The 55,105-nt window shown below is 67.3% G+C and carries 55 protein-coding genes, 5 tRNA genes, 1 other RNA gene and 2 pseudogenes; 28 read left to right on the plus strand and 35 right to left on the minus strand.

Annotated elements, in window-relative coordinates; translation table 11 throughout:
- Positions 1–237: 237 nt before the first annotated feature.
- The 5 genes and pseudogenes from ACYVAN_RS09365 to ACYVAN_RS09385 form a co-directional block, all read right to left on the minus strand.
- A complete protein-coding gene (locus ACYVAN_RS09365) occupies positions 238–2,607 on the minus strand; it encodes a DNA polymerase III subunit gamma and tau (RefSeq protein WP_460957810.1) in 2,370 nt (789 codons plus the stop codon).
- Between the two features lie 106 nt (positions 2,608–2,713).
- An RNA gene (ffs, locus tag ACYVAN_RS09370) (signal recognition particle sRNA small type) lies at positions 2,714–2,808 on the minus strand.
- A 118-nt stretch (positions 2,809–2,926) separates the two neighbouring features.
- Positions 2,927–3,301, minus strand: a pseudogene (locus tag ACYVAN_RS09375) (hypothetical protein); the annotation flags it as partial.
- A gap of 111 nt (positions 3,302–3,412) precedes the next feature.
- On the minus strand, positions 3,413–4,717 hold the full coding sequence (locus tag ACYVAN_RS09380) for a sensor histidine kinase (RefSeq protein WP_460957811.1): 1,305 nt from the start codon (positions 4,715–4,717) through the stop codon (positions 3,413–3,415).
- Positions 4,717–5,409 carry a response regulator transcription factor gene (locus ACYVAN_RS09385; protein ID WP_460957813.1) on the minus strand — a complete coding sequence of 231 codons (693 nt, stop codon included), beginning with the start codon at positions 5,407–5,409 and terminating at the stop codon, positions 4,717–4,719. The genes ACYVAN_RS09380 and ACYVAN_RS09385 overlap by 1 nt, the downstream gene beginning before the upstream one ends.
- 49 nt (positions 5,410–5,458) lie before the next feature.
- On the opposite strand from ACYVAN_RS09385, the gene ACYVAN_RS09390 reads away from it, so the two are divergent.
- A complete protein-coding gene (locus ACYVAN_RS09390) occupies positions 5,459–5,920 on the plus strand; it encodes a hypothetical protein (protein ID WP_460957816.1) in 462 nt (153 codons plus the stop codon).
- Between the two features lie 109 nt (positions 5,921–6,029).
- Positions 6,030–6,114: transfer RNA gene (locus ACYVAN_RS09395), tRNA-Ser, on the plus strand.
- A gap of 329 nt (positions 6,115–6,443) precedes the next feature.
- Here ACYVAN_RS09395 and ACYVAN_RS09400 read toward each other — a convergent pair.
- Entirely contained in the window at positions 6,444–8,654 is a 2,211-nt protein-coding gene (locus ACYVAN_RS09400) for a putative bifunctional diguanylate cyclase/phosphodiesterase (RefSeq protein WP_460957818.1), read from the minus strand.
- Positions 8,655–8,949: 295 nt separating this feature from the next.
- Between ACYVAN_RS09400 and ACYVAN_RS09405 the strand changes: the two genes are divergently transcribed.
- On the plus strand, positions 8,950–9,573 hold the full coding sequence (locus ACYVAN_RS09405; protein WP_460957820.1) for a class I SAM-dependent methyltransferase: 624 nt from the start codon (positions 8,950–8,952) through the stop codon (positions 9,571–9,573).
- 114 nt (positions 9,574–9,687) lie between these two features.
- Here ACYVAN_RS09405 and ACYVAN_RS09410 read toward each other — a convergent pair whose 3' ends face one another.
- Positions 9,688–10,488 (minus strand): hypothetical protein, encoded by an 801-nt coding sequence (locus ACYVAN_RS09410; RefSeq protein ID WP_460957822.1) that lies wholly within the window; start codon positions 10,486–10,488, stop codon positions 9,688–9,690.
- Positions 10,489–10,932: 444 nt separating this feature from the next.
- Between ACYVAN_RS09410 and ACYVAN_RS09415 the strand changes: the two genes are divergently transcribed.
- The gene (locus tag ACYVAN_RS09415; RefSeq protein WP_460957824.1) at positions 10,933–11,445 is read left to right on the plus strand and encodes a hypothetical protein; all 513 of its coding nucleotides are present in this window, start codon (positions 10,933–10,935) and stop codon (positions 11,443–11,445) included.
- Between the two features lie 91 nt (positions 11,446–11,536).
- Here ACYVAN_RS09415 and ACYVAN_RS09420 read toward each other — a convergent pair.
- From ACYVAN_RS09420 to ACYVAN_RS09435, 4 genes are all read right to left on the minus strand, one after another.
- A tRNA-Ser gene (locus ACYVAN_RS09420) sits at positions 11,537–11,621 on the minus strand.
- Positions 11,622–11,868: 247 nt separating this feature from the next.
- Positions 11,869–11,953: transfer RNA gene (locus tag ACYVAN_RS09425), tRNA-Ser, on the minus strand.
- Positions 11,954–12,100: 147 nt separating this feature from the next.
- The gene (locus tag ACYVAN_RS09430) at positions 12,101–12,580 is read right to left on the minus strand and encodes a nucleoside deaminase (protein ID WP_460957826.1); all 480 of its coding nucleotides are present in this window, start codon (positions 12,578–12,580) and stop codon (positions 12,101–12,103) included.
- Entirely contained in the window at positions 12,577–13,065 is a 489-nt protein-coding gene (locus tag ACYVAN_RS09435) for a tRNA adenosine deaminase-associated protein (RefSeq protein ID WP_460957828.1), read from the minus strand. Before ACYVAN_RS09435 ends, ACYVAN_RS09430 begins: the two co-directional genes overlap by 4 nt.
- A 144-nt stretch (positions 13,066–13,209) precedes the next feature.
- On the opposite strand from ACYVAN_RS09435, the gene ACYVAN_RS09440 reads away from it, so the two are divergent.
- Positions 13,210–14,181: a prephenate dehydrogenase gene (locus tag ACYVAN_RS09440; protein WP_460957830.1), complete on the plus strand. Its 972-nt coding sequence runs from the start codon at positions 13,210–13,212 to the stop codon at positions 14,179–14,181.
- 60 nt (positions 14,182–14,241) lie between these two features.
- Positions 14,242–15,441 carry a thiolase family protein gene (locus ACYVAN_RS09445; RefSeq protein ID WP_460957832.1) on the plus strand — a complete coding sequence of 400 codons (1,200 nt, stop codon included), beginning with the start codon at positions 14,242–14,244 and terminating at the stop codon, positions 15,439–15,441.
- A 154-nt stretch (positions 15,442–15,595) separates the two neighbouring features.
- Here the strand turns inward: ACYVAN_RS09445 and ACYVAN_RS09450 are convergent, their stop codons facing one another.
- Entirely contained in the window at positions 15,596–15,865 is a 270-nt protein-coding gene (locus tag ACYVAN_RS09450; protein ID WP_460957834.1) for an antitoxin, read from the minus strand.
- A 423-nt stretch (positions 15,866–16,288) separates the two neighbouring features.
- Between ACYVAN_RS09450 and ACYVAN_RS09455 the strand changes: the two genes are divergently transcribed.
- Genes ACYVAN_RS09455 through ACYVAN_RS09465 form a run of 3 tightly spaced genes read left to right on the plus strand, consistent with a single transcriptional unit; the run spans position 16,289 to position 18,686 of the window.
- Entirely contained in the window at positions 16,289–16,966 is a 678-nt protein-coding gene (locus ACYVAN_RS09455; protein ID WP_460957836.1) for a TetR/AcrR family transcriptional regulator, read from the plus strand.
- 17 nt (positions 16,967–16,983) lie between these two features.
- The gene (locus ACYVAN_RS09460) at positions 16,984–18,168 is read left to right on the plus strand and encodes a cytochrome P450 (RefSeq protein WP_460957838.1); all 1,185 of its coding nucleotides are present in this window, start codon (positions 16,984–16,986) and stop codon (positions 18,166–18,168) included.
- Between the two features lie 50 nt (positions 18,169–18,218).
- Positions 18,219–18,686, plus strand: coding sequence for a YbaK/EbsC family protein (locus ACYVAN_RS09465; RefSeq protein WP_460957840.1), 468 nt, complete (start codon positions 18,219–18,221; stop codon positions 18,684–18,686).
- Between the two features lie 93 nt (positions 18,687–18,779).
- On the opposite strand, the gene ACYVAN_RS09470 is transcribed toward ACYVAN_RS09465, so the two are convergent.
- Both ACYVAN_RS09470 and ACYVAN_RS09475 read right to left on the minus strand, forming a co-directional pair.
- The gene (locus ACYVAN_RS09470; protein ID WP_460957842.1) at positions 18,780–19,199 is read right to left on the minus strand and encodes a hypothetical protein; all 420 of its coding nucleotides are present in this window, start codon (positions 19,197–19,199) and stop codon (positions 18,780–18,782) included.
- 195 nt (positions 19,200–19,394) lie between these two features.
- Entirely contained in the window at positions 19,395–20,018 is a 624-nt protein-coding gene (locus ACYVAN_RS09475; protein WP_460957844.1) for a LysE family translocator, read from the minus strand.
- A 109-nt stretch (positions 20,019–20,127) separates the two neighbouring features.
- On the opposite strand from ACYVAN_RS09475, the gene ACYVAN_RS09480 reads away from it, so the two are divergent.
- The 3 genes from ACYVAN_RS09480 to ACYVAN_RS09490 are packed head-to-tail and all read left to right on the plus strand — an operon-like array spanning position 20,128 to position 21,709.
- Positions 20,128–20,616 (plus strand): Lrp/AsnC family transcriptional regulator, encoded by a 489-nt coding sequence (locus ACYVAN_RS09480; protein WP_460957846.1) that lies wholly within the window; start codon positions 20,128–20,130, stop codon positions 20,614–20,616.
- Between the two features lie 56 nt (positions 20,617–20,672).
- Positions 20,673–21,254, plus strand: coding sequence for a hypothetical protein (locus ACYVAN_RS09485; RefSeq protein WP_460957848.1), 582 nt, complete (start codon positions 20,673–20,675; stop codon positions 21,252–21,254).
- Entirely contained in the window at positions 21,239–21,709 is a 471-nt protein-coding gene (locus ACYVAN_RS09490; RefSeq protein ID WP_460957850.1) for a copper resistance CopC family protein, read from the plus strand. Before ACYVAN_RS09485 ends, ACYVAN_RS09490 begins: the two co-directional genes overlap by 16 nt.
- A gap of 79 nt (positions 21,710–21,788) precedes the next feature.
- Here ACYVAN_RS09490 and ACYVAN_RS09495 read toward each other — a convergent pair whose 3' ends face one another.
- From ACYVAN_RS09495 to ACYVAN_RS09505, 3 genes are all read right to left on the minus strand, one after another.
- Entirely contained in the window at positions 21,789–22,619 is an 831-nt protein-coding gene (locus ACYVAN_RS09495) for a TIGR03620 family F420-dependent LLM class oxidoreductase (protein WP_460957852.1), read from the minus strand.
- A gap of 138 nt (positions 22,620–22,757) precedes the next feature.
- On the minus strand, positions 22,758–23,786 hold the full coding sequence (locus ACYVAN_RS09500) for an LCP family protein (protein ID WP_460957854.1): 1,029 nt from the start codon (positions 23,784–23,786) through the stop codon (positions 22,758–22,760).
- Between the two features lie 408 nt (positions 23,787–24,194).
- Entirely contained in the window at positions 24,195–24,653 is a 459-nt protein-coding gene (locus ACYVAN_RS09505) for a nuclear transport factor 2 family protein (RefSeq protein WP_460957856.1), read from the minus strand.
- An 89-nt stretch (positions 24,654–24,742) separates the two neighbouring features.
- Between ACYVAN_RS09505 and ACYVAN_RS09510 the strand changes: the two genes are divergently transcribed.
- The gene (locus ACYVAN_RS09510) at positions 24,743–25,315 is read left to right on the plus strand and encodes a TetR/AcrR family transcriptional regulator (protein WP_460957858.1); all 573 of its coding nucleotides are present in this window, start codon (positions 24,743–24,745) and stop codon (positions 25,313–25,315) included.
- 7 nt (positions 25,316–25,322) lie between these two features.
- Here the strand turns inward: ACYVAN_RS09510 and ACYVAN_RS09515 are convergent, their stop codons facing one another.
- The 6 genes from ACYVAN_RS09515 to ACYVAN_RS09540 form a co-directional block, all read right to left on the minus strand.
- Positions 25,323–26,561 carry a PAS domain S-box protein gene (locus tag ACYVAN_RS09515; RefSeq protein ID WP_460957860.1) on the minus strand — a complete coding sequence of 413 codons (1,239 nt, stop codon included), beginning with the start codon at positions 26,559–26,561 and terminating at the stop codon, positions 25,323–25,325.
- Between the two features lie 204 nt (positions 26,562–26,765).
- Entirely contained in the window at positions 26,766–27,155 is a 390-nt protein-coding gene (locus tag ACYVAN_RS09520; RefSeq protein ID WP_460957862.1) for a VOC family protein, read from the minus strand.
- A gap of 329 nt (positions 27,156–27,484) precedes the next feature.
- A tRNA-Arg gene (locus tag ACYVAN_RS09525) sits at positions 27,485–27,557 on the minus strand.
- Positions 27,558–27,597: 40 nt separating this feature from the next.
- A tRNA-Ser gene (locus tag ACYVAN_RS09530) sits at positions 27,598–27,687 on the minus strand.
- 120 nt (positions 27,688–27,807) lie between these two features.
- Positions 27,808–29,802: an acetoacetate--CoA ligase gene (locus ACYVAN_RS09535; protein ID WP_460957864.1), complete on the minus strand. Its 1,995-nt coding sequence runs from the start codon at positions 29,800–29,802 to the stop codon at positions 27,808–27,810.
- 252 nt (positions 29,803–30,054) lie between these two features.
- Positions 30,055–30,750, minus strand: a complete 696-nt coding sequence (locus tag ACYVAN_RS09540; protein WP_460957867.1) for a dienelactone hydrolase family protein — start codon at positions 30,748–30,750, stop codon at positions 30,055–30,057.
- A 365-nt stretch (positions 30,751–31,115) separates the two neighbouring features.
- Here ACYVAN_RS09540 and hisC point away from each other — a divergent pair, with 365 nt between their 5' ends.
- Positions 31,116–32,168 (plus strand): histidinol-phosphate transaminase, encoded by a 1,053-nt coding sequence (gene hisC, locus ACYVAN_RS09545; protein WP_460957869.1) that lies wholly within the window; start codon positions 31,116–31,118, stop codon positions 32,166–32,168.
- 48 nt (positions 32,169–32,216) lie between these two features.
- On the opposite strand, the gene ACYVAN_RS09550 is transcribed toward hisC, so the two are convergent.
- The 3 genes from ACYVAN_RS09550 to ACYVAN_RS09560 all read right to left on the minus strand — a co-directional run bounded on the left by ACYVAN_RS09550 (position 32,217) and on the right by ACYVAN_RS09560 (position 34,528).
- Positions 32,217–32,957 carry a hypothetical protein gene (locus ACYVAN_RS09550; RefSeq protein WP_460957871.1) on the minus strand — a complete coding sequence of 247 codons (741 nt, stop codon included), beginning with the start codon at positions 32,955–32,957 and terminating at the stop codon, positions 32,217–32,219.
- 102 nt (positions 32,958–33,059) lie between these two features.
- Positions 33,060–33,608: a hypothetical protein gene (locus ACYVAN_RS09555; protein WP_460957873.1), complete on the minus strand. Its 549-nt coding sequence runs from the start codon at positions 33,606–33,608 to the stop codon at positions 33,060–33,062.
- 74 nt (positions 33,609–33,682) lie between these two features.
- Positions 33,683–34,528, minus strand: coding sequence for a L,D-transpeptidase (locus tag ACYVAN_RS09560; RefSeq protein ID WP_460957875.1), 846 nt, complete (start codon positions 34,526–34,528; stop codon positions 33,683–33,685).
- 535 nt (positions 34,529–35,063) lie between these two features.
- On the opposite strand from ACYVAN_RS09560, the gene ACYVAN_RS09565 reads away from it, so the two are divergent.
- Both ACYVAN_RS09565 and ACYVAN_RS09570 read left to right on the plus strand, forming a co-directional pair.
- Positions 35,064–35,480: a CBS domain-containing protein gene (locus ACYVAN_RS09565; protein WP_460957877.1), complete on the plus strand. Its 417-nt coding sequence runs from the start codon at positions 35,064–35,066 to the stop codon at positions 35,478–35,480.
- Between the two features lie 30 nt (positions 35,481–35,510).
- Positions 35,511–36,779 carry a cation:proton antiporter domain-containing protein gene (locus ACYVAN_RS09570; RefSeq protein ID WP_460957879.1) on the plus strand — a complete coding sequence of 423 codons (1,269 nt, stop codon included), beginning with the start codon at positions 35,511–35,513 and terminating at the stop codon, positions 36,777–36,779.
- 130 nt (positions 36,780–36,909) lie between these two features.
- Here ACYVAN_RS09570 and ACYVAN_RS09575 read toward each other — a convergent pair whose 3' ends face one another.
- Positions 36,910–37,215, minus strand: coding sequence for a chorismate mutase (locus ACYVAN_RS09575; RefSeq protein WP_460957881.1), 306 nt, complete (start codon positions 37,213–37,215; stop codon positions 36,910–36,912).
- A gap of 501 nt (positions 37,216–37,716) precedes the next feature.
- Here ACYVAN_RS09575 and ACYVAN_RS09580 point away from each other — a divergent pair.
- A complete protein-coding gene (locus ACYVAN_RS09580; RefSeq protein ID WP_460957883.1) occupies positions 37,717–38,196 on the plus strand; it encodes a hypothetical protein in 480 nt (159 codons plus the stop codon).
- A gap of 104 nt (positions 38,197–38,300) precedes the next feature.
- A complete protein-coding gene (locus tag ACYVAN_RS09585; protein WP_460957885.1) occupies positions 38,301–38,897 on the plus strand; it encodes a class I SAM-dependent methyltransferase in 597 nt (198 codons plus the stop codon).
- Positions 38,898–39,000: 103 nt separating this feature from the next.
- Here the strand turns inward: ACYVAN_RS09585 and ACYVAN_RS09590 are convergent, their stop codons facing one another.
- Both ACYVAN_RS09590 and ACYVAN_RS09595 read right to left on the minus strand, forming a co-directional pair.
- Positions 39,001–39,618 (minus strand): dihydrofolate reductase family protein, encoded by a 618-nt coding sequence (locus tag ACYVAN_RS09590; protein ID WP_460957888.1) that lies wholly within the window; start codon positions 39,616–39,618, stop codon positions 39,001–39,003.
- Positions 39,619–39,853: 235 nt separating this feature from the next.
- Complete coding sequence (locus ACYVAN_RS09595; RefSeq protein ID WP_460957890.1) at positions 39,854–40,123, minus strand: PLD nuclease N-terminal domain-containing protein; 270 nt, start codon at positions 40,121–40,123, stop codon at positions 39,854–39,856.
- Positions 40,124–40,400: 277 nt separating this feature from the next.
- Between ACYVAN_RS09595 and ACYVAN_RS09600 the strand changes: the two genes are divergently transcribed.
- Genes ACYVAN_RS09600 through ACYVAN_RS09615 form a run of 4 tightly spaced genes read left to right on the plus strand, consistent with a single transcriptional unit; the run spans position 40,401 to position 43,949 of the window.
- Complete coding sequence (locus ACYVAN_RS09600) at positions 40,401–41,324, plus strand: ATP-binding cassette domain-containing protein (protein ID WP_460957892.1); 924 nt, start codon at positions 40,401–40,403, stop codon at positions 41,322–41,324.
- Positions 41,321–42,085 carry an ABC transporter permease gene (locus ACYVAN_RS09605; protein WP_460957894.1) on the plus strand — a complete coding sequence of 255 codons (765 nt, stop codon included), beginning with the start codon at positions 41,321–41,323 and terminating at the stop codon, positions 42,083–42,085. Before ACYVAN_RS09600 ends, ACYVAN_RS09605 begins: the two co-directional genes overlap by 4 nt.
- Positions 42,086–42,129: 44 nt before the next feature.
- Positions 42,130–43,308 carry a sensor histidine kinase gene (locus ACYVAN_RS09610; RefSeq protein ID WP_460957896.1) on the plus strand — a complete coding sequence of 393 codons (1,179 nt, stop codon included), beginning with the start codon at positions 42,130–42,132 and terminating at the stop codon, positions 43,306–43,308.
- Positions 43,305–43,949 (plus strand): response regulator, encoded by a 645-nt coding sequence (locus ACYVAN_RS09615; protein ID WP_460957898.1) that lies wholly within the window; start codon positions 43,305–43,307, stop codon positions 43,947–43,949. The genes ACYVAN_RS09610 and ACYVAN_RS09615 overlap by 4 nt, the downstream gene beginning before the upstream one ends.
- A gap of 304 nt (positions 43,950–44,253) precedes the next feature.
- Here the strand turns inward: ACYVAN_RS09615 and ACYVAN_RS09620 are convergent, their stop codons facing one another.
- Positions 44,254–44,715, minus strand: a complete 462-nt coding sequence (locus ACYVAN_RS09620; protein ID WP_460957900.1) for an SRPBCC family protein — start codon at positions 44,713–44,715, stop codon at positions 44,254–44,256.
- Positions 44,716–44,822: 107 nt separating this feature from the next.
- Entirely contained in the window at positions 44,823–45,230 is a 408-nt protein-coding gene (locus tag ACYVAN_RS09625; protein ID WP_460957902.1) for an SRPBCC family protein, read from the minus strand.
- A 130-nt stretch (positions 45,231–45,360) separates the two neighbouring features.
- On the opposite strand from ACYVAN_RS09625, the gene ACYVAN_RS09630 reads away from it, so the two are divergent.
- From ACYVAN_RS09630 to ACYVAN_RS09645, 4 genes and pseudogenes are all read left to right on the plus strand, one after another.
- Positions 45,361–45,666 carry a hypothetical protein gene (locus ACYVAN_RS09630; protein WP_460957904.1) on the plus strand — a complete coding sequence of 102 codons (306 nt, stop codon included), beginning with the start codon at positions 45,361–45,363 and terminating at the stop codon, positions 45,664–45,666.
- Positions 45,667–46,322: 656 nt separating this feature from the next.
- A complete protein-coding gene (locus ACYVAN_RS09635) occupies positions 46,323–47,276 on the plus strand; it encodes a manganese catalase family protein (RefSeq protein ID WP_460957907.1) in 954 nt (317 codons plus the stop codon).
- A 163-nt stretch (positions 47,277–47,439) separates the two neighbouring features.
- Positions 47,440–47,568: pseudogene (locus tag ACYVAN_RS09640) on the plus strand (hypothetical protein); the annotation flags it as partial.
- 31 nt (positions 47,569–47,599) lie between these two features.
- Positions 47,600–47,845 (plus strand): hypothetical protein, encoded by a 246-nt coding sequence (locus ACYVAN_RS09645; RefSeq protein ID WP_460958730.1) that lies wholly within the window; start codon positions 47,600–47,602, stop codon positions 47,843–47,845.
- 1 nt (position 47,846) lies between these two features.
- Here the strand turns inward: ACYVAN_RS09645 and ACYVAN_RS09650 are convergent, their stop codons facing one another.
- Together ACYVAN_RS09650 and ACYVAN_RS09655 are read right to left on the minus strand one after the other, a co-directional pair.
- Positions 47,847–48,455 (minus strand): 3'-5' exonuclease, encoded by a 609-nt coding sequence (locus tag ACYVAN_RS09650; protein ID WP_460957909.1) that lies wholly within the window; start codon positions 48,453–48,455, stop codon positions 47,847–47,849.
- Complete coding sequence (locus ACYVAN_RS09655; protein WP_460957911.1) at positions 48,448–49,608, minus strand: hypothetical protein; 1,161 nt, start codon at positions 49,606–49,608, stop codon at positions 48,448–48,450. The genes ACYVAN_RS09650 and ACYVAN_RS09655 overlap by 8 nt, the downstream gene beginning before the upstream one ends.
- A gap of 1,901 nt (positions 49,609–51,509) precedes the next feature.
- On the opposite strand from ACYVAN_RS09655, the gene ACYVAN_RS09660 reads away from it, so the two are divergent.
- Together ACYVAN_RS09660 and ACYVAN_RS09665 are read left to right on the plus strand one after the other, a co-directional pair.
- Complete coding sequence (locus tag ACYVAN_RS09660; protein ID WP_460957913.1) at positions 51,510–52,559, plus strand: type III secretion system chaperone family protein; 1,050 nt, start codon at positions 51,510–51,512, stop codon at positions 52,557–52,559.
- A 98-nt stretch (positions 52,560–52,657) separates the two neighbouring features.
- Entirely contained in the window at positions 52,658–53,071 is a 414-nt protein-coding gene (locus ACYVAN_RS09665) for a hypothetical protein (RefSeq protein ID WP_460957915.1), read from the plus strand.
- A gap of 308 nt (positions 53,072–53,379) precedes the next feature.
- Here ACYVAN_RS09665 and ACYVAN_RS09670 read toward each other — a convergent pair whose 3' ends face one another.
- Together ACYVAN_RS09670 and ACYVAN_RS09675 are read right to left on the minus strand one after the other, a co-directional pair.
- Positions 53,380–53,712 carry a tyrosine-type recombinase/integrase gene (locus ACYVAN_RS09670; RefSeq protein ID WP_460957917.1) on the minus strand — a complete coding sequence of 111 codons (333 nt, stop codon included), beginning with the start codon at positions 53,710–53,712 and terminating at the stop codon, positions 53,380–53,382.
- On the minus strand, positions 53,709–54,302 hold the full coding sequence (locus ACYVAN_RS09675) for a tyrosine-type recombinase/integrase (protein ID WP_460957919.1): 594 nt from the start codon (positions 54,300–54,302) through the stop codon (positions 53,709–53,711). The genes ACYVAN_RS09670 and ACYVAN_RS09675 overlap by 4 nt, the downstream gene beginning before the upstream one ends.
- Between the last annotated feature and the right edge of the window lie 803 nt (positions 54,303–55,105).

Below are 55,105 nucleotides of genomic sequence, written 5' to 3' on the forward strand. Positions count from 1 at the left end.
TCAACACCCAGTCCGAAAACCCGAACCCGAAGTCCGAAGCAGTCCGCCCTGTTCCGTGCTGACATTGAAAACTCTACACACCCCGGATAACCCCCTCGACACCACCCCCACCCCAACAGCAAAACCCCAGTACACCCGGCATTCACACGATCCGGGGCGGGTCGGCCGAACAGGGCCCGACTTCGCGATGCTCTCGCAGGCGTCGGTCACCAGTTGCCGACCGCCAGTCGTCGGCCGTCAGTCGCCGAGTCGGCGAGCGCCCAGTTCGTTCACCAACATCTCGACCGCCCGCTCCTGCGGATCCTCCGACGACGAGGTGTGCGGGGCCGCCGAGGAATTCGCGAGCATCGATTCCTCGTCCTCCTCATCCGTCCCGGGCGAAGAAGGCGGTCCGGCGGCGGGCGGCGCCTCTTCCGGAGGCGGTGGTTCCTCGTCCGGCGGCTCCGGAGGCGGAGGGATGTCGTCGTCCGGAGCACGCGTGCCCGAACCCGCCCGGCCCTGCGCCCTTCCGTTCACCGACGAGTCGGTGGGCGTGTTGCCGCCGGACGCACCATTCCGTTCCGGGGCCTCCTGCGCTTGCTGCCCGCCGGACGGCTGCGCATTCGGCTCAGTCACCGATTTGGCCTCGGCCCCGGACGGCTGGGGGCCCCTGCCGTCCGACTGGCCGCCGGTGCCGCCGTCGGGCGCCGGGCTCGGCGATGCCTCCCGACGTTGCGGCGGTTGCTTGGCAGGCTTCGCCGGGGCCGATGTCGTGGTGCTCGCACCTGCTTCCACGCAGCGAACGGCCCACTCTCCCCCCAGCACCGCGCGCATGGCATCGCGCACGAATTCGATCCGGTGCTGCTGGGCGAATTGCTTGGCCAACCCCGAGGTGGGCATCGACAACACCAGCGTGCCGTTCTGTAGGTCCTGCACCGTGGCGTTGAGCAGCAATGCCTGCGTCGGCCGGTTGCGCTCGGCGACCGCCTTGAGCAGCTTGGTCCACACCTGGCGAACGGCGGCGGCGTCGAATTCTCCCGACTGGGCTGAACTCGCCTGCTGGGTGCCGGGCGCTTCGGCGGCCTGGGCAGCGGCAGCAGGCTGGGCAGCTGCAGGCTGGGCAGGAGGCTGGGCAGGCGCCGTTTCCTGCCGTGCGGCCCCCGAGCCAGCGCTCGACTGCGCGGCCGGTGCCTGCTGCGTCGCGGGCGCCTGCGGTTGGCTTGTCCGCGCGGCCCCGGACTCGGCTTGTGCGGGTTGGGCCGGTGCGGGTCGGACCTGTTCGGGCTCGGCCTGTGCGGGTTCCACCGGTGCCTGCTCGTCCCGTTCCGACGGCGCCTTCTTCGGTTCCGTCTGCCCGGATGCCGCCGTTTCCTGCGCCGCTCGCTCGTGCGGGCGCTGGAACACGCGCCGCCCCGAAGCTTCGGTCGGCTCCGGTTCGGACCGCGCGGCCCCTTCCGGACCCGGGGCGATGGTCATCCGGTTCTCGACGCGTTCAATCCGCTGCAGCAGAGCCGTCTCCGAATCCGAGACCGCGGGCAGCAACATCCGGGCGCAAAGCAGTTCGAGCAACAGCCGCGGCGCGGTGGCACCCCGCATCTCCGAGAGACCCGCGTGCACGATCTCGGCGAATCGGGACAACGTGGCCGCACCGAGGTGTTCGGCCTGCCCACGCATCTTGGTGAGCTCGTCGCCGTCGACGTCGAGCAGTCCGCGATCGGGCGCATCGGGCACGGCGTGCAGCAGGACCAGGTCGCGCAGCCGATCGAGCAGGTCGGAGGCGAAGCGGCGGGGATCGTGTCCGGCTTCGACCAGCCGGTCGACCGTGCCGTACACGGTCGCGCCGTCGTCGGCGGCGAGCGCATCGACCATGTCGTCGATGAGCGCGATGTCGGTGACGCCGAGCAGCGCGACCGCCCGCTCGTAGGTGACGCCCTTCTCGTCCGCCCCGGCGAGCAGCTGGTCCAGCACGCTCAGCGTGTCGCGGGCGGAGCCGCCTCCGGCCCGGATCACCAGCGGATACACGGCCGGTTCGACCGGCACGTGTTCTTCGGAGCAGATGCGCTCCAGCATTTCCCGCATGACGCCGGGCGGCATCAACCGGAACGGGTAGTGGTGGGTCCGCGAGCGGATGGTGGTGAGCACCTTGTCCGGCTCGGTCGTGGCGAACACGAAGATGAGGTGCTCGGGCGGTTCTTCGACGATCTTCAGCAGGGCGTTGAAGCCCTGCGGCGTGACCATGTGGGCCTCGTCGATGATGAAGATCCGATAGCGGGACTGCGCCGGGGCGAACGATGCCCGGTCGCGCAACTCCCTGGTGTCGTCGACACCACCGTGGCTGGCCGCGTCGAGCTCGATCACATCGACGCTGCCGCCGCCCTCGGGTGCCAGCGAGACGCACGAATCGCACTCCCCGCACGGGTCCGGTGTCGGCCCCTGCGCGCAGTTCAGCGAGCGGGCGAGGATGCGGGCACTGGAGGTCTTCCCGCAGCCACGTGGGCCGGAGAAGAGGTAGGCGTGGTTGATCCGCTGGGCGCCGAGGGCCGTCCGCAGCGGGTCGGTGACGTGCGCTTGGCCGGCCACCTCAGCGAAGGTCGCCGGTCGGTACTTGCGGTAAAGGGCGAGCGCCACGGTGGAAACCCTACGCGGTAGCACTGACAAGCCGAGAAGAGCCCGAAGCCGCCTCACGCGGACCGGCCCGGGACGTAGGAGGACCGGGACGTAGGAGGACCCGGACGTAGGAGGACCCCGTGCACCCGCCAGAGCCCGCTTACCCTTGCTGCCTTCCGGCCCTGGGGGAGTTCGCAGGATGGACGCCGCACGGGGTCCGTAATCCAGTGTAGCGGGTCGCCCCGGGGTTCGACGAGGGGGCCGACCGGTGACGCCCGCCGCAGGTCAGTCGTCCTCCCGGTCCTCCTCCACCTCGACGACCTCGCCGGGTCCGCGCGTCGACGTCGATGTCGTACTCGGTATTGCCCTTCCGCAGCTCCAGTTCCCACTCGAGGAAGTAGCACCGGTCGAGGTCGACCTCGGTCACCGTCGCGCCCGGCACCTCCTCCAGCGCGATCACCCGGGCTCGGTCGCCGCTGATCTCGGGGGATTCGTCCATGCAGTTCTCTGGCCACGGCCCGTGCGGGGACATGGCCGGTCCGCGCTGGATCTCGTCCGGTGCGGGGCCGGTGTAGACCCCCTCGCCGTTCACCGGCGAGTTCGTCGGGTGGTGAGCTTGCCGGTCGTCCGCTCCGCCGGCGAGGGCCACGCTGGTACCCAGCACCAGCACGCCCCCGGAGACCGCGATCGCACCGAGCAACTTCTTGCCGACCATCGAAATCGACCCTCCTGCCGCCGGGACACGGTCCCGGATCGCTGTCGCCGTACAGCGATCACCTTCCCGGCATCCCCGCTAACCAGGCGCTACTCGAACGCTAAGCGAACGTTAAGGCGTCGAATCCCCGGGCGCGCCTAGGTCCACGGTCACCCACGCACCACCACCCGCACCCGCGCCCAGGACCACCGTGCCGCCGGAGTCCGCCGCCGCGCACCGGGCGATGTCGAGGCCGAGCCCGCTGGATCCGCTGCCGCTGGCACCCCGGCGCAGGGGGCCGGTGCCGGTGTTCAACGCACCGAACCCCGGACCGTCGTCCTCCACGACCATCCGCGCGGCAGTGCCGTGATGGTGCAGCCGGACCGCGAACCCGACCCCGTCTTCGGTGTGCGCGAAGACGTTGCCCAGCAGGGCGTCCACACAGGCGGCGAGTTCGGTGTCCCGCACGGCCACCCACAACGGCCCGGCGGCGACATCGATGCGCACCTCGCGCTCGGTGTCCTCGGCGAGCACCGACCAGAACTCGATCCGTTCGGCCACCACAGCGGACGCGTCGCAGCGCGCGGCGACCGGGGTCGACGGAGCGCTGCGCCGGCCGGAGTCCTCGATCACCTGAGTGACGGCGCGCTGCAGCGCGTCGACGTGGTCGCGGATGCGCTGCGATTCGGCGCTGTCCCGCAGCGCTTCGGCGTCCAGCCGGAGCGACATCAGCGGCGTCCGCAACCGGTGGGAGAGGTCCGCTCCGCGTTCGCGCTCCTCGGCCAGCAATTCACTGATCCGCGCTGCCAGGTGGTTCAGCGCCCCCGCGACGTCCCGCATCTCGCGGGGTGCCGACACTCGGGCGCGTGCCTCCAGGTCACCGGCAGCGAGCCGGTGCGACACCGCGGCCAATTCGTCGGTGGGCCGCACCAGCGACCGCGCCAACCTGTCGGCGACGAGCACGCTCAGCCCCAGCAGGGCTACCCCCAGCACCGCCAGCAGGAACCACGCGCGATGCACCCCGCGCATGAGCTCCGATTCGTTCACCGAGCTGCGGATGACCACCTGCCCTCCGGAGGCAGCTCCCACCGACACCAGCACTTCGACCCCGTCACCGGTGTCCACGGTGAGGCTGCGTCCCCGTTCGGCGAGTCGGACCGCCGGGGTTCGTTCGGCCGGGGCGCCGATGCGGCTGCCGTCGGCTCGGAACACCGTGACCGGAAACCGGCCGTCCGCGTTGGCCTGCTGGACGCTCAACTCGGCGATATCCGGTTCGGCCGTACCGACCACCGAGGTCAGTGCCTGCGCCTCGGTGGTCGCGGTGTTGACCGCCCGGTCGAACGCCACCGTGCGGACCAATACCGCGAGCGGGACGAGGAAAGCGACCAGCACCAGGGTCGTCGTGGCGACCACCAGCAGAGCGATTCGGCGCCGCATCAGGCCGACCCGGGGTCGAACGGCGCGAGCCGCACTCCCACTCCGCGAACGGTGTGCAGGTACCGGGCGGTTTTGGCGGTTTCGCCGAGTTTGCGCCGCAGCCACGACACGTGCACGTCCACGGTCTTGTCGGCGCCGCCGTAGGGCAGTTGCCACACCTCGGTGAGCAGTTCCCGTTTGCTGATCACCTGACCGGGGCGCGACGCCAGGTAGTGCAGCAGGTCGAACTCGCGGGGCGAGAGGTCGAGCTCGGCACCGTCCACGGTGGCGGTTCGCCCCGCCGGATCGATCTGCAGACCGCCGACCGAGAGCACCTCCTGCGCGGTGTGCTCCCCGCCGCGGCGAAGCACGGCCCGGATTCGCGCGTCCAGCTGCCCGGCGCCGAAGGGTTTCACCACGTAGTCGTCTGCCCCGGCGTCCAGCGCGGCCACGATCTCGCTCTCGGTCCCGTGCGCGGTGGCCACGATCACCGGCACCCGGTTGACCGCCCGCAGCATCCGCAGCATCTCCCGGCCGTGCAGGTCGGGAAGTCCGATGTCGAGCACGACGAGGTCGGGAGGGTTCGCCACGATCCGGTTGAGACCCGCCATCGCCGTGCCCGCGGAGGAAACCGCGTGCCCTCGCTCGTCCAGCGCTCTGCTCAACGAGCTGCGGATCGTCGCGTCGTCTTCGATCAGCAATACCTGCGCCACTCGGCGCACGGTAGCCGCCGCGGAACGCGGTGGTTGCGATAGTGGTCGGGTGGCACCTGCTTCGGGAAGGACTCGCCTCGCCTTGGCGGTCGTCGGCTGGCTGGTCGCCGCCGGGTTCGCGGCGGCGGTGGGCCTGGTCGCGGTTTCCGCGCTCGGGCGGGAGATCTTGGACGCCAAGCCACCGATGACCAGCCCGAGCGAGGTGGAGGCGGAACTCGCCCGGCCCGCGCCGGTCCCGCCGGGGCGGGATGGTCCGGACGATTCGCCCGCCGGAACGCAGCCGCAACTGCACCGCACCTCGGGGGGCACCGTGGTGGTGGCGTGCTATGCCGCCGAGGAGACGGCGTCGTTGCGCTCGTGGAGCCCCGCTCAAGGTTTCCGGGTGGACGACGTCGAGGACGGCCCCGCGGAACAGGTCGAGCTCACCTTCGAGTCCGAGGAGGTCGAGGTGGAGGTGTCCGCGAGGTGTCGGAGCAGCGAGCCACTGGTCTCCACCGTCGTCGACCGGTGAGCCCCGAGAACCGGCGAGCGGCCGGGCGAACCGACGATCACCGTGAACGTGTTTTTGCTGTTCACACCCCTTATCAGGGGCACTGAAACCCTTTGATAGGCTTTTCCGCGGAGGATTGGCCGAGCGGCCTAAGGCGCACGATTGGAAATCGTGTTGGGTTCACGCCCTCACGGGTTCGAATCCCGTATCCTCCGCAGGTCAGAGGGCCGGACACCACCAGGTGTCCGGCCCTCTCGCTTTGCTGACCTTTGCAGTGTTCCTCGAGCGCATCGGGTAGTGGCCCGGTCCCGATGGAGCGACGAGCAGCCCGAGATTTCACCGTTGCCACCGCTCCTTATGCGGTCGACGTGAAAACCCCTGCGTGGACGATCACCCGATCACTACCTTGTGGCTCGCCTTGGCGACCTGAGAACTGCACCTGTTCCGGCCTGTCGCGAATACGCCCCGCCACATCGGCCGTGCAACCACATAACCGCAGGTCGAATGCTGAACATTGGACACTCCGCGAAGTGCACGGCTACGCCTACTGCTGTTGTGCTGCGGGAGGGATGTTTTGCTTCTCCAGCAGGGCGTGGAGGTCGTCGTTGGAGAGGGGGTGGGCGAACAGGAACCCCTGGTATGCGTCGATGCCGAGGGCGGTGAGCAGGTGGAACTGGACGGTGGTTTCCACGCCTTCGGCCACGCACCGGTGTCTGATGGCGTGGGCCATGTCCACGGTCGAGCGCACGATGGCGCGGTTGAACTCGTCGTTTTCGATGCCGGTGATGAACTGGCGGTCGAGTTTGATGGTGCCGACGGGGAGATCCTTGAGCCGGGCCAGGGACGAGTAGCCGGTGCCGAAGTCGTCTATGGCGAAGGCCACGCCCTTGTTGATCAAGGTGTCCATGGCCTGTCGGGTGGCCTCGGAGAGCTCCAGCAGGGAGGTTTCGGTGATCTCCAGGACCAACCGGTGCGGCTCGACGCCGGAGCGGGCGAGTGTCTCGCCGAGAGCAGTGAGGAAGTCGGCGTCACCGACGGTGCGGTTGTCGAGGTTGACCCACACCTGCAGCGGCCCCGCGGGGGCCTCGGGCCAACCGGCCGCCTGCGTCAGGGCGGTGCGCAGGACCCACTGGTCGAGCTCGTGACTCAGGCCGGCTTGCTCGGCGGTGGGCAGGATGACCGCCGGGGACAGCATTCCCCGCTCCGGATGGGGCCAACGCACCAGAGCCTCGACGGCGATGGGTGACCGATTGCCGTCCACGACCGGCTGGTAGTACAGCTCGAGGGCGTCGGTGTGCAGCGCCTGAGCCAGGTCTCCTTCCAGCTGCACCTGCTCGCCGACGTGGGTGAGCATGGCATCCTCGGCCAATTGCACCCGCCCGGGGCCGCGGCGCTTGGCGGTGAACATGGCCGCGTCGGCATACCGCAGCAGGTCCTCACCGCTGGCGGGCTCCGCCGGCAGCATCGCTGCGCCCACGGAGGCCGAGATGCGGATGAAGTGCCCGCGCAGGGGCACGGTCATGCGCAGAATCCCGGCCACACGTTCGGCCAGAGCCTGCAGGCCCCCGGCCTGCTCGAGTTCGGTGCAGATGATCAGGAACTCGTCGCCGGACAGGCGCGCGAGGGTGCAGCCCGGCAGTGGGATGTGGCGCAGGCGCTGGGCCACCTGCGTGATCAGCTCGTCACCGGCGGCGTGACCCAGCGAGTCGTTGACGCGTTTGAAGTTGTCGATGTCGCTCAGCAGCACCGCCGTATCTCCGGTGTCCTGCTGCAGCAATTCCTCGATACCACGTCGGTTGGCCAGCCCGGTCAACGCATCGTGGGTGGCCTGGTGCTGCAGCAACTCTGCCTGGTGCAGGTAGGTGGTGATGTCCTGAAAGATCACCAGCCAGAACTGGCTGCCGTCGTCCTGGGGCGAGGGGGCATAGCGCACCTCGCAGATCACCGGCTGGCCGTCGTGGCCCGCCAGCATGCGCTGGCGGGCTCCCGAGGGACCGGCGGTGCCGTGTTCGCGACCGGATTCGGTGCTGATCCCCTCGCTGGGCTCGCGCCGGTGCAGCAATTCGGTGCCCGACATGCCCAACAGGTGCGAGCGGGAGTATCCCGTCAGCCGACACAGCGCCTCGTTGACCTCTCGGAGCCGATCGTGCTCGTCGAACAGGCCCACCCCCACCGGGGCGAGATTGAGCAGATCGGAAAACCGCTGCTGGCGCGTTTCGACCGCCTCATGCAACAGGGCGCTGCTGCGAGCGCTCGAAAGCGCCACCGCAGCCTGGGCGGCCAGAATCAAGCCCACTCGTTCGGAGTGTTCGGTGAACGCGTTGGGCTGCGAGGAGTAGAGATCCAGCGCACCGAGATCGTCTGCGTCGGTAAACAGCAAGAACCCCATCATGCTGCCGATGCCCAACTCGCGAGCCCGCGGCGCGTAGCGCGGCCACTGATCGCTGCGGACACCCAGGTCAGGGATGCGATACACCGACTTTCGATCGTTGACGGCGTCGAAGCACGGCCCCTCGCCCAGCTCACCCTGGAGCAGATCCGATTGCCGGGCAGTGTCACTGCTCACGGCCAGTACCTGCACATGCTGTCGTTGCTGCACCGTCAGAATCCCGGCGTCGTCGCACCCCTCGACGGTGCGCACCGCGTGCTGCACGATCCGATCCAGAGTCCCCTGCACGGAATCCTGCGCGAGGAGGTCGCGGGCCATATCGGCCAGCGCCTGCGTCAGCTCCTCCTGCTGCCTGCTCCCTGCCATACCTTCCCGAGTTTCCAGAACAGCGATCCGGCGAAACACCGGCATCCGCGAACGGACCCCGGCGGGTGTTGACACACTGTTCTCCACCCGCGGAGTTGGCCCGCTGCCTGACCGAGCAACACGGCCGCGGTGACCGCACGCCTGCGGTGATCGCCTGACCGGCGTGGCGACTCCGACGAGGGCGTCACTCCGGAGTACGCCGGCGATCCTCACCATTCGTGGGAGAATCGTTGACTTCGTCTTAGGTCGAAGTTCGAGACTGTCCACGTCGGCGATCAACCACCGAGGAGTGGACATGACAATCCCCCGGGAAACCTTCGACAACGCATACGAGAACGGCACCGCGCCGTGGGTGATCGGCGAGCCGCAGCCCGCGATCATCGACCTGGAGCGGAAGGGCCGGATTCGGGGGACCGTCCTGGATCCGGGGTGCGGCAGCGGGGACAACGCGATCCACCTCGCCGAACACGGCCACGATGTGCTCGGGATCGACTTCTCCCCGGCAGCGGTCGAACGAGCGCGCGCGAACGCGGTCGCGCGGAACGCGCACCTGCGCTTCGAAGTCGCCGACGCGCTCGACCTCGGGAGCGAGCCCCGCTTCGACACGATCGTCGACAGCGCGCTGTTCCACGTCTTCGATCGGGAGGCACAGCTCGCCTATGCACGAGGCCTGCACGCGATCTGCCGCCCCGGTGGCCTGGTCCACGTGCTCGCCCTCTCGGACACCGGTCCCGGCTTCGGTCCGGAGATCAGCGACACCGCGATCCGCGAGGCGTTCGGCGCCGGATGGGAACTGGAAGAACTGGCACTGGACCGGTACGTGGGCATCGTCGACGCCTCCCGGGCCCCGGACATCGGCATCCCGAACGGGGAACGCATCGAATCACCCGCATGGCTGGCCACCGCGCGACGGCTCTGAACCAACCCGAAGCCGACCCCGTCCCCAGCGCGGTTCGGGACCCAGCGCGGTTCGGGACCCAACACGGTTCGGCAGCCGTGGGACGACGACATGTTCGAGGGCAACCGCCGCTGGTCACGCCCGGTTCTGGACCACCCGCAGATCACCGTTGCCCGGCCGCCCCGCGATCTGCTGGGTCTGCGCCTCCGGCGGGTGCGTTTCGGGCGGGTGCGCTTCCGGAGGAGCGTCGTCCGGGGTGGCCAGGCTGGTGCTTACGGTGCGCTGCAACTGCCGGTGCGCACTGGCGAGTTCCTGACGCAGACCGAGAACCTGCCGGGTCACGGCGTCGTCGGAGACCAGGGTGTCGGTTTCGACGGCTCGCAGCAGCACGTCGATGAAACCGTGCAGGCGCTGATGCACGTGGGCGAACGCGATCACCTGGTGTTGCACCTCCAGTGTCGGCGAGGTGCGGGACAAGGCCTTGACCATCGTGTCCTGCCACCGCTGGCAGCTCTGGCGGTAGTGCCGATCGGCGCCTCGTCGGTAGTGCGGGGCAACCTGGGCATCGAGGGCGGTCCGGATCAGTTCCTGATTGCTGTCGATGAGTTCGCGGGCGGTCATGGTCAGCGCGTAGGCCCATTCCCACTGCTCCGCCCGGGCGCTAGCCTGGTGTTCCTGTTTGGCTTCTTCCAACTGGCCGGAAGCCAGCTTCACTTGTTCCCACGCCCACTGGGCCTGGGTGTGTGCGCTCTGAGCTGATCCGGCCGCCTGCTTGGCATGGCTCTCGATCACGGTGGCCAGCTCGTCCGCCCGACCTGCCTGCCGCACCGCCTGGCGGGCCTGCCGACGAGCGACCCGCAGCTGCCAGGCCGCGAACGCCACGGCGATGACCGCCACGCCCGCCGCGACCAGCGTCACCACTTCCGCCATCCCCATCGACCGCGAGAGTTGCACACTCGTACTCGCCGGGCGGGGCCGGTGAGTCCTATGTCACCGCCGAAGACCCGCGCGGGAGGGCGCAACCCGCCTGTCCACCCGAAATGTCCGGCGTCCGTCGACGCCCGCGCGTCGCGGCGGGTGTCGAAATCGGGGCGGGCCGCGTTGCCTGGGCGGACCGACCGGCTTCGCGCACGATCAGCGCGCGGCCGGCGGTGCCCTAGCCGGGACCAACATGATGAAAGCTGGCCCCGTGCTCGACGGGGTGCTCGCCGTGCTCGACGAGGTGCTCGGCTTTCTTGGGGAAGTTCTTCGGATTCGGGTTCCTGCGGTGTGGTGCTTGGTAGCCTTCTTGCCGGAACTTGATCTTTCAGTGCCAGGGGTGTCCGACCTGCCACTTGGAGGTGCGCGCCGGCAGGGCTCGCCGAGGAGGTCAGGACAGGGATGCAGGGCGCGGCTGAGCGATCGGGCTGGGGCAAGTGGGTGCTGGTGAGCATCGGGATCGCTTTGGCCGCCGGGCTGATCACGCTGCTGGTCGAGTACTGGGTGGTTCAGCCGAAGTCCGCTCAGCAGGCCGAGTCGTGGACGACCAACCTCACACCGGCCGACAGCGGCGGGGTGACGGCGTCGGGTGAGGTCCAGCGTGCGGAGAACGGGCTCATCCACCTCACCGGCACGTTGCTGGACAACAAGAAAGACGGCAAGGCCACGATTCTGATCATCTGGGTGGACCACCACGGGAGCCGAGAGAAAGACGAGGAGCGCCGCGAATACGTTGCCGGGGTGAACCGCTCGAAGGAAATCGGGCACAGCTTCCCCGGCAACATCGAGGCGATCTCGGTCCGAGAGTGCCTGACCACCCGGCGCGACGCCCGCAAGGGCTGCGGCTCCGATTCCGAATCCGTGCAGATCTGGAGTGCGGACCGGTCGTGGTGGCAACAACTCACAGACTGGTGACGGCGCCTCTCTGAGACCAGCTGAGACCGCACCTCGGGGCAGACAGCAAAAGAGCCGACCCTCGTGCTCGACGGGGACCGGCTCTCAGCGGCGGTAGCGGTGGGATTCGAACCCACGGAGGCTCTCACCTCACGCGATTTCGAGTCGCGCTCCTTAGGCCGCTCGGACACGCTACCGCCGACAAGGCTAACGTCGTCGATGTCCGCGCACCCCGGCGGGTGTCGAGCGAGGCGGATGTCGAACGAAGCCGGGCCACTCAGGGCCGGGCCACTCGAGACCGGCCACTCGGGTCGGGCGGGGACGGAGCGACCGGCTTCGTTCCCGGTCAGCGTGCGGGCCGCCGAGACCCGAGTTGAGACCGCACATCGAGACCAACAGAAAAAGAGCCGGCCCCCGTGCTCGACGGGGACCGGCTCTCAACGGCGGTAGCGGTGGGATTCGAACCCACGGAGGCTCTCACCTCACGCGATTTCGAGTCGCGCTCCTTAGGCCGCTCGGACACGCTACCGCCGACAAGGCTAACGGAATCCCCATACGGATCCGTGAAGGGGCCCCCTCGGCGCCACTGCGGCGGCTCGGTACGGCTCCCCGCCACATCCGGCCGCCGCAGCGAACCCAGTGGTCAGTCCCGCCGATCGGCGAGAGATCGATCAGGTCACTGCCGGTGCTCGACGAAGAAGTCCGCCAACACCTCCGCGCATTCGTCGGCGAGCACACCGCCGACGACCTCGGGACGGTGGTTCAGCCGTCGGTCGCGCACCACGTCCCAGAGCGACCCAACCGCTCCGGTGCGGGGTTCCCAGACCCCGAACACCACTCTGGCGACCCTGGCGAGCACCAGCGCGCCCGCGCACATCGTGCAGGGTTCGACGGTGACGGCGAGCGTGCACTCCGTCAGTCGCCACCCGTCACCGTGCTCGGCCGCGGCCGCCCGCAGGGCGAGGATCTCGGCGTGCGCCGTCGGGTCGCCCAGCTCTTCGCGCCGGTTGTGCGCCGAGGCGAGAACCCGCCCGTCCGGCGCGAACACCACCGCACCGATGGGCACGTCGCCGGACGCGAGCGCGCCGGGAGCGACTTCCAGCGCCGACCGCACCAGCTCGGCATCGCCGGCACGCCCGGTACCGGCTCCCCTCACTGATCCAACTTCTCCAGCATGCCCGCGTACTGCTCGCCGAACCCGCAGCGCTGCGCGATCATCTCCATCTGCTCGTCCGGATACAGATCGACCTCTTCGATGATCACCAGCAACTCGCCCTCGGGCAGGCCAATGTCGGAGAGGATCGAGAGGTTGCCCTCCGGCCACACCTCGTCGTCATCGTCGTCCGGCGCATCGATGCGGAGCAGGTCCAGCACATCGGCCGCGATGTCGTAGTCCAGCGCGGCCGCCGCGTCCGAGAGCAGCAGGTCCACGCCTCCTGGCACCGGGCGGATCAGCACGAAGAACTCGTCATCCACATTGCACATGCCGAACACCGCTCCGGTGGACCGCAGTCCCCGCAGCGCTGTGATGGCGGCGTCCAGGCCCGCCAGAACCGAACTGTCCATCGCGCTGCACCGCCACCGGCCGTCTTCTCGCACCACGGCAACGGCGAAGCCCGCGAGCGGCTCCTGCACCGTCATGTGGACACCGTAGAGCGTGCGCACGCCACCCGAAAGCACTATTGCGCGCTTCGTAACCTTCCGTGCTGCGATTCACCTTTTCCTGTCCCCCGTCCGAAGGTGCCCGACTCCTCGAAATCGAGCCGGATCAGGCAGGATGGTCGGATGCGTGCCGTGTGCGTCATCGGGCTGGGATTGATCGGCGGATCCGTGCTGCGGGCCGCGAGCGCTGCGGGCCGCCCCGGCTGGGGCGCCACCGCGTCGGCGGCGGATGCGGGAGCCGCGCGGGCCGATGGCTACGAGGTCGAATCGACCACCGAGGAAGCCCTTCGCCGGGCTGCCGCCGAAGACGCGATCGTGGTGATCGCCACCCCGCTGACCGCGGTGCGCGCGGTGCTGCGCCAGGTCGCCTGGTTCGCCCCGGATTCGTTGCTCACCGACGTGGTCAGCGTCAAGGACCCCGTCGATGCCGAAGTGCGCAGCCTGTTGCCGGGCGCCAGGTACGCCGGTGGCCACCCGATGGCCGGCGTGGAGTCCTCCGGCTGGCGCGCGGGGTCGGCGGAGCTGCTCTCGGGAGCCGCGTGGGCCGTCACGATCGAAGAGGCCACGACGCTTGAAGCGTGGCGGGAAGCGGCCTCGCTGGCCTTGGACTGCGGGGCGCAAGTCGTTCCCGCGTCGGCTGCCGAACACGATTCGGCGGTCGCCCGCATCTCGCACCTCCCCCACGTGTTCGCCGCGGTGCTGGCCTCGGTCGGCGCCGACGGTGGGGAGCTGGCGCTGTCGCTGGCCGCGGGCTCGTTCCGGGACAGCACCCGGGTCTCGGGCAGCGATCCCGAACTGGTGCGGGCCATGACCGAAGGCAACCGGGTCGCACTGCTCGACGCGGTCGACGACGCGCTCGGCCGGTTGGGTGCGGCGCGTGGTTCGCTCGCCTCCACCGGCTCGCTCAAGTCCACTGTCGACGCCGGGCACGAGGCTCGGCAGCGGTGGTCACGGCGCCAAGACGGGGAGCGCAGGAGCACCCGGATCCGGTTGGACACCGCGAAGGCCCTGCACCGGCTGCGCGATCTGGGTGATCGGGGCGGCCGGGTCGTCGAACTGACTGCCGAAGAAGCGGTCGCCGAACTCGCGGATTAGCCACCCGTCCCACCGCTTCGGAGCCTGTCGCCGGGACCGCGAATCGGCCACGATTGGGGCATGGCTCGAGCTTTTCTGATCGACGCCGCCCGAACCCCGTTCGGCCGCTACCGGGGCGGGCTCTCCGGGGTCCGCGTCGACGACCTCGCCGCCCTGCCCATCACCGAGCTGCTGAACCGGCACGGTGCGTCCGGCAGTGGCCGGCTGGAACCCTCCCGCATCGAAGACGTGTTGTACGGCAACACGAACGGGGCCGGTGAGGAGAACCGCAACGTCGCGCGGATGGCCGCACTGCTGGCGGGCCTGCCCAGCGGCATTCCCGGGGTGACGCTGAACCGCCTGTGCGGATCGGGCGGTGAAGCCCTCGTACAGGCGGCCCGCGCTGTCCGTGCCGACGACGCCGAACTGCTCATCGCGGGCGGGGTCGAAGGCATGAGCCGGGCACCGTTCGTGGTTCCGCGGCCGGAGCGCGCACTGCCGGACCGGATGGAGATGGTTTCGACCGCTCTGGGCTGGCGGCTGGTCAACCCCCGGATGCACGCGGAATGGACGGTTCCGCTGGGCCGCGCCGCTGAACAGGTCGCCGATGGACTCGGAGTCGACCGCGCCGCGATGGACTCGTTCGCGTTGCGCTCCCATCGGCGGGCGGCCGCGGCTTGGGACGCCGGTGTGCACGACGGATTCGCGTTCTCGGTGAGCACCCCGGACGGTGCGGCGGTGCGCCGGGACGAGTCCGTGCGCACCGAAACCAGCGAGCGGCGACTCGCCGCGCTGTCCCCCGCGTTCTCGGCGAACGGTGCGATCACCGCGGGCAATTCCTCACCGATCAACGACGGTGCGTTGGCCGCGCTCGTGGGCACCGCGGAGCAGGCCGATCGGATCGGCGTGCCACCGCTGGGCGAGGTGCTCGGGAGCGCGCTGGCCGCCGACGAACCGCACCGGTTCGCGCTCGCACCGGTCCCGGCGATCCGCGCACTGCTGGCACGGCTGCACATCGCAGCCGAGGACGTGGACCTGTGGGAGATCAACGAGGCGTTCTCGGCGGTCGTGCTCTCGGTGTTGCGGCACCTCCCCGAGGTGGAGAGCGAGCGGGTCAACGTGCACGGAGGCGCTGTCGCCTACGGTCACCCGCTCGGCGCTTCGATGTCGCGGATCGTGGTGGATCTGTGCAGGCACCTGCGGCACCGGAACGGCGGGATCGGCATCGCCGCCGCCTGCATCGGTGTCGGTCAGGGCATGGCGATCGCGGTGCGCGCGTGACCGGTATCGGACCGTTCGGACTGACCACGCACCGGACGGAAAGAAGGGCCGCCCGGTGCGTGCGGGCGGCCCTTCCATGATCCGCTCCGGCCACTGACGCGAGACACCCCTCGCCGGGTCTCGCTATCAGCCTGAGGCCGGGCGGCGAAGATTGCTATTGCTGGCCCTGCTGGCCCTTCTGCGGGTCCTGGCCCTGCTGGCCTGGCTGGTCCTGCTGGCCTGGCTGATCCTGTCCACCCTGCTGGCCCTGCTGGCCGTCATCCCGGAAGAACTCCTTGCCCTTCTCGGCAGCCCGGTCGATCTTCTCGCCGTGCCCGAACTTGTCCTTCGCGGTCCGGCTCGCCTTGTCGATGCCTTGCTCGACCTTGTCGCCGTGGCTCTTGCCGAGGTTCTTCAACTTTTCCTTGAAGTCACCGAGTCCCATGATGGTGCTCCTTGTCTGGCCGAGAATCCGATTGCTGCGTTGGGCGGCCTGCGCGAGAACATAATCACCCGCGCCAGTATCCGCCCGGCGAAACCCTCATCCGGGCCATGTCGCGTGCTCGGTCCTCCTCGGGTCCCCTGAAGCGGGGCGGGCAAAACGCGTTGCACGGATCGGATGTACCGGGCAGCATCCGACACATCGCAATCTTCGCCCTTTCGGGCGGTTTTCGGGTGCTGGCGCGGTTACCCAGCGGCTCGGTGTTGTTCCCGCACTTCCACAGAGCTATCGTCGGACTGACCGGATGACCAGATTTCAATCTCAGTCACCAAGTCAGACCAACCGAACCAGACCATCGAGTCGCACCGACCGCACCCCAGCGCTGACCACCCCATCGCTGACCACCCCAGCCACAACGGAGTTTCCGTGCCCCGCGAGTCCACCGATGACCGGTCCACCCGAATCCTCGACGCGGCGGGTGAACTGCTGCTCCAGTTCGGCTACCGGAAAGTGACCATCGAGGACATCGCCAACCGGGTCGGCATCGGCAAGGGAACGGTCTACCTGCACTGGCGCACCAAGGAAGAGCTCTTCGAAACGCTGCTGGTGCGGGAGACCGCCGACGTCACCGAAGAGATCCGCGACCTGTTCCGGGCGGACCCGCGGCAGGTTCGCCCGCACAACTACTTGCGAAACGCCTTCCTCATCGCCGAGCGCCGCCCGCTCATGCGCGCGCTCATGGCTTCGGACACCCAGGTGATCGGGTTGGCGCACGAACGGTCGTTGCGCGAGCGGCAGCTCGTGATCAGCGCTCGGGTCTTCGAGGTGCTGCGACGCCACGGGCTGCTGCGTGACGACGTTCCCGCTCTCGAGTACGCGATGAAAGCCGCGGCGACCGGTTTCTACATGATCGACGGGCTGCAAGCGGAGAAGGCGGACGAGTTCGATCTCGAAACCAAGGCGAACGCCTTCTCCCACGTCATCCGGCACTCGTTCGAGCCGGCCGCCGAACCTTCGGACGAGGCTCTCGTCGCCGCCGCGCAGGAGGTCGGCGAGATGTTCGGCGACCTGATTTCCGCTCAACAGTCACGTGCACACCACTGAAACGAGCGAGGAGAGCCATGACCACCATCACCGACCGCTGGCAGACACACCCGAACCAGTTCTGGCTGGCCGGGCAGCAACCCGAGGAGTCCGTTCGGTTCGACGACGCGACCGGCATGTGGCACGTCTACGGCTACCGCGACGCCCAGCACATCCTCGCCGAACCGGCCACGTTCTCCTCCCACACCGGGCGCTTGGTCCCCGAGGCGAACGACTTCTCCGAGGGCGGGCTCACCCAGCTCGACCCGCCCCGGCACACCCAGCTGCGCAAACTCGTCAACCAGGCGTTCACGCCGCGGGTGGTCGCCGGGCTGGAACCTCGGATCAGAACCATCGCGGAGGAGCTGCTCGACGTGGCCGGGCCCGACCGCATCGACCTGGTGGAGGAGTTCGCCTACCCGCTGCCCGTGATCGTGATCGCCGAACTCCTCGGGGTCCCGTCCGAGGACCGGGAACTCTTCCACCGCTGGGTCGACAAGATGCTTTCGAACTCCTCGGAGTTCTCCCTGCGCGAGCGGACGACCGAGCAGGAGGAGGCGCTGCAGGAGTCGATGCGCCACTTCGAGGAGATGACCGAGTACATCCGCGGGCACGCCGCGTCGCGCCGCGAACAACCACGCGACGATCTGCTGACCAAGCTCGTCGAGGCCGAAGTGGACGGTGAACGGCTCACCGACCAGGAGGTCGTCAACTTCGCCACACTTCTGCTGATCGCCGGGCACATCACCACGACGATGCTGGTCGGCAACACCGTGCTCTGCCTGGACGCCCATCCGGAGGAGCAGGAGCGTGTGCGGGCGAACCGCTCGCTGGTGCCGCACGCGATCGAGGAGACGCTGCGGATGCTCAGCCCGTTCCCGGTGACCGCTCGCGTCACCAATACCGAAGTCGAGCTCGGCGGGCGGACGATCCCGCCCGAACAGCTGGTCATGGTGTGGGTCGCGGCGGCCAACCGGGATCCGGAGAAGTTCTCGAACCCGCACACGTTCGACCCGGACCGCGACCCGAACCCGCATCTGGCCTTCGGGCGGGGCATCCACTTCTGCGTCGGCGCGCCCCTGGCCCGGCTGGAGGGCAGGATCGCGACCAATCTGCTGTTGGACCGCTACCCGAACCTGCGCTGCGACCCGGAGAATCCGCCGACCTTCCTGCCGACCCCGAACATGGTCGGCACGAATCGGCTGCCGCTGCTGCTGACCTGATCGCGGAAGTGGCATTGCCGCGAGTGGACCGGAAGCGGCAGGCTGCGGCCATGAGCAACCCGGTTGATCTCTTCGCAGCGCGCTTGCGCGAGTTGGACGTGCCCGGCGAAGTCGTCGAGTTCGATTCCTCGGTGCCTACCGCGGCCACGGCTGCGGAACGGCTCGGCTGCGAGGTCGGGGCGATCGCCAACAGCCTCGTGTTCGCGGTCTCGGACGAGCCGCTGCTGGTGATCGCGAGTGGGGCGCACCGCGTGGACACGAAGTACCTGGCAGCCGAGTTGGGCACCGGCCGGATCCGGCGGGCGACTCCCGAGTTCGTCTTCGCAGCGACCGGCCAGCCGGTCGGTGGCGTCGGTCCGGTCGGGCACCCGGAGCCGATCAGGACCGTGGTCGATCGGGCGCTGGCCCAGTTCCCGAGGGTGTGGGCGGGAGCGGGCAGCGAGCACAGGATGTTCGAGACGTCGTTCGCGGAACTGGTCTCGATCACCGGTGGCACCCCGGTCGACGTCGCGCCCTGAACGCGCTCCCTGCGGACACGGCGGGTCCCGGCCCGCGACGAACCGAGTCGGTAACCGTCGCGGGTCGGGACGAATCACCGGGTCCACGCCCGGTCAGAAGGCGAAATCGGCTTCCCCGCCGGTGCTGCCGCCTGCGTCGAGGCTGTTGTCGCTGTCGAGCTCGGCACCAGGGGTGGTGGCGTCGAACTCGGAGTCGACGGAGGAGTCGCCCTCGGCGGCGTAGTCGGCTTCGCCGTGCGGACGGACCTCGATCGGGTTGCCCACGCCACCGACCGGGGAGTCCGAGTCGAGGGAGTTGGTTCCGGAGAATCCGCTCTCCGCGTCGGCGGCGAGCTGAGCATCGGCCGTCGCGTCGCCTTCGAGTTCGGCCGGACCGTCGACGCCACCGTCGATACTTCCTTCGGCGGTGTTCACCTCCGCATCCGTACGAGCGACGTGTTCCGCGTCGAAGTCGCCCTCGGCGCCGAAGTCGGCCTGGCCGGTGCTGTCGGTCTCAAGACCGGACGAGATCATTTTCGTGTTCTCCCAGCGTGCTCGATCGTCCTGGCGGGACGCGGTCGCAGACCCACCACAGGTCTGGATAGTACGAAATGTCCAACGTAAACCAACCGGTGGCGATCTTTCGTTGCGCCATTTAGATCACACCGAAACACGCGAGCGGAATTATATGAATTCTGCTCATTTCCTGATCGCCGGAAAAAGTGCCGCTCACACGGCGCCGAGCACCGCCACCAGCCCGAAAGCGCCCAGCGCGGAACCGGCCCCGAGATCGATGGCCGAGCGCACCCCACCTCGCTGCAGCAGCGGACGCACGTACGCGATCACCGCGACGTAGACCGACCACCACGCGGCCGCGCACAGCACCACCAACGCACCCAACAGGAGGGTCTGGGCAAAGACCGGCGGGCCCTGAACCATGAACTGCGGCATGAACGCGAGGTAGAAGATCAGCGCCTTCGGGTTGAGCACGTTGTTGAGGAAGCCCTGCACCACCGGAGAACGAGTGCTGTGCGGAACGGGCGATTCCGGCCGAGGATTCCGCCACCGCCGCCACACCGAGATCACCAGCACGGTTCCGAGCACCGCGAGGTAACCGCCACCCACGAACCGCAGCACCGTCATCATCGCCGGACTGGCGGCCAGCAGCGCGGCCAGTCCGGCCGCGGCCAGCAGCGTCAGGAACCCCAGTCCAGCGCAGACGCCCGCCACCGTGCGGTAGGCCGTCCGCCGATCACCGGTGACCGCGTTCCGCGTGACCAGAACGAAGTCCGGCCCGGGAACGATCAACATCAGCAACGTCGTCGCGACGAAGGCGGGCAGGTTGTCGTCCATGCAGCTCCCCCAAGCAATCCGTGTATCGGGCGCGGCCGTCATGCCGTCGCGCTGCAGTGGTCCCACACGAATCGGAAACCGGGAAGCGACTCCGTATGCTGTTCGCCCGATGGCACAATCAGCGCAACTGGATCCGGTGGACCTCCGGATTCTCGGCACCCTGCAGAACAACGCCCGACTGCCCAACAAAGAACTCGCCGCCGCGGTCGGAATCGCACCGTCCACGTGCCTGGACCGGGTGAACCGTCTCCGCGAGACGGGGGTCATCACGGGCTACGGACTCCGGATCGATCCCGAAAAGCTCGGCCGCCCGCTGCAGGCATTGCTCTACGTCCGAGTGCAACCCCACCGCAGGCCGCTCGTCGACCCATTCGTCGACCACGTGCTCAGCCAGCCCGAGACCCGCGAGCTCTACCACCTGACCGGGCCCGACGACTTCCTGATCCACGTCGCGGCCGAGAACGCCAACGCCCTCCAGCGGCTCGTGCTCGACGAACTCACCGCCCGCGACGAAGTCGCACTCGTGCACACCAACCTCATCTTCCAGCGCTGGGAAGGCGGGCCGCTCCTGCCGCCCGACGAGCAAAAACGCCGTTGACCGCATGCCCCGATCCCAGCTCAGTGGGCCCGAAGGGCGAGTCCTATGCTCCCCCCATGCGTAGGACAGCTATCCGTTCATCCGCCGCAGGGCTCACCTTGCTCACCTCGGCGCTGCTCAGCGCCTGCGGAGGCGGGAGCACCGACGGCGACGCCCCAGCACCGACACCCGAAGCACCAGCCTCCGAAGGACCGTCCGAAATGGACGGCATGAACATGGGCGATCCCGCGGCCACGCCCGCCGATCAGATCGCCGGGGCACAGCTGCGCACCGGGGACTTCGCACTGCTCGACACCCGCCCACCGGGAACCGACGACGCCGCGGGACAAGCCTGGCTGGCCACGCACGAAGGCGGAACGACCACGACGCTCCGGGTCACCGGGCTCAAGCCGAGCGAGAAGTACCTCGCCCACCTGCACGCCCAACCGTGCGCGCAGGATTCGGGTGGCCCGCACTTCAAGTTCGACCCGCAGGGCTCCGACAAACCGCCCAACGAGGTGCACCTCGCCTTCACCACCGACGGGTCCGGGCAGGGGCACATGACCGCGAACAACGCTCGGCCCGCCGACGCCGCCAAGTCGATCGTGATTCACCCGGCGGAGGCGATGGACAACCGGATCGCATGCGCGGACTTCTGATCAGCGCCGTCCTCACTGCCGTCCTCATCGTGACCGGCGCGGGGACCGCGCTCGCGCACAGCGGACTGGACACCGGCACGCCCGGCCCCGGAGACGAAGTGACGGCCGGGGTCGACAGCGTAGAGCTGGTGTTCGGCTCGCTCTCGCCTTCGGTCCTGCCCAGCGTCGAGGTGACCGGCCCGCAGGGCGAGGACCACGTGACCGGCGAGGTCACCGTGGTGGACAACCGGGTCACCGCACCGGTCGAACCGCTCGAAGCCGGCGTCTACAAGGTCGACTACACCATCGGTTCCGCCGACGGGCACCGCGCCACGAGCGCCTACTACTTCGAAGTGCTGCCGGACCCGGACGCGGAAGCCGCGAAGCGCACCACGACGTTCGTCGCGATCGGCGTCGGCGGCGGGGTGGTCGGATTGGTCGCGGCATTCCTGCTGCGCCGCCGACTCCGGAAATAGCGCGCACAGCCCTGTCGCCGGACTGTCCCCGGGGCACGGCGACGACCGCGCCACGCCAGTGGCCGGACTGCCTGCGTGCTCAGTCGATGAGCCGCTCGGCGAGGGCCTCCCACGCGGGTGACGGGTCGGGGTCGGCTTCGGTGGGCAGGACGCTGAGCACCACCTGATCGGATCCCGCGTCCACCAGTTCCGCGACGCGTCCCGCGACGGCGTCCGCATCGCCCCAGGCGACCAGCCCGTCGACGAGCCGATCGCTGAGGGCATCGACGTCCTCATCGGTGAATCCCATCCGACGGAAACTCGACTGGTAACCGCCGATCCCGGACAAGAAGCGCAGCGGGCCGCGGGCGGTTTCGCGCGCCGTGCCGGAGTCCGTTTCGGGGACGACGAACAGTCCGGTGATCAGCTTCGTCTCCTCACCCAGAACGGTTCGCGCCCGTGCGGCGTACTCCGGCGTGATCAGTTGCGTGATGGCGCCGCCGCTGCGTTCGCGGGCCAGTTCGAGCTTGCGCGGGCCGAGCGCGGCCAGCCCGCGCGATGAGGCCGGTACCGGCGGGGCGGCGGCGTCCAATTCGTCGAGGTACGCGTTCATCGTCCACAGCGGCCGCGGACCGTGCCCGCCGCCGACACCGACGATGAAGCGACCTGGGTGGGTCTCCTCGATGTCGGCGTAGGTGGCGGCGACCGAACTCGCGGCGAACGCCTCCGCGGGGATGATGGCGCTGCCGACGCCGATCGACCGCGTCGCCCGGATGATCCCGGTCAACGGGTCCAAGGTCTGCAACTGTCCACCATGGACCCAAATCGTCGAGTACCCGAGCTTCTCCAGCGCGACGGCGTCGTCCGCGAAGTTCGCGCGCGAACGCACTTCCGCCGTGACCCCGACCCGACCGTTCCCCGTGCGCACCATGTTCTCCTCCTGCTCAGCGATGTTCACACCAAGCTAGAACTTCGACCAAGGTGGAGGTCAATGCACGCGACCGGGATCGCGGTGGGCGCGAGATCCCAGCACCCACCGCGGCCCGGTTCCGCGACGAATCGGCGACGCTCAGCCGCCCATGGATTCGGCAGTGGTGATGACGTCCGGCGGGACGGGGGTGTCGTTGGCCAGCGCCCCGAAGAGCTGCTCGGCACCATCGTCGTCCCATTCCACGACCGAAGCGCCACCGTCGGTCGTGTCGAATCCACCGAACGGGACGGTGGTCGTGACGCCCTGGCCGGAGGCGATGCCGTTCATCGCCAGGCCCAGCGAACCCAGGTGCCAGACGTGGTCACCCGAGTCGACCCGGAACGACTGGCTGGTGTCCAGGATCAGCGGAACCGACCGGAACGGGTTGAGCAGCACCTCCGGGCTGGTTGCCTTCTCGGTCAGTGCGGCGAGGAATTCCCGCTGGCGCTGGACGCGATCGAGGTCGCCGTTGGCGGACGCGCGGGTGCGCACGTAACCCAGCGCCTGCGGTCCGCCGAGGGTCTGGCAACCCGGCTGCAAGTCGAGATTCGCCTTGGGGTCCTGCATCCGTTCCGGCACGCACAGGTCCACACCGCCGATCGCGTCGGTGACTCCCGCGAACCCGCCGAGACCGACCTCGGCGTAGTGGTCGATGCGCACTCCGGTGTTGCTTTCGACGGTCTGAGTCAGCAGCTGCGACCCGCCGTAGGCGAACGCGGAGTTGAGCTTGTCCTCCCCCTGACCAGGGATGTCCACCAGCAGGTCTCGCGGCAGGCTCACCATGGTGGGTTTTCCGCCGCTTTCCGGGATGTGCACGAGCATCACGGTGTCCGTGCGCCGTCCGGCGGCGTCCCCGGTGCCCAACTCGGCCTGGCGCTCGGCGTCCAGACCTTCGCGGCTGTCCGACCCGACCAGCAGCCAGTTCGTGCCCGGCCCGTCCTGCGGGCGGTCCCCCCCGGTGGGCAACGCCTGTTCGCGCTTGAGCGAGTAGTCCACGTAGAGCAGGAATCCGGCCAGGGCCAGCAGCAACACCACGAGAACCGTCAGGATCTTGCGGCCGGGCCGCTTGCGGCGGCGGACGGGCGGCGGAGGCTCCGGGTAATTGCGTCGTTGCGGTGCGTAAGTCATGCCTGCTTTCCGATTCCACTGCTGTACTGCGCCGACAATTCCATTTCCCCGACCGTGCGACGCGCAAGCATGACAGAAGCACGCGAGCAAAAATAGGAGCGAATCCACGCCGACGAAGACAATGCGAACACGAGAACATTACCGAACGGTAAATATTTCTTCGAAAGGCTCGTCAGTGCATGGTCACGCGTCGACGAATTCGCTGGACATTATACTTCCGCAAGTCATATTCATGTTCGGCTGTCACTGACACATCTCACACCCGACCATTTGTCCGCTTCTACGAGAAAGGACTTTTCGTCCTGTTCTGCAAGAGTGGCTCTACGGGCCACTCCTGGAATCAGCAGTCGTGATCAACACCGGCGACGCCGACAGCGCACTCACCACCACGCCCGCCCACCTGAGGATTCACCGGAGCGGAATCGGCCGCCCACGTTCCGCACTCGGCCGGGCACCAAGAATGCGGCGGTCGGATTCGCTGATCCGGACGTCGTTGATGCTGGCTTCACGACGGGACATCAGTCCGTCCTCGGCGAATTCCCACAGTTCGTTTCCGTAGCTGCGCCACCACTGCCCGTCGAAGTCATGACATTCGTACTGGAAGCGCACCGCGATCCGGTTGCCCTGGAAAGCCCACAGGTCCTTGCGCAACGCGTAGTCGAGTTCCCGCTCCCACTTCTGCCGCAGGAACGCGATGATCTCCGCGCTCCCGGTGATGAATCGATCGCGATTCCGCCACTCGGAGTTCGCCGTGTACGCGGCGGCGACCCGTTCCGGATCGCGCGTGTTCCAGGCGTCTTCGGCGGCCTGCACCTTCTGCGGCGCGGTCTCCTCGGTGAACGGGGGGAATGGCGGTCGTGCTGCCACGGCACTACTCCTCTCGACGGAAGAGAACGCACGTTCTCTTGCTGGCTGCTAGCATAGAGAATGATCGTTCTCTTCGCTAGTGGGGTGCTGTGGACCAGACCGAAGCCATGACCCGGCTGCTCGACGCGGCCGAACGGTTGTTCTACGAACGAGGCATCCGAAGCGTGAGCATGGACGAGATCCGCGCCGCTTCCGGCGTTTCGCTCAAGCGCCTCTACCAGTGCTTCAGCTCCAAGGAAGAACTCGTCCTCGCCGCACTGCGACGTCGTGACGAACGGTGGCGCGCCTCGCTGGCCGATTCGGTCGCCCAGCACACTCCCGGCACGGTCGAACGGGTGCTCGCCGTCTTCGACTGGCTCGGTGCGTGGTTCCGCGAACCTGGCTTCCGCGGATGCGCGTTCGCCAACTCCGTAGGTGAACTCGGCGCGAGCTCGCCCGCCGTCACCGAGATCGCCCAGCAGCACAAGCAAGCGCTCAACAAGCACCTCGCGCAGCTCGTCCACGAGAGTGCGGTGCACGATCCGGACGAAACGACCGAACAGCTCCAACTCCTCGTCGAGGGCGCCATCACCACGGCAGCGATCACCGGTGATGCCGAGGCGGCCCGACACGCGCGGCAAGCGGCGGCTCGTCTACTCGGCACGACGACCGGAACGCGCTGACGAGTGGTCACAGCCGCTTGTTGATCTCTTTGCGCCGGTACATGTCGTGGTCGGCGTCGCGCAGCAACGCGTCCGCGGACTGCTGCGGGTTCCGAGTGGCGGCCAGCCCGACGCTGGCACTCATGCCCAGCGATTGGCCGGTGACGCGGATCTCGATGCTCAGGAGCGTCGAGATCCGCTCGCGCAATGCCTCGGCGGCGGCAAAGTCGGCCACCTGGGTGAGCACGACGAACTCGTCCCCACCGATGCGGGCGACGGTGTCCCCGGCGCGCACGGCGTTGAGCAACTCGTCCGCAACGGTGGCCAGCAGACGATCACCCGCGGCGTGCCCGTAGGTGTCGTTGACCGGCTTCAGATCGTCCAGGTCGATCAGCAGGACCGCCAGCATGCCCTGCTGGCCGAGCAGTTCCGCGAAGGCCCGTTCGAGTCGGTCGGTAAGCAAGGCGCGGTTGGCCAGTCCGGTCAGTGGGTCGTGCAGCGCCAGGTGCGCCAGATGGCTGTCGCGCATGTGCCCCTCGCCGATGGCTTCGTACTGGCTGACGAGGTAAGCCGGTCGCTCGTTCGGGCCCGGGATCACGCTGCTGCGGATGAGCATCCAGAAGGGGTGACCGTCCTTGTGCCGGTAGCGCTTCTCGATGCTCGTCACCTCCCGCCGACCGCTCAGCAGCTCGGCCAGCGCGTCCATCCCCTCCTCACGGTCGGTGGGGTAGGTCAGTTCGAGGAAGTGCCGCCCCAGCAGCTCCTTCCGGTGGTAGCCGACCAGTTCGCAGAGCTGGTCGTTGACCTCCGTCCAGTGTCCGTTCAGGTCCAACAGGGCCATACCGATCGGAGCGTGAGCCACCGTCCGCTGCCAGAGCAGCTCGGTTTCCCGGCGCGCGGTGACGTCCTGGATCTGGGACAGGAAGAACAGCGGGTGGTCCTGGCGGTGCTGGATGAGCGAACTGGTCACGACGGCCCAGATGATGCTGCCGTCGGCGCACAGAAAGCGCTTCTCCACCTCGAAGCTGTTCTCCGAGCTGGCCAGCAAGTCCTCAATCGACTCGCGATCCACGACGGGGGAATCCGGATGGGTGACGTCGTTCGGGGCGCATCGCAGCAAGTATTCGGCGTCGTAGCCGAGCAGGCGGCACAGCGCCGGATTGACGTAGACGAAGTAACCCTGCCGGTCGAAGATGGCTATCGGCCCCGCGGCCTGGTGCAGCAGCGCTTGCCACGGCACCTCGTCTGCCAACGTCGGTCTACCCATCGATAACTACCCACAGCCGGAGTGTTCGCGTTCGTTGCAGTCAACGTAGCGCATATTGACGTCCCCGCAGCCGGACGTTCTTCACGGCGTTGACGTCAGCGTGCTCGCGGTGTCCGCACCGGGATGCACCGGTCGGTGCTTAACCGGGGTCGGCGATGAACCCGAGTCGGCGATGAACCGGGCCACGAACAGCAAGAAACCGGCCTAGCCGGTGTGGTGGGCGATCTGGATCAGGTTGCCGCAAGTATCGTCGAGTACGGCTGTGGTCACGGGCCCCATATCGGTGGGCTCCTGGGTGAAGCGCACCCCCAGTCCGCGCAGCCGCTCGAATTCCGCCGGGACGTCGTCGACGGCGAAGGAAGTGAAGGGAATGCCGTCGGCGACCAGCGCCTCCTTGAACGGTTTGGCCGCAGGGTGCGCGTCGGGTTCGAGGACGAGCTCGGTTCCGTCCGGAATGTCCGGTGACACCACCGTGATCCACCGGTGCTCACCCATCGGAACGTCGTGCTTCTGATCGAAGCCGAGGATGTCGGTGTAGAACCGCAGCGCTTTGTCCTGGTCGTCAACGAGCACGCTGGTCAGGTTGATTCTCATGGAGCTCCCTCGCTGGTACCGGCGCCGCTGCCCAGGCGGTCATCAGCGCGCTTTCGGCCTTCTCGAGCCACCGTTCGACGATCGGTTCGAGCGGTGTCGTGTTGCTGCAGTCGAACTTGTACCAGCCTCTCCGCTGGTTCGCGGCCAACAGCTACCCGGAGCGGGCTCAGGCGTCGCGGCGAGATTCGGGTGGTCAGCCAGGATGCCTTGGAAAGTTGGCCGGTGCAGGTCGGGGCTTGGGCGGCGGTCGGAATCGACTCGAACAGACCCCGGACAGTAAGAAACCCCCTGCGACTAAGTAGGGGGTTTCGAACTGTCTCGACCAGACGTGCGCCCGTAGGGATTCGAACCCCAAACCTTCTGATCCGTAGTCAGATGCTCTATCCGTTGAGCTACGGGCGCTTGTTCAGTTGTGTGATCCTGTTCGTAAACAGTATCACCGCGGAGGCTCCGGGATTTGAACCCGGGAGGGGGAGTAACCCCCAACCGCATTAGCAGTGCGGCGCCATAGACCAGACTAGGCGAAGCCTCCCGGCAGTCCTCGTTCTCTCGGCCGCCGGAGAAAAGACTACATGCCCCTCACAGGCGCCCGCGAAGGGGGGGTCCCCCCGGTCGGGGAGCGCCCGCGCCGGACGCGCCCCGACCGAATGCCTCAGCTCGAATCCCGCTCGCTGAACTGCACGAACGGCGCGAGCGAGTCCGGATTCCGCAACGCGTCCCTGCTGACCGCCCGCTCCGGCGCGGCCCCGGCGAGGATCTTCTTCACCGGCACCTCCAACTTCTTGCCGTTGAGGGTCTGCGGGACCTCGTCGACCACGATGAACCGGTTCGGCACGTGTCGAGGTGACAACTGCGTGCGCAGCTCCCGCGCCAACCCCGGTCGCACGTCCTCCAGACGCACGCCGTCGGCCAGCACCAGGAAACACAGCAGCTCGCCGTCGGTCTCACCCACACCCGAGGTGTCGATCACCAGCGAGTCGACGACCTCGTCGAAGCCCTCCACCACACGGTAGAACTCGGCCGTACCCATGCGGATGCCGCCCCGGTTGAGGGTCGAATCGCTGCGACCGTAGATCACCAGCGTTCCCCGGTCGGTGAGCTTGGCCCAGTCGCCGTGCCGCCACACACCCGGGTACGAGTCGAAGTAGGCGTCCCGCAGGCGGGAACCATCGGGGTCGTCCCAGAAGAACACCGGCATCGTCGGCATCGGCTTGGTGAGCACCAGCTCGCCCACTTCGTCGCGCAACTCGCGGCCCTGCTCGTCGAACGTGGCCACGGCAGCCCCCAGCAGGGGGCACGACAGCTCACCGAGCCACACCGGCACGTCCGGAGACGCCCCCACGAACGCCGTGCACAGGTCGGTGCCGCCGGACATGCTCGCGGTCTGCACCTCCGCACCGACCGCGTCGTTCACCCACCGGAAGCCGTCCGTGCTCAGCGGAGCGCCCGTCGAACCGACCGTGCGCAGTGCCGAGAGGTCGAACTGCTCCCCCGGCCGCAGACCGCGCTTGAGGCAACCCTGGATGTAGGGCGCCGAGGTTCCGAAGAAGCTCACCCGGTGGCGTTCGGCGAGTCCCCACAACGCCGCGAGCGACGGATGGGCCGGACCACCGTCGAACAGGACGATCGTCGCTCCCGGCAGCAGGCCGCCGACCAGGAAGTTCCACATCATCCAGCCGGTCGTGGTGTACCAGAAGAACCGGTCCCCCGGGCCGAGATCACAGTGCAGCCCGAGCGCCTTGAGGTGCTCCAGGGTCATCCCGCCGTGCCCGTGCACGATCCCCTTCGGCAACCCCGTCGTGCCGGACGAGTACAGCACCCACAGCGGGTGATCGAACGGAACAGGGTCGAAGGCGAGCTCCGCGGCGCCGTGCCTGTCGAGCAGTTCTCCCCAATCGACGGTTCCGTCGAGCCGAGCGCCGTTGCCGAGGTAGTCGATCAGCACCGTCCCGGACAGGCCCGGCAACTGCCCGCGAAGCTCGTCGACCGTGTCCCGCACGTCGAAGCTGCGCCCGCCGTAGACGTAGCCGTCGACCGCGATCAACACCGTGGGCTCGATCTGGACAAAACGGTCGGCGACCGCGCGCGGCCCGAAATCCGGGGAGCAGGACGACCAGACCGCGCCGAGACTCGCGGCGGCCAGGAACGCGATCAGCGTCTCCGGGCTGTTCGGCACCAGAGCCGCTACCCGGTCACCGCGCCCCACCCCGAGCTCAACAAGCCCGGCACGCGCGGACGCGACCTTCGCACGGAGGTCACCGAAGGTCAGTTGCTCGGACCGCCCGTCCTCCCGCTCGAAGATGACGGCGAGATCGGAATCCGCCTTGCCCGCTTGCTCGCGCACGGCCTGCTCGGCGTAGTTCACCGTCGCACCCGGGAACCACTCTGCCCCCGGCATGACCTCGTCGACCAGCACCGTTCGCGGGTGGTCGTGAAACTTGACGCCGAAGAACTCCGCGATCGCGGACCAGAAGCCCTCCAAGTCTGCGACGGACCAGCGATACAGGTCCCAGTAGTCGGTCAAGTCGAGATCGCGTTCCGCGCGCAACCATTCGCGGAACGCGGCCATCCGCGTTCCCGCCACCTGTTCCGGGGTGGGCTGCCACAGCAGTTCCGGTGCGGTTTCGGGATGGGTGCTTGATGTCATGGGTGCTTCCTAACCCACGCACGCCCATGCGTGCCATAGCTGCGGTCCACCTCATTGCCGGTCCTACGAGTCGGGTAACCACACCCGCCCACCGCGAGGTATCCGTCCACACCCGATGATGCACCTGTGGACAACTTTTCCACAGTCTGTGGACAACTTGCTGCCAGCCTCACGTGGCCGGTCAGGTTCGGGCCGGTCAGCGCGGGTGCCTCAGGGCAGACGCGTCGACGCAGGACCGCCAGGGCGGGGCCTTCAGCGCAGGTGCAGGTCGAACCAGCTGGTCGCACGCTGCCAGCCCTCGGCAGCCGCCGCGCTCTCGCGGTCGAACCGGTGTTCCGACTCGGCGAAGTGCACCACGTTGGTGGCCACTCCGGCCGCAGCGGCGGACTCGCGCAGCTTCTCGACCTCTTCGGCCGGGGTACCCGCACCGTAGAGACCCAGCCACGGGCACGTCAGCTCACCCGCGACGTCGACCAACGCGGGCAGCGCGTCGGAGAGCGGGTGTTGGATGCCGCCACCGCCGACGGTGACGGCGGCTCCGAGGCTGCGGCTGGCAGCGACCACGAGCGTCGCCGAACCGCCGAGGTCGAAACCGATCAACCCCTGCAGATCCGAGGAAACTCCCCGCTCGCTCAACCACACGAAGGCGGCGTCGGTGTCCGCCAGGATCGATTCGCCGGACAGTCGCTGCACATGATCGTGGACGTGCTCCTCACCGTGCCCGTCGGGTACCTCGTCGGTGCCGTCGCGGTGGTACAGGTGCGGAGCGACCGCCAGCCAGCCCTCCTCGGCGAGTTCGACGACGAGGTGACGCACCCTCTCCGTGACCCCACGGGATTCGTGCAACACGACGAGCCCGCCACGCACGACGTTGTCCGGTTCGGCGACCGTGAGCCGCAATTGGTTGCCGTCGGTGAGCGCGAGCGTCTCGGTTCGGGATTCGATCATACCCGGCAGGTAACCACGACGAGGCAAACAAAAGACAACGGCCTCATCCGTATGGACGAATACCGCTGCGATTTGTCACAGATCTCGCCAGCTCGCTGCGCCATTTGACGCGACCAGCGGAAAAAAACCGCAGAAATTCGCGAGAAAATTACCGAAAGCCGCAGCCGACCGCACCCGGCGACGACCCCGGAACAATTGCGCACCGAGCACGAGTTTTCGAATCGCTCACCGCCTACCCGGCGTCCCGCGCCCGATGTGATCGTGACCGTTGCCGGCAGGCCGGTCGGGCGCTGCAACACCGCACCGGCGAACAGCTACCTTGCACATGGGCCGAACCCGCGCCCACACCGCACTGAGGAGTCGAAATGAGCGTGCGCACCCGTACCGACCTCGACCAGCTGCCCGCCTACGTGGCCGGACGCACCATCGCGGGCTCGATCAAACTGGCCAGCAACGAGGTCTCCGCCGGACCGCTGCCGAGCGTGGTCGACACGATCACGGCCGCTGCGGCGGATGTGCACCGCTACCCGGACATGGGCGCGACCCGGCTGATCGAGGCGCTGTCCACACACTTGGGCGTGGCGACCGAGCGGCTCGCGGTGGGATGCGGATCGGTCGCGCTGTGCGAACAGCTCGTGCAGGCGACCTGCACCGCCGACGACGAGGTGCTGTTCCCGTGGCGCTCGTTCGAGGCGTACCCGATCATCACCCACGTGGTCGGGGCGAAGCAGGTCCGCGTGCCACTGACCGAGGCGAACGCCCTGGACCTCGACGCGATGGCCGCGGCCATCACTCCCGAAACCCGGCTGGTGTTCGTCTGCACGCCCAACAACCCGACGGGAACAGCGCTGCGGCGGGCGGAGCTGGAACGCTTCCTCGACGCGGTACCGGAGGACGTGCTCGTCGTGCTCGACGAGGCCTACCGCGAGTTCGTCACCGACCCCGACGTTCCCGACGGGGTCGAACTCGCCGACCGCTACGACAACGTGCTCTCGTTGCGGACCTTCTCCAAGGCCTACGGACTCGCGGGCTTGCGCGTCGGGTACGCGGTGGCCCCGCCCAAGGTCGCCGAGGCGCTGCGCAAGGTCTGCATCCCGTTCAGCGTCAACGCGCTGGCGCAGTCCGCCGCGGTCGCCTCGCTGAACGCGCGCGAGGAGCTGGCGACCCGTTGCGCGGCGATCGCCTCCGAACGCGGACGTGTCCGCGACGAACTCCGCGCCTTCGGGTACGACGTACCCGAAAGCCAGGGGAACTTCGTGTGGGTTCCGCTCGGCGAGCGAACCGCCGAGTTCAACCAGCACTGCCTCGACCAGCGCGTCGTCGTGCGCGCATTCGACGGCGACGGCGCCCGGGTCACCATCGGTGACGCGCAGGAGAACGATGCGTTCCTCGCGGCGGCCAAATCCTTCGAGCCGTGAGAAGCGCGGCCCGCGACCGGTTCGGGGTACCGGCGGCTCGAACCGGCGTCAGCGCTTCGAGCCGTCGTCTCCTACCGGTCGCAGCTCGTCGGGTTCGGGCTTGGCGAGATCTTCCGCACTGACCCGTCCCTGGCCGCGGCGGCGGAAGAACTGGAACCCGGGGATGCCGACGATCGCCCTGCGCACGTCGTGGGTGACTTCCAGCAGTTCGTGAATCTCCGGTCCGACCCGGTCCAGCGTCCCCAGGATCGGCAGGATGTCGGTGAGGACGTGCTCGGTGAGCACCGGCAATTCGTCGACGAGCCGGATCGCGGCATCGACTTCCTTCGGCGAGAGTTCTTCGACGAACCGCTCGGCCATCGGGGCGGCACGCTGGGCGATCGGCGCGTACGTCGCGAGCAGCCCATCCGCGGTCGCCGCGGTCTTCTGCGCCTGCTCCACGGTGCCGGAAGCTTCCCGGCAAACCCCGCTTGCATCGACGACCAGCTCGTGAGCAGCACCGGCGATGCGAACGGCCTCTTGCACGGTTCCGGCCGCCGATTCGGCGACCTCGCGGGTGCGGGAGATCAACCCTTCGGCCTCCGTCACCGAGCCAGCGGTGCGTTCGATCAGTTCGTCGGCACGGTCGACCACCGCGTTCACGCGCGTCAGCAGAGTCTCGACCTCGTCGACCAGCCCGATGACGCGGCCGGGTAATGCGGTGACGGCGACCGTGGAGTCGACGGCCCACCCGACCGTGGACTTGGCCAGTCCGAACACGTCACCGGGCGTGGGGATGCGCATCATCATGCCCACCACTGTGCCCGCACACGTTTGCCGCGACCAACATCCGCTCGCCAGTGCCGGGCGGTGCTCCGCGTCCGCGAAGCACCGCCCGGGCGTTCTCCCAGGTCAGCCGGTAACCGCGTGGTGGCCGGCAACCGCGACCGGTGTGGGCGCGGCGGGCAGTTCCTCCGGCTGGACGTCGCCGCCGGGGGCGGGAACGTGGTCGTGGCCGGGCTTTTCCGGCTTGCCGTGGTCGTGGCCGGGCTTCTCCGGCTTCTCGTGGTCGTGGCCGGGCTTCTCCGGCTTCTCGTGGTCGTGGCCGGGCTTCTCCGGCTTCTCGTGGTCGTGGCCGGGCTTCTCCGGCTTCTCGTGGTCGTGGCCGGGCTTCTCCGGCTTCTCCGGCTTCTCCGGCTTCGGCTTCTCCGGCTTGACCGACGGGTGGTCCACGATCGGCGCGTTGACGCACTCGTTGGACTGCGGCGACAGCAACGGCACCACTGCCCCGAGAACGGCGACGTTGTTTCCGCACGCCTGCACCGGCAACACGCTGACGTTGTTGTCGTTTCCGACGTTGACGCCATCATTGTCGGCGCTATCAGCGATCGCGGGTGTACCCGCCATCAGCAGCCCGGCGCTGGCAGCAACCACACCGGTGATGCATGCTCTTTTTCGCACTGTCGCACTTCCTTCTTTCGCGGGGATCGGTTTTCGCAATACGGTTTTCAGTTGGAATGGAACTGGCCTCGCCTTCACCGCACCCGGACGACCGTTCCCAACGGCAGCGAGGTCAACATCCGCAACGCCTCGTCCGGCACTCGCACGCATCCATCGCTGCTTTCCGTGCCGAAAACGTCCGCATTCGGCCACCCGTGAAGTGCGACCGTTCCCGGTCCACCTCCATAGGTGTCGAATGTGTCGGAATGAGCTCCGAGCGGAAGGATGATCGGACTGAAACGCGTCACCTTCTCCTCGATCGAGGCCATGATGAAGGTCCGGCCACGCGGCGTCGGTGCTCCGGGCTTTCCGATACCGACGGTCCATTCACCGATCACCTGATCGCCTTCGTGGACCTGCAGCCGATACGCATCCAGGTCGACGTCGACGAAGTAGGGGGACTTGGCCTTGTGGACGGGGGCCCCTTCCCCCGTCCGGAGCCATCCCGTGGCGCCGTTCGGTCGCGAGGGCAACAGCACCCGAGCCCACTGCCCTCGTTCCTCGATCATCGGCACCCAGGTGGGGTTGTCCAGCTGAACGGCGGGCAGGCGGGCGAAAGGCCGCCCACTCGGGGAGTCGTACAGCGGCACGTCCTGCTCGATGCGCAGCACGACGCCGTCCGTCGGCGCTTGCGGCGCCGGGTCGGACGGCGCGTCGTCGAACCGGCCGAACGTGGTGGCACCGTCCAGCGAGTCGAGTTCGGCCGGCGACACGACCGGTGCCTGCTGTTGGACGTGCGCGGGTGGTTGCGCGGCCTGTTCCGCGCAACCGGGCATCGCCGCGAGCGTCAGGCCGCAGAGCAGTGCAGCGGTCTTCGGAATGTTCCGCGACCGTTGCGGCTCAGCACCATGCCGATCACGTCGGATGCTGCGAACCCTCATGGGTATGTCCTCGGATCTTCGTCCGCCCTGCATTCCGTATTCCATCGCTGTCGCCGGAATCCCTACGACGCCACCGGACAGGGCAGAATCCGGCCGGGCGCCGCTGGCGGCGATCAAGTGCCGCGCGGACGTTAACGCAGAAATCAGACATAGCCCAGAACTGGAAACTGCGACCAGACTTCGCCGAGTGAAGCCCGAATTGGCCCGTGATCAGGCCTTACGTGATCTCGTTACATGCTTACCCAACACGAACGGGTTCATATTGCCACCCATTCGAGGAGTCTCCTCCGATACCGAACGGGCGACCACCGAGAAGGGTTCGCGCCCGCACCGACGTTATCGCCCACCGCGTCCACCCGCGCCCACCGCGCGGGTGAGGCACGCAACCACCGCGGCGCCTTCACCACCGCTCGGCACCGAGCGCGGACGTGCACGTGTGGCGAACGGCAGCACCGGGTAATGGCATGGCAAGGCCGAAGGACCTGCCGGGCGGACGCCCGGCAGGTGGCCGACCCGATCGGAAAGGTGGGCCGGGATGACCACAGCACGCGACATCATGGAACGCGGTGCGCAGTGCGTCCGCACCGACCAGACCGCGGCGGACGCGGCGCGAATGATGACGGACCTGGGCGTGGGTGCGCTCCCCATCTGCGGCAAGGACCAGAAGATCAAGGGCGTGATCACCGACCGCGACCTCGTGATCAAGGTGGTCGGCCAAGGGCGTGATGCGGGCACCTTCCCCGCCGGGGACCTCAACCAATCAGAGGCGATCACCGTCGGCGCCGACGATCCTGCCGAGGAAGTGCTGGCCACCATGACTCGCCACCAGGTCAGGCGGCTTCCCGTCATCGACCAGGACAAGCTCGTCGGGATGGTGTCCGTCGCCGATGTCGCCCGATCCCTGCCCCAGCCCGAAGTGGGCGGACTGGTCGAGGCGCTCTCCGCCGAGTGACGCGCACATCGAGACGGAGAGCAGGACCGATTGACTGCCTTCAACACCGCTCTCGCGGTGATCGGCGCGGCCGTCCTACTGATCGGCCTGCTCTCCGACCCGATCAAGCGCGCGTTCCTGTCCGGACCGCTACTCGCGCTGCTGCTCGGCGTGGTGCTGGGACCGCGACTGCTGGGGGTTCTCGTCCCCGCCGAGTGGGGTGATCAGTCGGTACTGCTGGAACAGGCGGCCCGGATCACCGTCGCCATGGCGCTGATGGGCATCGCACTTCGGCTGCCCCGCGACTACTTGGTCCGGCACGCGCGATCGCTCGCGATCGTCCTCGGACCCGTCATGATCCTGATGTGGCTGGTCAGCGCGCTGATCGTTTTCGCGTTGCTGGGCACGCCGCTCTGGGTCGCCCTCCTGGTGGGGGCCGTGGTCACCCCGACCGACCCGGTGGTGGCCAGCAGCATCGTCCAAGGCCGCATGGCGCAGCGGTATCTGCCCGCCCGGCTGCGGCACTTCCTGTCCGCCGAGTCGGGCGCCAACGACGTGCTGGCGTTCCCACTGGTGTTGCTGGCGGTGCTGATGCTGACGCACCCGCCCGCGGAGGCGCTGCCGGACTGGGGCCTGCGCGTGGTGCTGTGGGAATGCGGCGGCGCGGTGGTGCTCGGTGCCCTGCTCGGCTACGTGGCGGGGAAGATCCTGGCGATCGGCTACCGACACAGAACAGTGGCCCCCACCTCGCACCTGGTCTACAGCCTCGCCCTGACGCTCACCGTGCTCGGCGGCACGGAGTTGCTGGGCACCAACGGGTTGCTGGCCGTGTTCATTGCCGGCCTGCTGTTCCGGCAGGCCATCCCCGAAGAGGAGGACCGGAGCGAGGAACGCGTCCAGGAAGCGGTCAACGACTTCTTTCTGCTGCCGGTTTTCGTGCTGCTCGGCCTGATGCTGCCGTGGGATGAATGGGCCGAGCTCGGCTGGCGGGGCGTCGCCCTCGTCGCCGCCGTGCTGCTGCTGCGGCGCCTGCCCGCGTTCCTCGCTCTCGCCCCGTTCATGAGGTCGGTGCGCGGAGTTCGGGAAGCAGCGTTTCTCGGCTGGTTCGGCCCGGTCGGCGCGGCCGCGCTGTTCTACGCCAACACCGCCCTGCAGGAGACCGGCCAAGGCATCGTCTGGGCCGTGGGCAGCCTGATCGTCTGCGCGTCCGTGCTGGTGCACGGGGTGACGGCCACCCCCGCGACTCGGCTGCTGGGGCGGCGGGAAGACCGCGGGAACGAAGCGGATTCCGGAGACCGGCCCGCCACCACCGGCGGGTAGTGCTGCCGTCTTCGCGGTGTCCGGAGACTACGAAATCGACGCTCTTCCGGACGTACCGGACACACCGACAAGTCCTCCCCACCACACCCAGCAAGCCACCGGTAGGTGTCCGTGCACGGTCTTGGATCGACTATTCGTCCCGGTGCTCTCGAACCGGCGCACCGTCCCGGGCGTGGTGGACCGTCAGCTCCACATCGATGAACGCGTCGATCATCGCCGTATACACGCGGGCAACGACCTCAGGATGCACTCCTTCTTCGACCGATCGCGTGCGCCGTCGTTCCATCATTCGCTCGCGCCTGCCGGGTGCCCGAACCGCTGCCTCGTCCTGCTTGTGCGCGGCCGCTCGCTCCACCAGTTGTTGGCGCTGTGCGAGCAGCTTGATCACCTCGTCGTCGAGTTGGTCGATCTGTCCACGAATCTCGTCCAGCGACACGACGTCCTCCTCCGGAACCTGCACCGTTGGCAATCGGCTTCGTGTCTACCGGACCGGCGCGGCGCCGTGTGGCTGTCCGTCGTGCACGGGTCGAGGTGATTTCGTCGGGGCTCGCGGCGTGCCAGAGTCTCGGAACGTGTCACTGATACCGGAAACACCGCCAGGCATCGAGTCGGCGACTCCCCAGCTGGAGCGCGAGTGGCAACGATGTCGCCGACGACTCTCGATCGCTTTCCGCTGGTTACCGGCCATGCACGCGGGCGTGTGTCTGACCCTGCTGGCAATCGCCATGGCCCGAACCACCCCGGCAGCGTGGTGGATTCTTCCGCTGCTCGGCTCCGTACTGCCGTACGCGGCACAACTCGGTTGGCTCGCCCGCGGCGGTCTGACCGACCCGCCGTCCTGGGGCAAAGCCGCGATTCTCACCGGCGGATGCCAGATCGTGCTCGGGCTGATCCCATCGATGAGCGTGGCGTACGCCACCGGTGGAACAGCGGTGCTGTGGCGGCTGTTTTCGGGCTGGGATGGCTGTTGTTCGTGGCCAGTTGCGTTCTCGGGATCAAGGCGTGCCGAGGCCTCTACGGCAACATCACGCCCGAGCTGGGTTCCACACCGTTCCGCATCGAACTCGGCGCACGGTTCGCGATGGCACGCGCGAGTTCCGCGTCATGCAGCATCCTGCTTGAGCTCGATCACGTGAGCTGGTCGGCCCGCACCTTGCCGAAGCGCCCCGAGCGGCCCGCCGAGGAGATGTCCCTTCGCCTCGCCGATCTGCGGGAGATCACTCCGGTCACTCTCCCTCCGGGGCCTCCGCTGCAGTGGTTCGCCCTGCACGACGGCACGCCCCTGTACGCGGAGCAGGGACCGGCCGTGGTTCTGCGGACCGGCACGGGCGAGTACATCTTGCCGGTCCACGACGCCGGATTGGCGTCCGAACTCCTGCATCGACGCGTGGCCCGCTCGCGCGCCACGACCGCGTAGTGAGTACGGACCGCCGAGTTGCCCGTTCGCGCCCCGGCCTCGTGGGCGGCGTTCACGCCCCGGTCCAGGACGCACCCACAGCCCCCATGTGGTGTGCTGCTCCCATGTCCGGTCTCGGCTCCAAGCTTCTCGACAAGGGGTTCGGCCATCCCGCAGGCCTGCTCGGCCGAGCCGGCGGTTGGCTGATGGCACGAGGCAACGCACCCACCGAGCGCCACCTGGTCGAAATCGCCGATCTCAGCAGCAACGACACCGTATTGGTTTTGGGCCCTGGGCCCGGCATCGGCCTGAACGCCGCCGCGACCCGGTCGCACCACGTCATCGCGGTCGACCCCTCCGAAGTCATGCTCGACGCATGCCGACGTCGGTGCTCGGAGCTGATCGAGATGAAGGCGGTCCAGCTCGTTCGAGGTGACGCCGAGAACACCCACCGGCCGGACAGCTCGGTCGATGTCGTGCTGTCGGTCAACAACGTCCAAATCTGGCCCGACCGGCACGCCGGCTTTACCGAACTGTTCCGGGTACTGCGTCCGGGCGGCAAACTACTGCTCTCCGCTCACGACAAGTGGCTGACCGGCGGACGAGAAGCGCTCGCAACCGCGGTCGAGAAAGCCGGATTCCAGGACACGCAGACCTGGACCTGGGATCCCCCGGGGCGCGGTGCCGACACCGCGGCACAACTCAGCGCACACCGCCCCTGACACCTCGGACCGGAGGCCGCTGAGGCGAGACAAGACCAGGGCGGGAACGCTTGCCGACGAGGTCCACGCAGCGCTGCACGGGGAAGATCAACCGAACTGAGCGCTACGCGACACCGTAGGAGCCGTACTCGGGCCGCCCGGTCGGCTCGTAGATGTGCACGGCGAGCCCGCTGGCCGTCGTCTCGCCGCTGGCGAGCCGCAATCCGATCGGCGCACCACCGTCGGGGAACAGCCGTCGACCGCTGCCCACCACCACGGGAGCGATCACCAGCCGCAGCTTGTCGACCAGACCCGCTGCCAGCATCGACTGCGCCAGCTGCGCGCTGCCGTGGATCTGCATTTCGCGGCCGGGCTCCCGCTTCAGCTCGGCGACCTTTGCCGGGATGTCCCCGGAGAGGATCGTGGTCGGCTTCCAGTGATCGGCCGAGCGCAGACTGTTCGACGCCACGTACTTGGGCAGTCGGTTCAACAAGCCGGCGAACGGATCATCCGGGTCGGTGGCCTTCGGCCAGTCCCGCGAGAAGTTGTCGAACGTGCGGCGGCCGAACAGGAACGCATCCGCCGCACCGAGCCAAGCGATCGCCAGTTCCATGAACCGCTCGTCCATGTGCGGCACGAACCAACCGCCCCGGGTGAATCCGTCACTGGTGTCCTCGCCCGGAGCCCCGGGGCCCTGCGAAACGCCGTCCAACGTCAGAAACTCGGTAACCGTCAACTCCACGACCTGTCTCCCATCTCCCAACCGGGCGCGAATCCCGCGTCCGAGGAGTAGACACGAGTCGCCCGGAAAACTCACCTCCAAAGAGAACCGGAAGACGAACCGGGACGGGGGAAACCGTGGCGAGCCCCCGGACCCCGTTCGAGCAGGTGCCGCTCTCCCACGAAGGCGCGGCAGACTCCGAGAAGTCGCTCGTCGTGGCGGAGACGTCCGCCGCTCGCCACATTCCCGACGGCGGTCAGGTGGTCGCGTGCCGACGCAAGGAGTCGCCGCGTCCTACCAGGAACCAGAGCAGGCTGCCGAGGAACGGCGCCACGAAGGCGAACACGACCCACGCCAGTTTCATCCCGCCGGTGTGGGCGGAGGCGAGGATGCTGATCAGGGCACCGATGAACAGCACCGCGTAGGCCAGGAACGCGAGCCCGATCACGGCGAGCATCGCTCCGCCAGCGATCTGGTGGCCCGCGTTCGCGGCGAGGACGGTCTGGTTAGCGAGCAGCGCGTGCATGCGTCGTCTCCTTCGTCGTTGTGTCTTCGCTCGGTTCGGTCGGTTCACCCGACCTCGACGTGCTTCATCCTGGCTGCCCGCGGAGGCCCGCCACGTCCTCCTTTCCGCTCTCGTCGGTTGGCTGAAAGTCGTACTTCGCGCTGCCCGGATTCCGGAGGCCGCCTGCGCCCGGATCGGTCGACCATGAATCCGTCAGCGGGTCGGGACCGGCCTACCGGCGCAACGCCGGCCGGAACGGATCGACCCGGATTCGTGCGAGAACTCGCGAGGAGATTCCATGATCACCGTCCAGGGCCTGACGAAGCGGTACGGGGAGACCCCGGCCGTCGAGGGCCTGTCGTTCACCGTGCGACCCGGAGTCGTCACCGGATTCCTCGGGCCGAACGGCGCCGGGAAGTCCACCACCATGCGCTCGATGCTGGGCCTGGATTCGGGGTCCGGCAGCGTCACCTTCGGCGGTCGCAGCTACCGCGAGCTCGCCGACCCGCTGCGCACCGTGGGCGCGCTGCTCGAAGCGAAGGCGGCGCACCCCGCTCGCTCAGCGCGCAACCACCTGCGAATGGTCGCCGCTGGTGCGGGCATCCCCGAGCGGCGGGTGCGCCACGTGCTCTCGCTGGTCGGTCTGGACGAGGTGCGCGACGGCCGGGTCGGGAAGTTCAGCCTCGGTATGCAACAGCGCCTCGGCCTGGCGACGGCTCTGATCGGCGACCCGGAGTACGTGATCCTCGACGAGCCGGCGAACGGTCTGGACCCGGAGGGCGTGCACTGGATGCGCACGTTCCTGCGGGGCCTCGCCGCGGAGGGGCGCGTCGTCTTCGCCTCTTCGCACCTGCTGTCCGAGATGTCGCTGCTGGCCGACGACCTGGTGGTCATCGGTAGGGGCAGGTTGGTCGCCACCCAGTCGGTCGGGGACTTCATCGCGGCCCACACCCGTTCGGAGGTCGTCGTCCGGACCGGGCAGGCCGCCGAGTTCGAGGCCCGGTTGAGCCAGGTCGGCGCGTGGGTGCGTCGCGAGGAACCGGAAGCGGTCGTCGTCGAGGGGCTCGACGCCGAGGGCGTCGGCGCGGTAGCCACGCGAGCCGGCATCCACGTGCGCGAGTTGCACACCAGGCAGAGCAGCTTGGAGGACGCGTTCCTCGCCGCCACTTCGAACGTCACGCAATACATCGGATCTCAGGAAAACGGGGGAACCGCGGCATGAGCATCGACAACTCCACGAATGCCCGGAATCAGCAGGCGGAAGCGGCCTCGCCCGGAGCGGGCGGTTTCGGCGCGGCCCTGCGGTACGAGTGGACGAATCTGCGCACCTTGCGATCGCCCTGGGTGCTCAGCGGTCTGGCCGTGCTGCTGCAACTCGTCTACACGCTGTTGGACGATCGGGAGGGCAGCACCGGTTTCCGGCAGTTCAGCAGCGGATTGCAACTGCTCACCCTGATCACGTTCGCGCTGGTCGCGGCGATCGGCGTGAACGCGTTCGGTTCCGAGTACCGGTATCGGACCATCACGACGACCACGCTCGTGACGAGGTCGCCCGCGCGCATCGTCTTAGCGAAGGCCGCCGCGGTGGGCGGGATCGCCACGATGACCGCGCTGCTCGTCATCGCCGTGGACTACTTGGGAGTGCTGCTTCTCGGCGGTGCGGCCCTGGACCCCGCACGTGCGGCCGTCGCGGGATTCGGCGCGATCGTCTATCTCGTCCTTTCCGCTCTCATCGGCCTGGCTCTGGCCGGGTTGACCCGCAGCGCCGTGGCCGCGCTCGGCGCGATCATCCTGTGGCCCGGTGTTCTCGAAACGACGCTCGTCGGCGCGGCGGACGTCGCCCCGGACAGCATGCCGTTCCTCTCCGCCAGGCAGCTGGCCGTCACATCCGATCCGCAGTGGTACCTGCCGCTGCTGCTGGCCGGGCTGACCACCGTCCTGCTGGCCGGTACCGTCGCGGCGTTGTCCTGGCGGGACGCGTGAAGCCTGCGGGCGGGAGCCGGTTCGCGACGAACTACGGTGACCGGGTGCTTCGACTCCCTCGCGACAGGAAGTCCTTGCTGTCCTGGTGGGACGGCAAGATCCGCTCGCTGCTGTTCGACCTCGCGGTCGCGGTGATAACCGCCCGGGCCGGTGTCGATTTGGACGATCTGACGCCGCTGAGCACCTGCCTCCTCATCGCCGCCGGTCTGGGCTTGCTGGTGCGCAGGCGGTTCCCGTGGGCGGCACTGGTGATGTCGGTGCCCGCACTGTTCATCAGCTCCGTGGGCATCACCGGCTGGGTGGCGATCTACACGATGGCACGGCGGAAGGGGCCGTGCACCCAGCTTTGGGTCGCCACCGCGATCACGCTCGTCATGTCGATACTCGGCGCCTACCACACACTCAGTCCCGGAGAGATCGTCATCGCCGTCGTCATCCTCTCCGCGGTGTTCTTGACGGGTCTACCCGTGCTGCTGGGATTGTGGGTATTCCAGCGGAAGATGCTGCTGGTGAGCTACCAGGAGCGGGCCGAGCAGGCAGAACGCGAGCGCGACCTGCTCGCCGAGCGTGCGGTCGTGGCCGAACGCCGCCGCATCGCCCGGGAGATGCACGACGTGGTCGCCCACCGGGTCAGCGTGATCTCGTTGCAGGCCGGTGCGCTGACCATGAACGCCCAGGAAAAGCGCACCGTCGAGGTCGCCGAGGTCATCCGCACCACCAGCAGCACCGCGCTGAACGAACTGCGGACGATGCTGCGGGTGCTGCGCGACGACGAGTCCGACTCCACGCAGGATGGTGGTGGCGAACTCGCCAACACTCCGACCGTGGGCAGCATCGCCTCGCTGGTCCGCGAGGCCGTCGATTCGGGGGCCCACGTCCGGCTCGAGATGCCCGATCCCCCGCCCGAGACCTCCGCCGAGGTGGGCCGCGCAGCCTACCGCGTGGCGCAGGAAGCGCTGACCAACGCGGCCAAGCACGCGCCCCACGCCGCGGTGCTGGTCGCCGTCCACGTCCAGGACGATGAGCTGGTCGTCACCGTGTCCAACCAGCGCGGGCGCAGCACCGATACCGATGCCGTGCCCGGTTCCGGCTATGGCCTGATCGGGATGCGCGAGCGCGTCACGCTCGCGGGCGGGACACTGCACACCGGGTTGGCCGAGGACGGCGGATATCGTGTGCGGGCAAGCTTTCCCAGAAACACCGACGAGGCGATGACGACGTGAGCACCAAGGTCGTGCTGCTCGAGGACGAGGAACTCGTGCGCGGTGGGATCCGGATGATCCTGGACTCGGATCCGGACATCGAGGTCGTCGCCGAGGACGGCGACGGCTCCGGTGCCATGGAACTGGTTTCCAAGCACCGCCCGGATGTGGTGCTCACCGACATCCAGATGCCCGACGTCGGCGGCCTCGAGGTCACCAAGCGTCTCACCGCGCTGTCCGAACCACCCCACGTCGTCGTGCTCACCACGTTCGATCTGGACGAGTACGTGTACTCGGCGTTGCGCAACGGTGCGGCGGGTTTCCTGCTCAAGGACACCCCGCCGCGCGAGCTCGTCAACGCGGTGCACGTCGTCGCCGGCGGCGAATCGATGCTGTCCCCGCGCATCACCACGAAGCTGCTGTCGACGTTCTCCACGAGCGCCCCCGCGCAGGCCGCGAAATCGCAGCTGGAGAAGCTCACCGCCCGCGAGCGCGAGGTGGCCGTGGCTGTCGCGCAGGGGATGAGCAACGCCGAGATCGCGAACCACGCGTACATGAGTCTGTCCACCGTGAAGGTGCACATCGGCCGGGTCATGACCAAGCTCGACGCGGCCAACCGGACGCAGGTCGCGATCGTCGCCCGTGACGCGGGCCTGGCCTGAGCTCCCCCGGGCCGGTGGCGGAACTGCCCCGGTTCCGGCTCGGGGCGAGCCACTGACTACGCGCACCCACTGGCACGGCACCCGGGCCCCGCATAGCTGATCAGGTTCCATAGTGGTCGGCGAGGTGACCCCGAAGTCCGGCGTGGCCCACTGCGGCATCCGCTACCTGCGGCGGCCGGAACGGGACGGACACGGAAGTTCTGCGCGGCTTCGTGGTCGCTCCCGGGCCCACCTCGCACGGACACCGCCACAGCGAGCACGGTGCGGGTGCGCGCGGGGCTGGCCCGCTACCCGGAGGCAAGGCTCATCCGGTGGGGCTGGGGCTTTGCTCCATGAGTTGCTTGAATGAGTTCAAGGCTTCCTCGACCTTGCGTTGCGGATCGTCGAAGAGCGTGGCCAGTGTTTCGGCGAGCATCCCGCCGGGTGCGTCGTACTGGAGACTGACTTCGACGCCGGTGGAGTCGCCGTGGTTGTCGAAACGCACGGCACCTGCGGTGGACACGGTGTTGGTCTGCTCGGTGCCTTGTTCAACGGACTTCCAGGCGATCTTGCGACCGGGTTCCTCGTCGATGATTTTCGCGTCCCACTCGAATGTCTTGCCGACAGGTCCCGACACCACCCAGCGCGTGACATCGGCCTGTCCCTCGACCGGTTCAACCCGCTGCACATCCGGGAAGATGTCGGGCACGTGGGTCAGCGGTCGCCACCAGTCGTAGCACTGCTGAGCCGGAGCCTGGACTTCGAGGTAGTGCGCTACCGAACCCATGAGGCCTTCTCCCCAAACGTTGGCTGTGAAGTGTCGACGCAGACGTACCCGCCGCTACGGGGAGGACAAACCTCACGTGGTCTCATGGGCAGTCGTGTCGTCGCTACTCAGTCCGCGGGCTCGGTACTGCGACCTTCGACCCGGCGCTTGATGTTGGCCAGAGTTTGTTCCAGGCCTGCGCGGATGCCGGGTCCATCAGCGCGCTGGGTGTGCAGCGTGACGGTGACCGTGCACTGGCCGCCGCCGTCCTCGGTCACCGCAAGTTCCCCGCGATAATTGTTGGCACCTTCGGATCCCCACTGCATCGTGCGTGCTTGGGTGTCCTGCCGAATCCAGGCTTCGCCCTCCCGGCGCTGGCCCTCCACCTCGGCCACCACCCGCACCGCCCCCGCGCCGGCGGACTCGGCGGTCGTCATCCCTTCGAAGTACTCCGGCAGCATGCGCACGTCGGTGAGGTAGTCGAACAACGCGCCCGGCTCGGCCTGCACCGTGGCGGAATGCTGGTAGTCACCCATGTGCACCGGGTATACGCGTTCTCGCGGGAGTCCGCAGCCCGCGCAACACGGCCCGGGGGTGTGTCGTGTTTGCCACGCGAGGTGGAAGGGGAATCCGAAGTACCCAGCCCTCTTGCCTCAGGGAGTCGACATGCTATCCAAGTTGCGTCAGTACGGGGTTACCTCCGATGTGTTGTTGAACGCCGGGTTGATCTCGATCGGGTTGAGCTTTGTGTCGTGGATGTTTTCGCGGCAACTGGAGCAAGCTGGTGTGGACCGGGCCGACCGGTGGGGCATCTTCGTCGGTGAGTGGGCCCCCACGTTCATTGCGCTCGGGGCTGCCATGCGGGTCGACGAGCGGTTACGCCCGGACCCGCCCGAGCAAGCCACCGGCCCTACTACGGAACGTGCCGGAACGCAGCCCCTCTCAGGTACGAACCGTCCGAAATCGCCGTGACGGGGGCGGAGATCTGCTGATCCGCACAGCACGGCGGGGCCGGGCCCGACTGCGCCATTGGACACAGTGGGCACGGGTCCGCCCCCGCACCGAATAAGGCGCGGCCAGTGGCCCGTACCAAGCGACCAGCAAAGAAACCGGCGGTTGCCATCGCCCGGACACTGCTGATCCGCACGGTACGGCCAGTACCAACGACAACGACCTGTTCGTGGGCCGCGTCACCGGGCAGGACGCTGGCTACGCGGGTGAAACCGGTGCCGAACGCCGCGCGAGCGAAGACCCGAATTCATCCAGCTAGCGATCGAGCCGACCTGCCGAACGGACTGAACCGCACTTTCGACATCGTGCGTCACCGGCTGATGCGCCCTTTCGCAACACACCCCCGGAGCTAGCGCTGGCTCATGCTCGCTCACGACAACGGCGAGCCCACAATGATCAAGTTGCGCGGCCATTCGACTTCGGGACCATCGACGTAGCGGTAGTAGACGCAATCGTTCCGCAGCCCTCCAGCATTCCTTCACGGCGAAGGCCGTTCAATGCTCCCGTTCCATCACTCTCGCCGTGGGCTTGTGCCCTCCGGGGTTGGGACTGAGACCGAACTCATGTCCAACGGCTGGCGGTGATCAGTGCGAGCAGTCACACACGGAGGAACCAGAATGTTCTTTCACGTTCAGCGAATGATCAATGAGGTCGTGCCCGACGAGCCGGACCCGGCCGCGGCGAACGCGCTGCAGGAGGGACTGGGCGGCCAGTTCGGTGAGATGCGCACGATGATGCAGTATCTGTTCCAGAGCTTCAATTTCCGTGGCGCGACGGCGAAACCATATCGGGATCTACTGCACGGAATCGGCACCGAGGAAATCAGCCACGTCGAGTTGATCGCCACGACGATCGCCCGACTCACTGACGGATCCCCGCAGTATCAGGGGTCTGCGGAGCAGCCGTTGGACCAGGCAGCTGCCGGTGGTGCCACACCCTTGTCCAATGCTTTGTCAGAAGGCAACATTCATCAGTTTCTCGTAGGTGGTCAAGGCGCATTGCCCGTCGACGCGGTCGGCAACCCGTGGTCGGGTTCCTATGTGTACAACAGCGGCAATCTGGTACTGGATCTGTTGTACAATCTGATGTTGGAATCCACCGGGCGACTGCAGAAGTGCCGCATCTACGAGATGAGCTCGAACCAGACGCTGCGCTCGACGGTGGCCTACCTGATCGTTCGCGATCAAGCCCACGAGAACGCCTATGCCAAGGCGCTGGAGACTCTGCAGGTCGATTGGGGCAAGGTCCTGCCGATCCCCAAGACCAACGCCGAACGGTTTCCGGAGGTGGCCACGCTGCTCGAGCAGGGGCTGGAGAACAAGCAATACACCTTCAGTCTCGATCACCTCTCCGAGGCCGGCAAAGTCTTTCGAGGTGGTTCGCCGTCGAAGGACGGAGCGACGTTGAGCACGGCCCAAGCTCCCGAAGGTGTGCCGCTTGAGATCGCTCCGGAACGGCCCGAGGAGTTCGCCCCGGGACTGGATCCAGAACTGATGCAGCTCATCCAGGCCACCGCCGAACAAGAACTCGCCCAGGCCGACGAACCCACCCGCTACGGCCCTACGGGCTGAGTCAGCATGAGCGAACAGCAGCAGATGACACCAACGAGGCTGTCTCCACCCGCGAACCCGACCGTGTGCGGTGGACGGGCGTGACGACCTCGAGTTCGCCACGACCACTCCAGAGGCCACCCAGGCCGGTGTGACCAGCCCGCAACAGTTGTACGCGGCGGCGGTGGCCAGTTGCCTGCATCAAGCGACCGTTTTAGGAACCACTCGCCTGGGCGCGTCCACCTCGGACAGCCGAGTGCGCTGCCAGGTGTCGTCGACCCACAGCGGTAATCAACACTTCAACATGCAGGCACGGCTCACCGTCGAGCTGCCGGAACTCGACGATGAGACTGCCGCGCGGGTGCGCACCGAAGCCCTGGCTCGACCGCACCGGTGGCTACCTCGCGACGGTGGCCTTCGGCGACACCGCGGCCGTCGAGCACGCCGTCGCCACTGTGCGACGCATGCGCCACGGGTTCTGCGGCATCGAACCGGAAACCGACTGGCTCTATGTGGTGGTCTTGCCGACGCCGCTTGGCCCATCGATGGAGATGAACAGTCCCGATGTGTGCACGGCCTGCCCCTTCTGAACTAGTCGAATAGGCCGGGTTCCGGTTCGGGCCGCGCGAGGGCGATACCCCCTGACTTGCGCAGCTCGGCAACAGTCCACGGGCTTGGTCCTGAGTTGTTCGCGAGGTCGACGAACAAGCGCGCGGTGACCAGCGCGTCGTACTCGGCGCGGTGCGGTCGCAACTCGTCCGGCACCCCCACGGCCAAGCCTCGGTGCTCGACGAGCGCCCCGAGCCGGAACGAGGACAGCGACCACGTCGCGCGGGCCATGCGCAACGTGTCGAACGCTTCGACCGGCCGCCACGCGGGCAACTTCCTGCTCATGACATCGAGATCGATCCGCACGTTGTGCCCGATCTGCATGGCCGAGCCGAGGTGCCGCAGCACCTCGTCGGCGACTTCCTCGAATGCCGGCTGTCCGGCCACATCCCGGTCCGAGAGGCCGTGGATTTTGCGCGCCTGCCACGTGATTTTGCTCTGCGGGCGCACCAACCACGAGGTCGGCTCACCGATGACTCCGCCGGAGATGGGCACGGATGCGAGTTCCACGAGGTCCGGTGGGCGTTGACCGTTGCCTTCCACGTCGATGACGACGTAGTCACATGCAGTCCAGTCAGCGGTGTCATCCATCAGTGCTGTCCTCTTCTTCCCATCCGATGCCGGCCCGACCGTGCAGGTACTCGTGGTGCGGGTGGCGCTGGTCGTGGATCTGGAACCCGAGCGCGTGCTGCAGAAAGTAGCGAGGCTGTTCGTCGAGCCCAGTCACGATCGCCGCGCGTTCGGTGATCTCCACGACGTCGAAGTCTTCCCGCTCTGGCAGGTGCGCCGCAGTCGCCCGAAGGGACTCTTCCGAGGGCGTGTGATGGGCCCCCGCGCACAGGTCGAGTTGCTTGGCAGGACAGATGTCGCAAAGTTCGCGGGCACCGTAATGACCGTTGTAGTCCGGCACGCCTTGGGCGAAGGAGACACCGCAGCTGGTCTTGCGGAACAGCGGGCCACCCTGCCCCTCCTTGAATGCTTGCAGAACTCGCTGCTCGAGCGTTTCGGGAACGATCTTGCGCCTCGCCGTGCTGTCGTAAGGCTCGGGCAAGCCGTTGGCTCGGTAGTAGTCGGCGATCTCGTCTCGGTAGAACAGGCCGGTGAACACCGTGGCGTGTGCGGACCGGCTCAGCTCGACCGCCCGTCGCAGATGTTCATCCGTGTCGTTGAGCCCCGGTACGAGAGGGCGCCAGTAGAAGACCGTCCGGTAGCTCTCGGCATGGTCGAAAGCAGTGCGCAGCGACTGCGCGGCGAACTCACTGCGCACAGGTTCGATACGCTCGTCGTCGATGCCCGAGTAGGTGAACAGCAACGTGAGTTTGACGTTGCGCAGGCGGTTCAGCCGCTCACAGTCCTCGGGATCGACGCGGTAGCGGGTGATGACGAGAACCTGGTTGCGCAGACCGCGCGCATCGAGGTCTTCCAACACCGCGAACAAGTGCTCTCTGACCCGGGGCAAACACGGATCGGTGGCGCGGTTGAACAGCTGGATCGGCGTGATGTGCGGCTGGAAATAGCAGTGGCCGACGAGAGCCTCGACTGCCTCGGAGTCGGAAACGAGCGCCCTCGGCTGGCGCATGTCCCACACGCCGTAGGTGTGCCGGATACAGTACGCGCAATCCAACGGACACCCCTGGATGTGGTTGAGCGACAATCCGGACTTGCGGTATTCGACGACCTCCCGTGCACGCTCCGGAAGACGCTCCAACTGATCTTTCGTCAGCAGCGGGACGAATGTAGGCATAGATCGCTCCTCTTCATGTCCAATTTCAGCAAGGACTAGCGGCAGATGGTTTGGAGCCCGGTCAGCACAGTTCAGTCGTCGGGGGCGACTTCCTCGCTTCCGCGCTGACCGGGCGCGGACCGATGCCGGTTCGGGAAGCCGCAGCACCGGACCGGGTTCTCACCTTTCTGTTACAGGCGTGGCGATAGATTGAGAGTTGAGTTGAGATTCTCTGAACCACTCAGGAAGGCGAAATTCGATCTTTGGCGTCCCGTATGTCAAGCACGATCAGCTCGAGCGTCTTGTGCAGAGCGGCGTGTAGTGCAACGTTTCCGATCGCCGGGCGCCTGAGAGCTTCGACTATGAGCTCTTCCCGCAGGACGACGAGCTCAGCAAGTTCGACGTTTCGGCACCACCGCGTGTCCTGGCCGTACCGGGACGCCACCTCGTACACCGTGCGCTCTCCACACACTGGAGATCACGCAACCAGCGGTATAGAGTCGTCGCCCGTCCCCGGCAGATAGCCGCTGCCGGGGACGTCCATCTTGTTGCGCCCTGCACTGGGAACTTCTCGAAGCGCCGGCATCTGCAACGTCGGCCGGTCCATCCGATGACGCCCGCCGCCCCCGCCTGCTGCCTCGATCACCACGGTTGGGACCAATGCCAACCCCGCCACAACGCGGTACTCCGATCGCACTGGCGCCCCCATGGCGTACAAGCATGGTTCACACGCGCTCGTCCCATGCTTTTTCGCCAGTAGATCTGGCCCGTCCAGCTCCACAGGAAACCGAATAACGTGTCCGCACGCTGCCAACCGGAAATCACTATCGACCCTGTCGACAACATGTCGCCGGGATTCGTGCTCGCCCACCGCCCATGTCAGCATTACCAGCTCCTCAGGGCGGCTCATTATTTTCCCGAACCACCCACCTCTTCTCTCCTGTTCTCGTACGGCTGCTCCTCTTCCCATGGAGCCCATGCCAAAATCCCTAGAATCAACACAAAAGAGGCCGAAAGAAGCAAGATACCCACCGTTTCCATTTATCCTCCCGCGTATTCGATTCACTGCTCGACTTGTGGACGCGCACGCTTGCTCGCAAGAGCGGCCCGTGCAGTGCACTGCATGCATGGCATGCCTCCCACGTCGATTCGCTCAGCTTGATCAAGCCGCATGCGCACTCCGCACAGCATGCGGAGAAGCGCACCAGGCAACTCCTCGACTGCGTAGTGCACGACCCGCTGTGACTCACCGACCACGCCAACCCGGTAGCGGACACGCATCAGCGCAGCCCCACCCGACGTCGACGTAGGCGCGCCACATGGAGCTCGCGAATGCGGCGCCTCTCAGCGCGTAGCCGAGTCGAGCGGCCATACAGCTCTTCACCTACCGAGCCCGGGAAAGGCCCCAGAACGCTGAGCAACTTGACCATGCACCAACGATCTCCAGCGAGGGAGAGGAGACCCATACGGATTGCGGGTCATCACGGGTCAGATAAAGACAGATCATTAACTGACACGCCGCAGCCACATCGATACACTGCGTATCGATCAGGAAGGAAGTGCCTGTGGCAGAGCCAAATTCGTCGCTCCGCGCCGCACGTGAGGCGACAGCTTCGCGCCACATCCCTGGCGAGTGCATGTCTCGGTCAGAGCTCGCCGACGAGGTAAATCGCTACCTGTTCACCACAACGCGTCAGGCCTACGACCTCGACCGACACCAAATCGCACGCTACGAGCGTGGCGAGGTCCAATGGCCGCGTGCCCCATACCGCTCCGGACTCCGAGCCGTACTCGGAGTCGAGCGTGATGCGGACCTAGGATTTACGCCGCGTAAGCAACGGAAACCTCCACGCCCTGTCGCAAGTACCGAACACGTCTCTGGGGGGTGGCATCCTGCTGATGTTCTTGCTGCCACCGAGGAAATGACGAGGCAGGACGTGACCCTCTCTCGACGTGAAGCACTCACCGGTGCTTCGGCAATCGCCGTTGGCGTAGCCCTCACTGATCCCTTGCAACGCTGGCTCTTGCCAACCGGTTCTGCAGGGAGCGGTTCGTCAACATTGAGCGAAGATGAACTTTCCGGCTGGGAAGAGATCGCGACGCAGTTCCGCACGTGGACAAGGACTCCAGCTGGCCATCTCACTCGGAAGGCTGTGATTGGCCAACTCAACGACGTCAGCGACCGGTTGGAGGATATTTCCGATGGGCCGCGGGCCCAGCGCGGATTTCTGGTCGGCGCAGAGTTCGCCGAGATCGCCGGAGCTATGTCGTGGGACCTTGGCCTGCACCGCTCAGCTCAGCGGTACTACACGCTGGCGATCCAGTTCGCAAAGGTAGCCGGGGACGATGGCTTCGCTGGGGTCACCCTCGCAGCCCTCGCGCGGCAATGCTTTGACCTCGACAAGCCGGATGACGGACTGGAGTTGGTACAGCTGGCCCAGTACGGAACCCGTAAGTCCGCCGGGTCGACCTTACGATCGATGCTTGCCACCCGAGAAGCATGGTCCTATGCCCAGTGCGGACAAATTCAGCCTTTTCACCGTGCGGTCGGTCTCGCCGAGGGTCATTTCGCCGACGGTCAACCAACCGAGGCGGACAGGTGGGTGACCGGCTTCGACTTGGCAGAGCTGTATGGAGTGATCGGAGCGCGCTACCGTGATCTTGCTCGACATGAAGCCGACCAAGCCCGTAAGGCCCAGGACTACATCGGCCGCGCGCTTCAGCTTCGACCCCCCTCCCACACGCGCAACCGTGCCTTTGACCTGATCGGTCTCGCGCGCGCACACCTGATCACAGCCGAGCCCGACCGTGCATGTGAACTTATCGAGGAGGTGCTGCCGCTGGCCCACCACTGGGCGTCAGGACGGGTGGGTGCGAAGCTTCGCGACTTTCATCGCGAAACAGAGCCGTTCGCTACAGCGCGGGGCGTGAAGCAGACGCGAGAAGCGGTACGTGATCTGATCGAGGTCTGAGGCACTCGCCGCACGGAAGGATCGTCGCGTTGTCACGTATCGGAGTTACAGGGCATTCCAACCTCAGCACGGCGAGCATCCCGCTGGTGCGTGATACTTTGACCGCCGAGTTCGCCAGCTACACCGACGACCGAATTGTCGGCGTGAGCTGCCTGGCTCGTGGTGCTGACCAGGTGTTCGCCCACGCCGTACTCGACTGCGGGGGCAGCCTTGAGGTGGTCCTCCCTGCACGGGACTACCGCGAACGCAAGGTCAAGCCGGACAATCTCGCCGAGTTCGACGAGCTCATCGGCAGGGCAACCAGCGTCCATACGATGTCGTTCGCCGAGTCGAACCGAGAGGCCTACATGGCCGCGAGCGAGCATGTCCTCGAGACCGTCGACAGCATGATCGCCGTATGGGATGGCCAGCCATCCGGTGGCCACGGCGGCACCGCTGATGTTGTCGAGGCTGCCCGCCAGCGCGACCTGCCGGTCACCGTGGTGTGGCCGAAACGCGCCACCCGCGACTGAAACTGCCGGTAGATCAAAAACACGAGCCACGCTGACGTGCGCGTGCGCTCCTGAGCGCCAGCGCTGAGAAATGCGCCTTGCGTGCTGGCTCCGCCCGCTTGGCTCGCTCCTCGGGCGGCAGGAGACCGCCCGGGTCGACCTGGCGCTCGAATCTGTCATGAGCCGCTCGCCGCGCCGCCGCGGTGCGTGCGGCGCGATTCTCGGTGTTCGCCCACGAAGCCATGTGCGGCGATCTTCGCGCGAAGGGTGCGCTGAACTGGAGTCATAGCCACGCCCGCCAGTACAGCGCACCCGTGTCACCTCGAGTGCTACACGCGATCTCCGAGCTTCAGGGCGCGTGCCGCTGCATGCGCGCGGGCATCGGCTGCGCTCGCGCCGTAGCGGCTGAGCATCTCGCGGGACTTCCACCCCATGATCCGCATCAGGTCGTTCTCATTGCCTCCCTCTGCCTGCCAGTGGTGCGCGAGGGCGTGCCGGAACATGTGCGGGTGGATATGGCCAGTACCAGCCTCGCGGCCGCGACGAATGAGCATCGCTTTGATCCCGTTGTGCGTGAGCGGTCCCTGCCCCGTGGAGCCGAGCCAGAGGGCGGACAGCGAGGCTTGAGACTGGCGATTCCGCACCCGAAGGTAGCGGCTCACGCCTGGCCGGTCTTGGCTCCGATGGGGATCGCCCTGGATCGCCGCCCCTTACCTCGCACGAGGATCGCCTCAGTGTCGAGATCGACGTCATCCACGTCGAGGTAGCTCACTTCGGCGCGCCGACCGCCGGTATCCCACAAGACGCGGAGGATCGCCGCATCCCGCCGGTCAGCGAAGTCCTTGCCTTTGCACACCTCGAGCAACGCCCGCATCTGCTCGATTGTGACGATCGGGACCTGCTTTTCGGGGACTTGAGGCGCTCGGGTGCGCTCCATCGGTGAACGATCCAGCTCTTCCTCGTCCACCAGCCATTTGAAAAACGTGCGCAAGCTCCGGTAGTGATTGTGCGCGTTTCCTGCGGTCCTCCGGTCCAGAAGATTCCGCATGTACTCACGGATGTTCTGGGCGTCGATCGTGGTCGGCTCAGCTGGCTCCGACTGACTACTCGCCCAGTCCCCGAGCTGCCTGACGCAATGCAGGTAGATGCGCACGGTGTTGGGCGACTTGTTGTCGGCTTCCAGGGAGCGACGCCACTCCCGTGCAAGGGTTCCCCACTCACCGGGCGCGTAGGTGTACGACGGCGCTTTCATGATCTCCATCCTGGTGTCGAAATGTCACCAGGCGAATGCACTGAGAGCGCTGTGCTCGCTCAACTGTGCACTGTCAAGATCACTTCCCAGCACCGTTCGTGCTGGTCAGAACCTATACAGCGGAAGCGGCGGGATTCGAACCCGCGGTGCCTTTCGGCAGGCTCGCTTTCAAGATCTGCGGCTGGCCATACGGCACGGTTCGCGCAGCTCCTGAAAGCTGGTCAGCGAGCCCTACCGCACGCCGGTGAACACCGCTGAACGGTGCTGAAAGAGACCAGGACTGAGACCATCACGACCAGCATTGAACGCGTTCGCGATCACCTTCGAAGACAGTATTATCCCCACCAACGACCAGTAACCACCCGCACCGCGGTTACACCGTTCTCTGGCAATCCCACGCCGGCTGCGGAGCTCGTGCCATGTTTGCAGGCACGTGTCGAAGTGGGATGCGCGATGCTCGCTGCGGACACGGGGGCCTGTCAATGAGCACAGCGCGAGGGCTAACAGCGAAGGACCGGCCCGGTAAGCTGGCATGGATGGGGCCGATCTCGCTGTGCGCGGGCCTTCTCAGCTGGATAATGCCCGGCAGTGGAGTGGTCATCGCATTGGTCGCCGTGGCCTATGGTGTTGTTTCGGTACAGACGAGAGGTCCGTATCGGGTCGACGGGACCGCGATCGCCGGGATGGGTGTGGGCAGCCTGCAGGTTGCCTTCTCGCTTTTGTTGCTCACGATGACAGCGAGCGGCCACTAGCGGGTCAGCGCTGCAGGTGTTGCAGAGCGATGCCGACGATCACGGCGTCAA

The sequence above is a fragment of the Parasphingorhabdus pacifica genome, from assembly GCF_054779195.1.

Coding starts and splice junctions, on each gene's coding strand:
- ACYVAN_RS09380 (WP_460957811.1), bottom strand. CDS start 4,717: ATGCGGCGCCGAATCGCTCTGCTGGTGGTCGCCACGACGACCCTGGTG.
- ACYVAN_RS09400 (WP_460957818.1), bottom strand. CDS start 8,654: ATGGCAGGGAGCAGGCAGCAGGAGGAGCTGACGCAGGCGCTGGCCGAT.
- ACYVAN_RS09405 (WP_460957820.1), top strand. CDS start 8,950: ATGACAATCCCCCGGGAAACCTTCGACAACGCATACGAGAACGGCACC.
- ACYVAN_RS09410 (WP_460957822.1), bottom strand. CDS start 10,488: ATGGGGATGGCGGAAGTGGTGACGCTGGTCGCGGCGGGCGTGGCGGTC.
- ACYVAN_RS09415 (WP_460957824.1), top strand. CDS start 10,933: ATGCAGGGCGCGGCTGAGCGATCGGGCTGGGGCAAGTGGGTGCTGGTG.
- ACYVAN_RS09435 (WP_460957828.1), bottom strand. CDS start 13,065: ATGACGGTGCAGGAGCCGCTCGCGGGCTTCGCCGTTGCCGTGGTGCGA.
- ACYVAN_RS09440 (WP_460957830.1), top strand. CDS start 13,210: ATGCGTGCCGTGTGCGTCATCGGGCTGGGATTGATCGGCGGATCCGTG.
- ACYVAN_RS09445 (WP_460957832.1), top strand. CDS start 14,242: ATGGCTCGAGCTTTTCTGATCGACGCCGCCCGAACCCCGTTCGGCCGC.
- ACYVAN_RS09450 (WP_460957834.1), bottom strand. CDS start 15,865: ATGGGACTCGGTGACTTCAAGGAAAAGTTGAAGAACCTCGGCAAGAGC.
- ACYVAN_RS09460 (WP_460957838.1), top strand. CDS start 16,984: ATGACCACCATCACCGACCGCTGGCAGACACACCCGAACCAGTTCTGG.
- ACYVAN_RS09465 (WP_460957840.1), top strand. CDS start 18,219: ATGAGCAACCCGGTTGATCTCTTCGCAGCGCGCTTGCGCGAGTTGGAC.
- ACYVAN_RS09470 (WP_460957842.1), bottom strand. CDS start 19,199: ATGATCTCGTCCGGTCTTGAGACCGACAGCACCGGCCAGGCCGACTTC.
- ACYVAN_RS09475 (WP_460957844.1), bottom strand. CDS start 20,018: ATGGACGACAACCTGCCCGCCTTCGTCGCGACGACGTTGCTGATGTTG.
- ACYVAN_RS09480 (WP_460957846.1), top strand. CDS start 20,128: ATGGCACAATCAGCGCAACTGGATCCGGTGGACCTCCGGATTCTCGGC.
- ACYVAN_RS09485 (WP_460957848.1), top strand. CDS start 20,673: ATGCGTAGGACAGCTATCCGTTCATCCGCCGCAGGGCTCACCTTGCTC.
- ACYVAN_RS09490 (WP_460957850.1), top strand. CDS start 21,239: ATGCGCGGACTTCTGATCAGCGCCGTCCTCACTGCCGTCCTCATCGTG.
- ACYVAN_RS09495 (WP_460957852.1), bottom strand. CDS start 22,619: ATGGTGCGCACGGGGAACGGTCGGGTCGGGGTCACGGCGGAAGTGCGT.
- ACYVAN_RS09500 (WP_460957854.1), bottom strand. CDS start 23,786: ATGACTTACGCACCGCAACGACGCAATTACCCGGAGCCTCCGCCGCCC.
- ACYVAN_RS09515 (WP_460957860.1), bottom strand. CDS start 26,561: ATGGGTAGACCGACGTTGGCAGACGAGGTGCCGTGGCAAGCGCTGCTG.
- ACYVAN_RS09520 (WP_460957862.1), bottom strand. CDS start 27,155: ATGAGAATCAACCTGACCAGCGTGCTCGTTGACGACCAGGACAAAGCG.
- ACYVAN_RS09535 (WP_460957864.1), bottom strand. CDS start 29,802: ATGACATCAAGCACCCATCCCGAAACCGCACCGGAACTGCTGTGGCAG.
- ACYVAN_RS09540 (WP_460957867.1), bottom strand. CDS start 30,750: ATGATCGAATCCCGAACCGAGACGCTCGCGCTCACCGACGGCAACCAA.
- hisC (WP_460957869.1), top strand. CDS start 31,116: ATGAGCGTGCGCACCCGTACCGACCTCGACCAGCTGCCCGCCTACGTG.
- ACYVAN_RS09550 (WP_460957871.1), bottom strand. CDS start 32,957: ATGATGATGCGCATCCCCACGCCCGGTGACGTGTTCGGACTGGCCAAG.
- ACYVAN_RS09560 (WP_460957875.1), bottom strand. CDS start 34,528: ATGAGGGTTCGCAGCATCCGACGTGATCGGCATGGTGCTGAGCCGCAA.
- ACYVAN_RS09565 (WP_460957877.1), top strand. CDS start 35,064: ATGACCACAGCACGCGACATCATGGAACGCGGTGCGCAGTGCGTCCGC.
- ACYVAN_RS09585 (WP_460957885.1), top strand. CDS start 38,301: ATGTCCGGTCTCGGCTCCAAGCTTCTCGACAAGGGGTTCGGCCATCCC.
- ACYVAN_RS09595 (WP_460957890.1), bottom strand. CDS start 40,123: ATGCACGCGCTGCTCGCTAACCAGACCGTCCTCGCCGCGAACGCGGGC.
- ACYVAN_RS09600 (WP_460957892.1), top strand. CDS start 40,401: ATGATCACCGTCCAGGGCCTGACGAAGCGGTACGGGGAGACCCCGGCC.
- ACYVAN_RS09605 (WP_460957894.1), top strand. CDS start 41,321: ATGAGCATCGACAACTCCACGAATGCCCGGAATCAGCAGGCGGAAGCG.
- ACYVAN_RS09620 (WP_460957900.1), bottom strand. CDS start 44,715: ATGGGTTCGGTAGCGCACTACCTCGAAGTCCAGGCTCCGGCTCAGCAG.
- ACYVAN_RS09625 (WP_460957902.1), bottom strand. CDS start 45,230: ATGGGTGACTACCAGCATTCCGCCACGGTGCAGGCCGAGCCGGGCGCG.
- ACYVAN_RS09630 (WP_460957904.1), top strand. CDS start 45,361: ATGCTATCCAAGTTGCGTCAGTACGGGGTTACCTCCGATGTGTTGTTG.
- ACYVAN_RS09635 (WP_460957907.1), top strand. CDS start 46,323: ATGTTCTTTCACGTTCAGCGAATGATCAATGAGGTCGTGCCCGACGAG.
- ACYVAN_RS09645 (WP_460958730.1), top strand. CDS start 47,600: ATGAGACTGCCGCGCGGGTGCGCACCGAAGCCCTGGCTCGACCGCACC.
- ACYVAN_RS09650 (WP_460957909.1), bottom strand. CDS start 48,455: ATGGATGACACCGCTGACTGGACTGCATGTGACTACGTCGTCATCGAC.
- ACYVAN_RS09655 (WP_460957911.1), bottom strand. CDS start 49,608: ATGCCTACATTCGTCCCGCTGCTGACGAAAGATCAGTTGGAGCGTCTT.
- ACYVAN_RS09660 (WP_460957913.1), top strand. CDS start 51,510: ATGACGAGGCAGGACGTGACCCTCTCTCGACGTGAAGCACTCACCGGT.
- ACYVAN_RS09675 (WP_460957919.1), bottom strand. CDS start 54,302: ATGAAAGCGCCGTCGTACACCTACGCGCCCGGTGAGTGGGGAACCCTT.